The following is a 57671-nucleotide window of genomic DNA, read 5'->3' as shown; positions in this document are numbered from 1 at the left end:
TGGGCACCGACGCGAAGTGCACCAGCGGGCTCAATCCGTTCACGCAGGGTCAGGTGTCGCAGGACTGCATCGACATCATATCCGCCAATCTGAAGACGACCAGCTCACTCACCCAGAATCAGGCTGAAGCCGATTTCCAGGGCACGTTGCTGGATCTGCCGGCCGGGCCGGTCAAGCTGGCGCTGGGCGCCGACTATCGCGAGAACCGATATGTCTATCGTCCCGATGACGGGATCAACGGCAACAATATCGTTTCCTCGACGGTCGGCCTGTTCGATACCAAGCCGGTCGACGGCAAGGTTTCCGTTTCGGAGTTCTATGCCGAAATTCTGGTTCCGGTCCTCAAGGATCTGCCCTTCGTCAAGTCGCTCGATCTCGACGCGGGCTACCGCCACTCCAACTACAACACCGCGGGCGGCGTCAGCACCTGGAAGGTGACCGGCAACTGGAAGGTCAACGACATCGCCACCCTGCGCGGCGGCTATCAGCGCGCCAGCCGGGCGCCGAACGTGGCCGAGCTGTTCCAGCCGGGCATCTTCTCGACCGTGACCTGGACCGAATATGATCCCTGCTCGAACACCCACACCGGCGGGTACGGCAACACGGCCAGCAACCCCAACCGGCAGAAGGTGATCGACCTGTGCAATGCCTTGCCGGGAATGCCGGGTCCGGTGGTCAACACGGCCTTCACCGGCAACTTCACCTTCAACTTCGGCCTCGGCCGCGACCAGACGCTGGGCAACCCGGATCTGAAGCCGGAGGAGGCCTCGACGATCACCGGCGGTCTGGTGTTGCAGACGCCCGGAATGACGCCGGTCGGACGCTTCCAGCTCACGGTCGACTATTACAATATCAAGATCGCCGGCGCGATCGCCCCGGCGACGACGCAGTTCGTCTATCAGCAGTGCTTCAATGCCGATGGCGCCTCCAACCCGAGCTACGATCCGAAGAACGCCTTCTGTCAGTTGATCCTGCGCCGTGCCCCGGACGGCGGATGGGCATCGACCACGGCGAAGTTCCTGAACTTCGGCAAGATCGCCACGGCGGGCTGGGACGTCACCCTGAACTGGGCCATCCCGGCGCCCGCAATGGGCGGCGAGCAGGGCGCGTTCAACGCCAGCGTGAACTTCAACTATCTCGACAAATATGAAGTGCAGGGCACGCCGAATGCGCCGGTGTACGACTATGCCAACAGCTCGTCGCCGACCAGCACCACCGGCCTGCAGAATCCGCCGTTCGGCTCGCAGTTCCGCTGGAAGACATTCTCGACATTCGGCTGGGACTTCGGCCCCGGCTCCTTGTCGCTGAACTGGCGTCACACCCCCAAGACCCGCAATGTCGCCAGGGTGACCCAGCCGACCGCGACGCAGAGCGACACCGCAGCCTATGACCTGTTCGGCCTGGCCGGGCGTGTCAGCATCCAGCGCAAGTTCGAAGTCCGCTTCGGCATCGACAATCTGTTCGACCGGCAGCCCCCACGTGTCGGCGTCAACGAAACGACCCCGGTGGTCGGCAGCTACGCCTCGGCGAGCGGTGTCACCGATTCCGGTGCTTATGACGTGGTCGGCCGGTCATTCTACCTGGGCGTCAAGGTCAACTACTAAGATGGGGATGAGGTGGGGGCGGCTTCGGCCGCCCCCATTTGCGCGCAGCCCGACCGGGCGACAGGATGATGAGTGAAAGCATGACGACGATTCCTGTCGAGGCCGATGCGCCGGGCAGCCCTTCATCGCGCCCCGGGCGCAAGCTCGTCTATGGCTGGGGCGCGGTGCTGCTGGTCTGCGGGATCACGATCTTCGGCCAGCTCGATCGCGGGATCATGGCCTTGCTGGTCGAGCCGATCAAAGCCGACACGAGGTTTACCGATACCCAGATCAGCCTGCTGCTCGGGCTTGCCTATTCGATGACCTATATGTGCGCAGGCCTGCCGATGGCCCGCGTGGCCGATACGGGGAAGCGGGTGCTGCTGCTGCTGCTGGCTCTCATCGTGTGGAGCAGCGGAACATTGTTCTGCGGGATTTCGCAGAATTTCTGGCAGTTCTTCGTCGCGCGCGGCGTTGTCGGGGCGGGGGAGGCGGTCAAGGGACCGACGACCACTTCGCTGATCACGGATCAGGTGCCGCGCGAGGCGCTGACGCGGGCGATGGGTATCTACAATCTGGCGGTGCAATTCGGAGAGTCGCTGGCGCTGATCATCGGCGGCCTGCTGATCGCGTTCGTCGCGACGCTGCCGATCTATCATGTGCCGGTTATCGGTGAGCTGCATTCCTGGCGGCTGGTCTATCTGATCTTCGCCGTTCCGGGCATCGCCTATGCCCTGATCTTCATGGCGACCGTGGGCGAACCGCAACGCCGGGGCCGCAAGTTCCGGAAGGCCGCACCGATCAGGGAAGTCGTGCGCTTTCTCACGCGTGGCAAGGAGGGGCGCGTTGCGATCCCCTATTTCGTGAGCCTATGCCTGAGCAGCGTGTTCCTGCTCGGCGCGGGTGCGTGGCGTCCGTCTTTTTATGAGCGCACCTATCATGTCAGCCCGGCGGTGTTCGGCCCCTTCACCGGCACCGCGATGCTGATCACCGCGCCGATCGGCGTCATCATCGGCACCTGGATCTACGAGCGACTGTCGAAGCGATATGACGACGCCAATGTGCGCATGGTGATCGTGCTCGACGCGATCATGATCCCGTTCGGCATTGCCGGGCCGCTGATGCCCAACTTCACCCTGGCGATCGCGAGCTCCGTGTTTGCGAACCTGATCCTGATGATGGGGTCACCGGCCCGCTCGACGATCATGCAGCTGATCACGCCCAACGAGATGCGTGCGCAGGTCAATGCGGTGATGATGTTCACGATCGGTGTGGTCGGGGGGATCGGACCCACCGTGATCGCGTTGATCACCGATCATGTGTTCGGTGATGAATCGATGTTGCGCTATTCGCTCATGATCGGCGCGGCCATCTGCTACCCCCTCACGGTCGCGATGTTCCTGATTGCGCGCAAGCCATTTGGCGAGTTGAACCGCAAGGCGCGCGAGGAAGAAGCCGCGATGCTCGCCCAGCCTGCGGGAGAGGCGTCAACCCCCGCCGTCTGACGAGCTGTGGGCGAGTGGGGAGGGAGCAGCGTCAGGCCCGCCGGGTGCAGCGGAAGGTCTTGTATTTGCCGACCTGACACATGAAGCCGCCGAGCGCCGACTTCTCGATCGTGAACGGCGTCCCGGTGCGGGGCGGCAGGCCGATATCCTTCAGTTCCGACTGCTGCCAGATCTGCCCTTCCGCCGTGACGAAGATCATCAGCCGGTTGCCGGGATCGAACGCCTTGGCAATGCTTGTCGCGATGCCGTCCACTGTTTTGGCCGGCGCTGTCGGCTGTGGCGGCGGGGGAGGGGCCGGCGCGGCCGTGACAGGGGCCGCCGCGACGACTGGAGGCTGGACCGGTGCCGACACGACAGGCGCGTCAGGCGCAACCTGCGCCGGCGCACTGACAGGCGGTGCCGCGGCAGGCTGCGCGGCGGCCGTTCCCTTGACAGCTGCAGTCTCCCGCTGTGTGCGGGTCAGACCGAACGTCTCGCGGTTCTCGGCCACGGCCGCCTCACTCCGCTTTTCCGCGCTGGCCAACACGCCCGCGCGTTCGAGCACGGCATCCATGCAGCTATGTCGATCCTTGTCCCGGACGAGGGCGCCGCAGCGCTCGATCTCTGCCCAGTTGGACGCGGCGTCCCGGGCCTGCGCCATTGCCGGGGTCCAGGCGATCATGGCGACAATGCACGCGCTCGTGCACATCGTCGAACCGGTCAGCAAGCGCTCGATCATGACCCTCTCCGCGCCCCCGCATGAAGCTGCGGACGGCAATAATCGAGCAGAGTAACGATGGCGCGGTCGCGGTCAACCGGAACCGATTTTGGGCCATGCGCGGGCTGCTGGGCGCTATCAGCCGCCGGGGCGTGCCACGGGCTCAGGGAGCGACCGTCACCCGACGACGGGCGATCGAAAAGCCGTTTTGACTTTCTCCGAAGCGAGGCGCAACATTCCGGCGCACGGTGACAGCCGGCGGACAGGAGAGAGGGGATCGCGATGGTCTATCGCACGCATGTCGGGACGCTCGATTCCTATGAGAAGGGTCTGATCGAGCTCGACGACGACCTGCAGAAATACGCCTTTTCCAATATTTTCGAGGTAGCCGGCGCCGCCAGCCCGTTCGAGCGCGTCGCGGTGGTGCAGAATCTCGACTATGTCGCCGAGGTGATGCGCGTCGAGGGGGACTCGCCCTGGTACGCCGCGCCGCATGACGAATTCGCGCTGGTGATGGACGGTGAGGTCAGCTTCAACTTCATCAAGCTGGCCGATGGCCAGCGGCCCAGCCACGAGGGCGGGGCGGTTCAGCTGGGCGCCAAGCCCAACGGCCCGGCAATGGGTCGCGTCACGGCGCGGCGCGGCCATCAGGTGCTGCTGCCCGAGGGCGCGGCCTATCAGCTGGTGTCGAGCAAACCCGCCGTCGCGATCATCCAGACGGTCGACGGCCCGGTGACGATCAAGCGCTGGTCGGAAATCTGCACGCTGCGATAGGGAGAGGATCGATGGACGTGATGGACGCAGGAATCGAGAAAATCGGCACCGATCCAGATACGGGCTATACCAGCTTCAGACTCGGCAGCTTCACGTTCCGCCGGGACGAATATTTCGCCCACATCACCTGGCCCAGGGGCAGCCACATCATCGAGATCGACCGCTTCCTGCGCGCAATGGTACGCGATATCGGCTGGGGCTTCTTCTACGGCTGGATCTTCTTCGACGACATATTCGGCACCACCAATCATTACGGCACGGTGGACATTTTCGCGGGCTCCTATGACCGGGGCTGCAAGGAAGCCGGCATCGACCTGCTCGAGACCTTCCCGGCGGAGACGGTGGCGCATGCTTTCGAGACGATCTCGCGCGACTGGATCAGCGAAGGCTATGATCCCCTGAACGCCCCGCTGGAGACCGGATCGCCGATGGGCCCCAAGGGCAAGGAGCGGACCGACCCGCTGCTGCGCGCCTTCATCGCCGCCGACCGCATGCTGGGTCTGGAGGGCGACAAGAGCGTGCGATCCGACGCGACCGGTCATCCGATCAACCGCGCCTTTGCCGACATGAACTTCGATGCGCCCGAGATCGTCTGCGAGCCGGGCTTCGAGGGGCAACTCCATGCGATCAACCTCTTCGAGCATATCGCCCGCTCGGACGTGACCTGGAACCCGTCGATCAGCGCGGTCACGCGCGCCAACATCTGCTGCGTGACGTCCGAGGAGCATATGCTGCCGGTGATCCACGGCAACGACCGCAACGAGTGGTTCATTCAGCTCTCCGACGAGATCCACTGGAACATCGCCGACAAGAATACGGGCGCGCCGCGCGGCCGGGTGGTGATGAAGGCGGGAGATGTCTGCGCGATGCCGGCCGACATTCGGCATCAGGGCTTCTCGCCGAAACGATCGATGCTCATGGTGCTGGAAAACGGGACACCCGGCCTGGAAACGCGCTATGCCTCGGGTGACCTCAAACCATATCCGGTCGATTTCGGCTGAAGGATTTCCAATGTCCATGAATGACGACATGCGCTTCTACGTGGATGGAGCGTGGCTGGATCGTGCGGATGCGCCGCGAATTCCCGTCTATAATCCGGCTACGGAAGAGGTGATCGGCCATGTCGCGGCGGGTTCGGCAACGGATGTCGATCTCGCCGTCGCAGCCGCGCGGCGCGCCTTTGGCAGCTTCTCGAACAACTCGGTGGCGGACCGGCTCGCGCTGCTGACGCGCATCAGGGAGCTGCTGGAAGCGCGGACCGAGGCATTCGCGCAGGCGATCGTCGCGGAGATGGGCGCGGCGATCAGCTTCGCGCGCGCCGGTCAGGTTTTTTACGGCATCGAGCATGTGCGCGCGGCGATCGAGGTGCTGGGCGACTTTCAGTTCGAGACGCGGATGGGCGACATCACCGTCCGGAAAGAGCCGATCGGCGTCTGCGGGCTGATCACGCCCTGGAACTGGCCGCTCTATCAGATCACCGCCAAAGTCGCGCCGGCCATCGCTGCGGGATGCACGGTGGTGCTGAAACCCAGCGAGCTTTCGCCGTTCAGCGCTTTGCTGTTCGCGCAGGTGATGCATGATGCCGGGACGCCGGCCGGGGTGTTCAATCTCGTCAACGGCAGTGGCGACGAAGTGGGCGCGGCCATCTCCGCCCATCCGGACATCGACATGGTCTCGTTCACCGGCTCGACGCGCGCGGGCATACAGGTGGCGCAGGCCGCCGCCCCGACGATCAAGCGCGTGGTGCAGGAACTGGGCGGCAAGTCCCCCAATGTGTTCCTGGAAGACGCGGATTTCGCGAGCGCCGTCCCGAAGGGCGTGCTCGGCGCGATGCGCAATGTCGGCCAGTCCTGCACCGCGCCGACCCGAATGTTGGTGCCGGCCGCGCGCCTTGCTGACGTGGAGGCGCTGGCCGCCGAGGCCGCCAACGGGATCATCGTCGCCCATCCGCTCGACGAGAGCGCCTTCATCGGTCCGCTCGCCAATGCGGCGCAGTTCGCGAAGGTGCAGGCACTCATCCAGTCGGGCATTGACCAGGGCGCCAAGCTGATCTGCGGGGGCCTCGGCCTGCCGCCGGGCCTCAATCGAGGCTATTTCGCGCGGCCGACCATCTTCTCCGAAGTGACGCCGGACATGCGGATCGCGCAGGAGGAGATTTTCGGGCCGGTGGTCGTCCTCATGCCCTATGAGAATGAGGACGACGCGATCCGCATCGCCAACGCGACCGTCTATGGCCTGAGCTCGCATGTCCAGTCGGCCAATCTGGAGAGCGCCCGGCGGGTGGCCCGGCAGATTCGCGCCGGTCAGGTGCATATCAATTATCCCGCCTGGTCGCGCCACGCGCCGTTCGGCGGTTACCGGCAATCCGGCAATGGTCGGGAATATGGCCTGTACGGCATGGAAGAATATCTCGAGGTGAAGGCTCTCCTCGGATATTGACCGGCCGCAACGGCTCCGGCGTCGGGCTCTGGATCCCTATTTCGGCGCGGGTTCGGGCTTTGGCTCCCATAGTTCGATCTTGGTTCCGTCGGGGTCGATGATCCAGGCGAACTTGCCACTGGGATCGCTGTCATCGCGCTTGAGCACGGCGACGCCTTTTGCCTTCAGGCGATCGAGAAAAGCGGAGAGATCGTCGACCGCGAAGTTGAGCATGAACTCGCGCGTCGACGGGTTCATGTAGCCGGAGGTCTCGCGGAAAGCATTCACGATCACCGCGGGCGGGTGTCCGGGGGCGTCATACGTCATGGCCGCGCCGCCCCATGCCTCGATCTTTATCCCCAGCACATCGCGATACCAGGCCATCAGAGCCTTGGGATCCTTGCTCTTGAAGAAGATGCCGCCCACGCCGGTAATCCGCCCGGTAGGTTCGGCGGCGTGGGCAGCGGGCGCGAGCAGCAGGCAAAGAGCCATGGCTGACAAGAGCGCGTCTCTGTTCGTCATGGCATGCCCTCCGGATGATACCGGCTGCGGATACCAGAGATTAGGCACCGCTCCAACGGCCGCTCATCTTGCGGCGCGGGGACGGAAGGGCGTGCCGGTCGCCGCCGACACGCCCCGCTTCGTCAGAAAGCCGCGGTGATCGAGGCGACGACCTTGGGGCCGGCGATGGTCGAACCGTCCTTGGTGTTGCCGAGGTTCGGCAGGAGATATTGGCGATCGGCATTCGAGATGCTGGTGTCGACATAGGCGACGCCCAGCGTGACGGGGCCGGCGACGAGATCCGCGCCGAGCATCCAGTCCCAATATGTGCCGGTCGGCGCGACGCTGGTGCCGTTGGGGCCGAGGCCGGGATTGCCGTCCGAATAGCCGAGATGGGCCTTGAGCGTCACCGGCGTGCCGGGCACGCCGCTCGAGAGATCGCCCCAGAGATAGAGATTATCCTCTTTGTCGCCGATGGCGCTTTGCGGGGTGTTGCTCCAGTTGCCGAGCGCTTCCTGCGCCGGGGCATAGGCGACGCCGATGAGGCCGGAGACTGGACCCAGCGTGGTGCTCAGCTTGGCATAAGGCTCGGCGAAGTCGGTCTTGTCCGCGCCGCCCGGATACATGTACCAGGTGAGGCCGACGTCGAGCGTCGCCGCGCCGATCGGCAACTTGTAGCCCGCATAGAGATCGAGCTCCATATTGGCACCGCCGAAGGTGCCCCAGCCGGCGAGGTTGGAGGCCCAGGCGCCGGCATAGAGGCCGCTGTCATGGCTGACCGACATGCCAGCCTGGACCGCCATCTGCTCGTCGGTCTGCGACACGCCGCGGAACCGATAATCGCTCACCAGCGCCGCCGAACCGGAGACGGTGATCGGCGACGCATCCTCGTCCTGCGCGAGGGCAGGGGCGGCGGGCAGCGTCAGCAGCGCGGCCGCGATGACTATGTTTTTCAAGGAACAATCCCCTTTGTTTTCGGTTGGGTAATCGTTCCATCCTGCGCTCTGCAGGCCTTGCATCTCAGCGAAGCGGGGAAGCGTAGCTGGTGGTCGGTCCTGCAGAGAAGGCCAAGCTAGCGGGTCAGTTTCGCTGGAGGTTTGCCGGATCGTGACAAATCATTGCCACGATCCGGCAGGCGCACGTCGCGGGGCCGGGGTGAGCCCTAGTGCGCGGGGGGAAGGAGTCGATCGACCATCGGTTGCGGGCCGGCCATCGCCACGCTCTGGCCGCCCGCGATCCGGCGGGCGATCCATTCGCGCACCATCTCGGCGCTGGTATGGTCGATGCCGCGCAGGCGATGGACGTCGATATGAATATCGCGGCCGGTGGGCAGGCGCTCCAGCGTGCCGGTCAGACGCGTGAGGCTGACGAAGGTCGCCGAGCCGTCGAGCCGCAGGCGGCTCTCCTCCTCGGCATGATCCTCGTCGACGGCGAGCCGCAGGCTCTTGCGATGCGGAATGAGCTCGATGAGCGACAAGGCAAGGCCGACCAGCACGCCGGTCAGTAGGTCCGTCATCACCACCAGGATGAAGGTCACGGCCCAGGTCGCGGCGGGGAGCAGGCCGTAGCTCGCGAACAGGTGGCGCACGTGAGACAGGCTGACCAGCCGCCAGCCGGTGACGACGAGAATGCCGCCGAGCGCCGCCATCGGGATTTCCTTGAGCAGCCATGGGAGCAGCGCCACGAAGCCGAGGATCCAGACGCCGTGGAGGATGGTCGAGCGCCGCGACCGGGCGCCGGCCTGAACATTGGCCGAGCTGCGCACGATCACGCCGGTCATCGGCAGGGCGCCCGCGAGACCGCAGAGCAGATTGCCGATGCCCTGCGAGCGCAGCTCCTTGTTGTAGTCGGTCCGCACCCCGTCATGCATGCGATCGACCGCTGCCGCCGAGAGCAGCGTCTCGGCGCTGGCGATGAAGGCGATGGCGAGCGCCGTGACGAGCAGGGCCGGGCTGGCGAGGGGCGCCAGGAAGCCCGTCCCGGGCGCATCGATGGCGCCCATGATCGAGGCGGGGACGTCGACGCGCGCGATCTCCAGCCCGGTCAGGAAGGCAATCAGTGTCGCGAGCGTCACGCCGATGAGCGCGCCCGGAACGAGCCGCAGGCTGGCGGGACGGAATTTCTCCCAGCCGAGCATCGCGGCGATCGTGATCAGGCCGATCATCAGCGCGAACTCGGTGTTGCGCAGATCGAAGGGCGAGAGGCCGAGGACGCGACCCGGCATGGCGGCGAGATTCTCGAGGCCGCTGGAAAGCGGGCGGCTGTCGAACAGGATGTGGAACTGCCCGATGACGATCAGCGCGCCGATGCCGGCCAGCATGCCATGGACGACCGCCGGCGAAATCGACCGGAAGAAGCCGCCCATGCGCAGCGCGCCCGCGACGAGCTGGAGCAGGCCGGCGAGCACCAGCACCGGCCCGAGCGCCGACAGCCCATGATCGCGCACGAACTCGAAGACGATGACGGCAAGGCCCGCCGCCGGGCCGCTGACCTGCAGCGGCGATCCTGCAAACAGGCCGACGACGACACCGCCGATGATGCCCGTGATCAGCCCCTTCTCGGGCGGGACGCCGGACGCGATCGCGATGCCCATGCAGAGTGGCATGGCGACCAGGAAGACGACGATGGAAGCGGTCAGATCCCGCGCGATGGCGGGGCCGAAGAGGCGATCCTTAAGCGCGGCGATCATTCGGCGGCCTCGACCGTCGCATAATCCATCGCCATGCGCGGCGTCGAGGAGACGGCGACCGGGAGCGGCTGATCCTCGCGCAGAGCGAGGAACCGGCCGGTATCGCCATCGAGGCCGAGCACCTGGCCGGCATGGATATCAACGAACCAGCCGTGCAGCGCCATCTCGCCGCGCACGATCGCGGCGGCGACGGCCGGGTGCGTGCGCAGATGCGCGATCTGCGCCACGACATTCTCCAGGCTGATCGCGCGGATGCGGTCATGCCCGTCGAGATCGGGATAACAGCTGTTGACGACATGCTGCGCAGCAGCGCTGTGACGCAGCCAGGCCGCAACATTGGGCATGCCGTCGAGCGTTTCCGGCTTGCTCAGCGCCTTCATCGCGCCGCAGTCCGAATGGCCGCATACGATGATATCGCGCACGCCGAGTGCTGCGACGGCATATTCCACGGTCGAGGAGACGCCGCCATTCTGAGTGGCGAAGGGCGGGACGATGTTGCCGGCATTGCGACAGACAAAGAGATCGCCCGGCTCCGCCTGCATAATGAGCTCGGGCACCACGCGGGAATCCGCGCAGCTGATCATCAGGGCCTTGGGGCTCTGTCCGTGCGTGGCGAGCTTGCCGTACAGGGCGCTGCTGCCGGGGAATACCGTCTTCTCGAACCTGAAGACGCGGCCGATCAGTTCGTTCATGGTCTCAAATCTCCATATCGCGGGCCGATGCCCGCGCGACGGAGGAAAGCTAGGCGCTGAAATTTGCTGCGACCGCGCTGCCGCGTAAGGAAATGTTGCTGCGCGGCGATCAGGCGCGCTGGCGCGGCAGGCGGATGACCACGCGCAGGCCGCCTTCGGGCCGGTTCGTCAATTCGAGCGTGCCGCCCTCGGCATGGACGGCGTCGTTCACGATGGCGAGGCCCAAGCCCATGCCGCTGGTGTTGCGACTGCGCGCGCCGTCGAGGCGGACGAAGGGCTGTAGGACTTCGGTCATCTGGTGTTCGGGGATGCCCGGCCCGTCATCGTCCACGCAGATCAGCACCTCTTCCTCCTCTGGCAGGATCGAGAGGCGGACATTGCCGCCATAGTGAATGGCATTGTCGATGAGGTTGGCGAGCGAGCGGCGGATTGCGACCGGGCGTACGCAGATTTGCAGGCTCGACGGCGCATGGAGATAGGCGTCATGCCCCATGTCGCGCGCCGCATCGATCAGGGTCGAGGCCATGACGGCGAGATCGACCTTCTCGGGCGGCAATTCCTGTCCCTCGCCGCCGAGATAGATTTGCAGCGAGCGGAGCAGATCGCCCATCTCGTCGATGTCGTCGCCCATCGCTTTCTGGGTCTCGGGATCCAGGGCGACGTTGCCGAGCCGCAGCTTCAGGCGCGAAAGAGGCGTGCGCAGATCATGGCCGACCGCAGCCAGCGCGCGTGTCCGGGTCGCGAGGAGCTTGTGGATGCGGGTCTGCATCAGGTTGAAGTCGTGGATGAGGTTGCGCACCTCGCCTGGCCCTTCCTCCGGCACCGGCTGCGGCTCGCGCGTGCCGACTTTCTTGGTCGCGCGCATCAGCACTTTCAGAGGCTTGAGCGTCGCGCGGACCATGAAGGCGCCGATCAGCACGAGGACCAGGGTCGGCGCGATGAGGCCGAAGATTCGTCCGAAGGTGAGCGGCCAGACCATCTTCGCCTGCGAGGTGCGGAAGGCGACCGTCGAATGATCGGCCAGCTCGAGGCTGCCGGCAATGTCGCCGCCCTGGCTGAGCGGCATGAGGTGGAGCCGCAGCTTGCTGTCGAGCAGCTCCGGCTCGCGCTCCAGTATCTGGCTGCGCAGACTGTTCAGGCGATAGGAGGCGGTGCTCGTGTCCGGATGCAGATACCAGTCGACCCGGAAGCGCGCGGTGCTCAGCTCCCGTGTCAGCCGCGGGCGGTCGGCGGGCGGCGCCTTGTCTATGACGCGGCGGACGATGACCAGATATTCGGCCATGCGGTGCGCATCGTCGTCCTGCAGGGCGAACTGGCTGGTGCGCTCGAAGAGCCATGTGTTGGCGAGAAACTCCGTCGCCAGCACGAAGGCGAGGATCAGCAGGATTCGCCCGAGCAGGCCGAAGGAGCGAAAGCGCATCAGGCGTGGGAGACGGTCGCGCTGAACATGTAGCCGATCCCGCGCACCGTCACGATCGGCGGCGATCCGCCCGCCGAGGCGAGCTTGCGGCGCAACCGGCTCACCAGCACGTCGATGCTGCGATCCGAGCTGTCGCCAAGGCGCGTGCGCGAGAGCTCGATCAGCCGCTCGCGGCCGATCACGCGCTGCGGCTGGCCGATGAAGGTGCCGAGCAGATCGAACTCGGCGCCGGTCAGGTCGACGATCGATCCCTCGGGCGAACGCAGCTCGCGCTTGGAGAAATAGACGGTCCAGCCGTCGAAGCGGACTTCATTCTTGCGCCCCTCGTTGCGGTCGGCGAGCGGCCCGCGCCGCAGCACCGCGCGGACGCGTGCAATCAGCTCGCGTGGCTGGAACGGCTTGGCGAGAAAATCGTCCGCGCCCAGTTCCAGCCCGAGGATGCGATCCTCGTCGCTGCCCTTGGCGCTGATGAAGATGATCGGCACGTCGCTCGTCCGCCGGATCTGGCGGCACAGGTCGATGCCGTTGGTGCCGGGCAGCATGATGTCGAGCACGACGAGACTGGCAGGCTGCCCGTTCTCCAGCGCGATCCATGCCTCCGGCGCCGTCGCCGCGGTGCGGACGGCATAGCCGTTCTCCTGAAGCAGGCGGGCGATGAGCGTGCGGAGGCCGGGATCGTCCTCCACCAGGACAATGGTTTGGGCAGTCATAAGGGTCGTTGATGTCTCACATGAATCGAGGGCTGGATAGGGGTTTGCGCGTGGTCCGCCAAAGCCGGACCGCGCGGACCATGATGATCGGCGCCGGTTGAGCCGACGCGTCACCCTCTCCCGTCTTTCCTCTATAATGAACCGGCCTTTGTCGAGATGCACGTGCGCTATCCATCGGACATGCGCAACGGCCGGCCATTTCCGCGGGCAGTGCCGCTTGTCGCGTCTTTGTTTAGACGCTCGCGCGGCTTGCCGTCAGCGCTGGCTGAGCCGCGCCGCCTCGACCGTCCTGGCCCGGGCGAGCGCCTCGGCCTGTTTCACGCGGGCATGTGCCTCGCAGGCGACAGCCTTGGTGGCGTCCGGATGGCACTTGCCCGGCGCGGCGCTGGATTGGGCGAGCGGCCGCATGTGGATGTGGGACTTGCCGGGCGACGAGACTGGCTCGTGCGTGGCGGACGGCGATTGCGCCAGCAGCGCCGCCGGCATGGCGATGAGGGTCGGGATCATGAGTTTCAGGAACAAGGCATATCTCCGCCTGTGGGGATGTGCCTCCGGAATGCCGGGCGAATGTTGCGCGGTCCGAGCAGAGGCGTGACAAAGTGTTGCTCGGCACGGCGATGCCATGATTGCGGCGTGGCGGGATCAGCAAGGGGCCGGACCCGGTCGCCGCCCTGGCGTCAGTCGCGCAGGTACTTTTGACTTTTGGTCCGACTCGTCTGCCTCCAGATTGGATTCGCGGCATGGTCTAATCAGTTATCCGCAGATGGGGGGGGCTGCGTTAACCATGCAGAAGGACCGAAGCGCCTGTAAAACAGTCATTTGATGCCGGCTTCGTTGACACCCTCGTTAACATTTGTTAGCTCTTTTTCGAGGTCAATCCGATCTCGATAAAGGCAAACCGTCGGCAACGGCGGGACGCAAAGCCTCCGGTCCCGGGTCACTCGGGATAGCGGGGTTACCGAAGGGTCAACGCGCATGCTCCGGCATTTTCCGGCCTCGTGTTCATCGACATGGTTTCCGGGTATCGCCCGTCCCTTTCGGAACAATCGCGCACGCGTTGCGTGCATCGCTCTCCTTGCAAGTCGGTCGTTGGCGCCGGTCCTGGGCATGCTCCGGGTCGCGCACCACGTCGCCAAAAGGAATTTCGTTCCGGTGTCTCGTTGGCGCTCGGTTGTCGCCTGCCATGTCCAATGGCCGGCGACGATCTAACGCCTTCGCGGCCAGATCATTTTGGGGGATTTCATCATGGTTCGTAGCACTGCCAAGTTTCTGACTGCTCTCGTCGGCCTGACCTTCTCTGGTCAGGCTTTCGCCCAGGCCTCCGATGCTGAAACGACAACCGCATCGGTGACGCTCGCCGCGCCGATCGCGCTTACGGAAACCGCCGCGCTGCAATTCGGCCAGGTTGCCAAGGGGACGACCGGTACCAATACCGTCACGATCAATGAAACGAACGGCAATCGTTCGATCAGCGGTGGTGGCAACGCCGCGCTGGTGACGGGGGGCACGACCGGCCGCGCCGCTTATTCCGTCACCGGTCAGGACGCGGCGACATTCTCCATCACGCTCACATCGAGCTCGATCAACCTGACTGATGGCGGCACCGGATCGCTGGCCGCGACGCTGACCCGCAGCGCCACGACCGGCACGCTGACCGGCGGTACGGCGACCTTCGGTATTGGCGGCACCCTCACCATCGACAATACGGACGCGACCGACGCCGCCGGGGCCTATTCCGGCGATTTCGAAGTCACCGTCGCCTACAACTGATCGAGCGGTGCCGGTGCCGCCTGATCCGCGGCGCCGGTGGCCCTGGGAGCCGGGATGATGACTGCATCGGCAAGGCCTTGCGCGCGTCTGCTGACGTCGCTTCTCCTTTGTCCCGCCTGGGCGGGCGCATTGGCGTCCGACCGAGTGGAAACCATCGCTTCCGTCTCCGTCGTCCGGCCTGTCAGCGTGACCGTGGTCGAGAACAAACCCTTGCAGACCTTGTTGCAGACCATCGTCATCGCGCCGGTGGGGGTAGCTTCCTCCGTGTCGACCGGGGGCTTGAATACGACTCCGACCACGGTCGGCCCGGGGGCGGGTGGGGGAGGCGGCTCGGCTGCTTCCCCCATTTCGACCGGTTCACCGACCGGAGGGAATGGTGGTTCGATCTCCGGACTGGTCGAAGGCGGCGGCTCGCTGACCGGAACCACGATCAACGGCGATGCCGTGAGCGTCAGCGTCGGAAGTGTTCCGGGCGGCTCGGCGGGCGGCGGGACGCCGGTGGTAATCGCCCAATATAACTGAACGCCGCGAGCGAGCGGCAGGGGGAAATTGAAATGGTGAAAGCCAAATCGGGGAAGCGCGGCTTCATGGCGCTGCTGCTTCTCCCCACGATGGTCGGCCCGGCGACGCTGCGTGCCCAGGCCGATGCTGTTCCGAGCGCCGTCGCTCCTGCGGCCGCGGCACCGGCCGCGAGGGTCAATCTCAACATCACGCCCAAGCGCCTGAGCTTCAGCCGCAACAGCCGCTCCGCCTCGGTCTATGTGTTCAACCAGGGCAATCGCGCGGCCACTGTCGATGTATCGATCGTCGAGCGCGTCATGCTGCCCACGGGCGAGATCAAGACGCTGGACGACGCACTGGCCAATGCGGAGGCGAAGCCGTTCGCCGAACGCCTGCGCTCCGCGCGCGGTCTTGTGGTGGCGACCCCGCGACGGATCGTGCTGGCGCCGGGCAAGGGCCAGACGGTGCGCCTGCGGGTGACGCCCCCTGCTAATGCCGATGCGCCCGAATATCGCTCGCACCTGACCGTTGCCACCGTGCCACCGCGCAACACGGGCCTCACTGCCGAGGATGCGGCGGCCCAGCGCTCCGGAGAGCTCAGCTTCCGGCTGACCGCGGTTTTTGGCCTCTCGATTCCCATCATCCTGCGCACCGGCACGCCCGACGTGCGTGCGGACATCCGCAATGTGCGGCTGGATGAGGAGACGATTTCGCCCGACGGGGTCGGTGTGCCCCGTCGCACCCCGATCCTGGCCTTCGATCTGGACCGGCTCGGCGGCAGTTCGCTGTTTGGCAACATCGAGATCCGCTCGGCAGCGGGCCGCAAGGACGTGATCGGCCTGGCGCGCGGTGTCGGCGTCTATCCAGAGATTGACAGTCGTGCAGTGCGCATACCGCTCCAGCGCCGGCCGACCGCAGGCGAAACTCTCGACGTGACGTTCGTCGATGACGATCTGACGCCGGGGCGGGTCGTCGCGAAGGCTTCGCTGACTGCGTCCTGACGAGACATGCAAGCCGCCATGGCCGCTCTCGCCGTGCTGCAAGCGACCCCGGGCGATCCACCGGCCCGATCACCCGAATCCGCTGCACAGCCACCCTCACGGCAAGCCGAACCAGACGCCGAACTGCGCGAAGATGAAATGCTTCTCTATGCTGTCAGTCTCGACCGGCTCACGCTGACGGACAGCATGATCGCCTATGGCGATCCCGCCGATCCGCTGCTCCCGGTCGGTGAACTGGCACGGTTGCTCGACCTCGATCTTACCGTCCTGCCCAGCGATCGGCGCATCACGGGCACCCTCGGCGAGGAGCGGCGCGCGGTCACGCTGGATTTCGCCGCGCCGATCACCCGCGTGGGCGGGCGGGACATCGTGCTGGCGGCGCGCGACATCGGTTTCGCGCCGACGGATGTCTTCATTCGCGCCAAGGCGCTGGAAGCGATCCTGCCGGTGCGTTTCGTCATCGACGGCGAGGCCCTGACCATCGAGGTTCAGGCGCTCGAGACACTGCCGATCCAGGCAAAGCAGGAACGAATCGGACGGCTGCAGGGCCTCAGTCGCGGTCCTCAGGAAGTGGAGAAGCCGCTGCGGATCGCCACGCCCTATCTGCCGTTCACACCACCGACCTGGGACGCGGTGGTGGAGACCGGCACCGACACGCGGCGAGACGGCGCCATGCTGCGCCGCTACGATCTGCGCTTTGCGGGTGATCTGCTCTACAGCAACGTGCAGGGCTATGTCGGGTCGGACGACCGCGGCAAGGCCACCACGGCCCGGCTGCTGTTCGAACGCCGCTCGGCGACGGGAGCATTGCCGCTGGGGGCGACGCGGATCAGCGCGGGTGACGTCTTCACGCCCGCGCTCGCGATGGGACCGCGCAGCGTTGGCGGGCGTGGCTTTTCCTTCAGCACGGCGGCGCCGGACCAGGCGAGCCAGTTCAACACCATCGATCTGCGCGGCGAGTTGCCGATCGGGTACGATGTGGAGCTTTACGTCAACGACATCCTGCGCAGCGGCCAGCGGACGCCGGTTGAGGGACGGTATGAATTTCTCGACGTGCCGCTGGTGCGCGGCGTCAATGTCATCCGCATCGTGACCTATGGTCCGCACGGGGAGCGCTCGGAAACAGTGCGCGTCGTCAATGCGGGCGGTGGTCTGCTGCGGCCGGGCCAGACGACCATCGACATGGCCCTGGTGCAGCAGGAAAGGGCCCTGATCGAGCCGGACCGACTGCGGCTCCCCGACAGCGGCGTTGGCGGCATCGGGACGCCGCGACTGGTCGTCGGCATCGCCCATGGTCTTACCGACATGATCTCGCTGATCGGTGGCGCCGGGCTTTACTCCAGCACGCGCGACGATGAGCGAGACGTGGCGACCGTGGGCCTGCGCGCCGGGCTGGGCCGTTTCGCCGTGCAAACGGACGCCGCCGCCGATCAGAAGGGCGGTCGCGCACTTGCGGCGGGTATCGCGGGGGACATGTTCGGCATTTCGACCTTCCTGCGGCATGCGGAGTATCGTGGCGGTTTCCTCGACGAAACGATCATCGGCACCGACTTTGCTCGCCCGCCGGTGCGCAAGACAATGCTCACGGCTGACATGACGCTGCCATTCTTCGGTCGCCAGTCGCTGCCGCTCTCTTTCCGGTTGCTGCGCGATGGCTTCCCCGATGGCGGCGTCGCATGGACGGGGACGGCCCGGGCCTCGACGAGCGTCGCCCACACGCTGGTGTCCACGGGCCTTGATTATCAGAGCGACGCGCGGCCCAAAGTTCCGACCCTGCAGCGCCTCACCGGCAATCTCGCTTTGTCCCGCCTGGTCAATTACAACTGGCAGTTGCGGGCGATCGCTGACTATGATCTCCTGCCCGACAGGCGGCTGCGATCGATCGGCGTTTCCGTCGACCGCAGCCTGTCGGATCGGCTGGCGATGCGGCTGGGCTATGGCCAGAGCTTCGGTGACGGCGGGTCGGGGGCCTTTCAGGGCGGCGCGGTGCTGCGCCTGCCTTTCGCCGAAATATCGCTCACCGGCGACTATGAGACGCGCAATCGGGATTGGCGCGTGGGACTGCGCATCTCGTTCGGTGCCCTGTTCGACCCCGGCCGCCGCCGCTATGTCATGACGCCGCCCGGCGTCGCGGCGGGCGCCAATGCGGCGATCCACGCCTTTATCGACAATGACGCCAACGGCCGTTTCAGCCCGGGCGACCAGCCTGCCCCAAACGTCACCGTCGAGGGCGGATTGAAAGGCATGGTCACCGGGGCCGATGGCCACGCGCTGGTAACAGGCCTTGGCATTGCGCCATCCACGCGGCTGCGGCTCGACATCAAGGATGTGGACAGTCTCTATCTGTCCGCGCCGCCGTCGCTTGTCGAGTTCGCGCCGCGTGCGGGGCAGGTGGTGGACATCCCCTATCCGCTGGTCCCGGCGGGCGAAGTCTATGCCCGTCTTTTCCTGCGCCGGGGAGACGGGGAGACCGGACTGTCCGCGCTGCGGATTCGCCTCGTGCGTGACGGCCAGGCGCCGATCATGGTCAGCACCGAGTTCGATGGGTCGGCCGTCTTTTCCCAGCTTCCACCGGGAACCTACCGGCTGGAGATCGATCCCGAGCAGGCCGGGCGGCTGCATATGCGGCTCAAGGCACCGGTCACCTTGGCTGTTGCGGCCGACAGCACGCAGGACGTCACGGCGGAAGTCATTTTTGAGGCGGAGACGCCATGAACAGCATCCTATCCTCCCTCTGCCGCCGCTCTGTCGCCTGCCTCGCCGTCTTGGCGGCGGCAGCGGCGCCGCTGCCGGCTCAAGCGCAGACGATCAGCATCACCGCCGTCGATGCGGGCGCGCCGGATCTCGGCGTCGTCATCTCGGCGGCGAGCGGCGACACGATCTTCCGGATCGCGCCGGGCGACGGCCTCGTCACCAAGCTGAGCGGAGGCGGTCTGCGCCCCGGCAGCGGCACCGCGCGGGGTCATGTCACGCTCACCTGTACGGGATCGGATTCCTGCGAATCGGCTTCGCAGACTGTGACCATCGGCGCCTCTGGCACGCTCACGGGACGGGCGCGCGCACTCACCAATTTCACCATCGCGCCCGGGTCTAATCCGCCGACGCTCGGCACGCCGAGCGGCACGAACACGATCAGCTTCACGGTCTCCAGCATCCCCCGCGACGCAAGCCGGGATTTCTATGTCGGGGCCGATTTCGGCATCGCGGCCGACGGCACGTCCGGGCTGGCCACCTCCGGCTTTCTGGTCGACGTCCCTGCGGGGGCCATCGGCGGTACGGCACAAGCAACGGTGCGGCGGCCGATCAGCCTCACCAAGACATCCGACCTGTCGTTCGGCACGATCGCCGCGCCGACGAGCGGCAGCGGCACGGTGACGTTCGACGCTGGCAGTGGCGCTCTCGAGGTAACGGGCACGGGCGCCAGAGTTCTGACCGGGAGCGGCGCCGCGCTCGCCCAATACACGGTCGCCGGCGAAAGCGGCCAGAGCTTCTCCATCGACATGACGCCGCTCGAAATGACCGGCGCCGTCACCTTGCCTGTCACGCTGAACAATGATGCGGCAGCGACGCCTTTGCTCGCCGGCTCGCCGAACGATGAAGGCAGTTACAGCTTCCGAATCGGCGGATCCTTTTCCGTCAGCCACGATACTCCCGCCGGCCTCTATTCGGGCGACTTCGTGGTGACGGTCCTCTACGACTAGCGCGGTCCTACCGTCGCGCTCGGCCGGCAGGGCACCCGCAGCGTCGCCGACACCGTCGATACGGTCCGGGCTCCGGGCCAGGCTCCGCGCTGAGCCGTCACAAAAGCGTCAAGCCAGACCGATAGTCGCCCTCCCCGACACCTTGGGGAAAATTGTGAGCTGGTCTCGTCCGATCGATATTTGGTTCTCGATGCAGGTTCTGCCGCACGAGGCGCATTATCTGCGGCAGGCGCGGCGTTGGTCCCGCAATCCGGAGGAAGCGTTCGATCTGGTGCAGGAAGCCTATCTGAAACTGCTGCAGATGGACAATTGGGCGACGATTCGCGAGCCGCGCTCCTACACGGTGACCATGATCCGCAATCTGGTGCTCCAGCGCGTGCGGCGCGATCAGGTCGTCTCGATCACGGATATTCCGGCGCTCAGCCTGGCCGAGGTGCGCGATGAGGCGCCCGGCGTCTTCGAGACGGTGGCGGCGCGCGAGGCATTGCTGGACCTTCTCGCGGATGTCGAGCGCCTGCCACCGGCCTGCCAGCGCGTGGTGCGGATGCGCAAGTTCGAGGAGCGCCCGCCACGCGAGATCGCGCTGATCCTGGGCATCAGCATCTCGACCGTCGAAACGCATCTCGCGCGCGGCATGCAGCAGCTGATGGCCTGGCAGCGCGCATCGCAAACACCCAGATCGATCGGTGGGCGATCGCCCGAAGGGACCTGCGCGCCGAATGATTCGACCGACGCGGAACTGCACGCCTAGGTGCACGTCGCCGGCTCGACATAATCCAGATAGCGGTTTTGGCCGTGCCATGTATCTTTCGGCGATATATGGGACCGGCAGTGATGAGTAGCGTGGCGAGCAAACAGGATCGGATTGACGCGGAAGCAGCCGACTGGCTGGCAGCGATCGACTGCGGCCCGGTCGATCGCCAAGCCTTCGAGCAATGGCGCTCCAGCGATCCCGCGCACGCGCTGGCCTTCATCCGCGTGTCGCAGATCGGGCGGGATCTCGATTCCCTGCGCGAGACGAGGCTGGCCGACAAGACGGCCCCGGCCAAGCAGGAACCTGTTCCAACTACAGCGAATCGCAGGCGGTTTCTGGCGCTCGGCGCGGCGGGCGTCGTCGCGGTGGCACTTGGCGGCCTGGGCTGGACATTCGCCGCAGCGGCCCATGATGCCGAGACGGCCGTCGGCGAGCGACGCCGCATCGTGATCGCCAGCGGCATCGCCATCGAGCTCAATACCGACAGCCACGTCACCTGGCGCCAGCGCGACAAGGGCTATGAGATCGATCTGCTGCGCGGCGAGATGATGCTGGAGCGCCAGCCCGGAAGTGCGCCTTGCACGCTCAATTGCGAGCAGTCGCAGATCGACCTGGCGGCGGGCGGGCGGCTGAATGCGCGATCACGGCCGCAGGAGGTCGAGCTCTCGGTGCTGGAAGGCGAAGCGCAGCTCAGGACACCCGCTTCGAACGCGATCGTGCGGGTCGCGACGCTGCGCAAGGCGCGGGTCGCAGTCGGCGCGCCGACCGCCGTGTCGGCCATATCGCCGGTCGAGGCCGGTGCCGTCTCCGCCTGGCAGCAGGGCCAGCTACACTTCAACGGCGAAAGCCTGGAAGATGCCCTGGCGGAATATAACCGCTATCTGCAGCATCCGATCGAGATCGACGATGCCTCGTTGCGCCGGATCCGGCTGGGCGGCCGCTTTTCCGCCACCGATCCTGCCGACTTTCTGAGGGCGCTGAAGCAGATTTACGGCGTCTCGGTTCATGTCGACTCGGAGCGCGTCCGCCTCACCCGGACCTGAGAAAAAATTTTGATCCGCCGTTAGTGGTTTCGCCCCGCCGACGCATCCTGCCTGTCGAACGGTCCAGCACAGGCGGCGGCCGGCATCGACAATCTTCAGGGGGACCACATGACCGTGCTTCGTCACGCCCTTTTGGGCGCCACTATTCTTGCATCTTCGCTGGTGTTGGTGTCACCGGCCGACGCGCAGGAAATGGCCGCCGCCGGGCGGCAGATGGTCGACTTCAACATTCCCGCGCAGGATCTCGGCGCCGCGCTCAACGAGCTCGGGCGGCAGGCGGGCGTCAACATCGCCTTCCCGGTCGAGACCGTGGCCGGGCGCACCAGCGCGCGCCTGCGCGGCAAGTTCACGCCCGCCGAGGCTGCGCGGCGTCTCGCCGCCGGGACCGGCCTGCGCGTGACCGAGACCGGTCGCGGCGCCCTCGTCCTCGTCCGCAACGAAAGAAGCTCGGACGCAACGCAGGACGATGGCGGGACGCCCTCCGGCGACGAGATCGTGGTGACCGGTTTTCGCGAAGGCCTGGCCACTGCGCGCGAGGTTGCTCGCAAGGCCGACAATCTGGTCGACGTGCTGTCTGCGGACGATGTCGGCAAGCTCCCCGACACCAACATTGCCGAGGCATTGCGGCGGCTGGATTCCGTCTATCTCATCCGTGATCAGGGCGAAGGCCGCTACGTGTCGATCCGGGGCGTCGATCCCATCCTCAACAATGTGACGATGAACGGCCAGACCATCGCCGTCTCGGACACGGACGGGGAATCGGGCCGCGCCGCGCCGCTCGACGTGTTGAGTTCGAGTGCCTTGTCTCGTGTCGAGATCCACAAGGTGACGCTTCCCTACATGGACGGCCAGTCGATCGGCGGCACGATCAACATCGTGACGCCCAGCGGCTTCGACTACAAGAATACCTATCTCAATCTCAGCGCGGAAGCGGGCTATAACGATTTCGGCAAGGACAACCGCATCTGGTCCGGCAATCTGGCGTTCGGCACCAAGTTCGGTGCCAACGACCAGTTCGCCATCTTCGTGAGCGGCGAATATTGGTTCAAGCAATATACCTCGCAGAGCTACACGACCTCCTCGCCGGTGACGTCGCCGGCCTATGGCGCCAAATATTATTTTCCGACCAGCGTGGTGATGGCCCAATCCATCGGCCAGAAGGAGCGCTATGGCGGCTCGGCCAACTTCGAATATCGGCCGGACGAGGACACCAGGGCGTGGGTTCGCTATTTCTTCACGCAATATAATGACGACCGCACCCGGCCGCAGATCACGCTGCGCGGTCTCCAGGGCAGGGCGGTTGCGGCGCCCGCGGTCCGCCGCCCGATCGTGAACCCGACATCGGCCACGGAGTTCGGTTATGCCGGCTATCGTGCGCAGATGGAGACCCGTTCCGAAGTGCAGCAGCGGCCGGTGCAGCAACTCGTCATTGGCGGCGAGCATCGTTTCGGCGAGCGCTGGACCCTGACGGGCGATCTCAACTACACCACCGCCAAGGAGATCAACCCCTATCAGCGCTATTTCGAGGCGATCACCGATACGCAGGGCGCGCTGCCCACCGAGGCGCCGGCGATCACCTTCGTGCTGGACAATCGCGGTCTCGCCCATCCGACGGGCTTCAACACCGCGCTCTCCAACGGCCTGACCTATACCGATCCCGCCTTCAACACGATCTATCGTCTGCGCGGCGTCACTTCCTACGTCCGGGAGAAGACCTATACCGGCAACGCGGATCTGAAGTGGGACGGCAATCTCGGTGACCGCGACCTGGAACTGCGCACCGGCTTCAAGTTCATCCTGCGCGACAAGTCGGTGGACGACACCGATTATCGCTACCAGTTTACGGGACCCAAGACGACGCTGGCCGGATTTCCCGGTCTCTATGCCCGGTTCGAGGAGGGCCGTGGCGAGTCCTATGTTCCGGTGGGTGGCCTCAACCTGCTGGCGCCGAGCCGCGACGGCTATGAAGCCTTCTTCGCCGCGCATCCGGACTATTTCACCTATGATGCAGTGGGCGCCGCGTCGAACTCGATCGAGAACGACTATCATCTGAAGGAAAATATCTACGCGGGTTATCTGATGGGCGATCTGCACATCACGCCCTCGTTCAGTTTGATCGCGGGCGCGCGCGTCGAGAAAACGGACTCGGACATATCGGCGCAGGGCTTCGTGGCGTCGGTTACCTCCAACCCCGGCATTCCCGCCGGCCGGTCGCGCCTGAAGGAAGTGCCGTTCAAGACCAGCGACATCATCGATCTCTCGCAATCGCACAGCTACACCAACGTCTTGCCGGCCGTGGTGGCACGATGGGAGCTGGCGAAGAACTGGCTGCTGCGCGGATCGGTCACGACCAACATCGGCCGCCCCGATTATACCGATCTCGCGCCCATCTCGACGATCGTGGTGAGCGAATCCTACGATGCCGCCAACAACGTCGTGAGCCTCGACGGCTCGGTCGAGATCGGCAATCCCAATCTGGAGCCATACAAGGCGCTCAACTTTGACGCCTCGCTCGATTATTATTTCCCCGATCGTTCCGGCTCGGTGACGATCGGCGGTTTCTACAAACGCGTGGACAATGCGGTGTACAGCATCGTCAACGACTATCGCGATCATGTCTTCGAGGGCGTGAAATACGACTCCTTCGTGGAGGAAACCGTCGCCAATGCCGGGCCGGGTTATATTCGCGGTATTGAGCTCAGCCTGCAGAAGGATCTGGTCGAGCTGCCCGCGCCGTTCAACGGCTTGGGCATCTATGCGAACGCCGCGTTCATCGAATCCGATGTCGAGATCGACATTCCGGGCCGAGCCAACAAACATGTGCCGTTCTTCAACCAGGCCGACCGCATCTATAACGTCCAGCTCTATTATGAGCGCGGCGGCTTCTCGGCGCGCGTGGCCTATTCCTTCCAGGGAGATGCGACCGGCAGTTCGTTCGGGGCCAACCCGGATCTCGACAACTACCGCTCGCCGCGCAAGACGGTGGATGCGCAGGTCAGCTACACCTTCAATGGCTTCCGGCTTTCGCTGACCGGCTCGAACCTGAACAATCAGGCAGCGCTCAACTATCGCAACCATGATCGCTTTTTCGTCTCCAGCTATGAGACCTACGGCCGGGAATTCCGCCTCGGCATCTCGAAGACCTGGTGAAGCAGACGGCGCCGGACAGGTCTCCCTCCTGTCCGGCGCCCGACACGTCGCATCGCGGAGAGCGCGCCGGCATCCCTCCATCCATCGAGCAGAACCATGAGAAATTCCCGCCGCACCTTTCTCGCAACCGCCACCGCGGCGGCGTTCACGCCTCTGCCGCTCTGGGCCGAGACCAATCCGGAAGGCACACCGCGTCTTCTGCTCGGGCCGATGGTCGGCGCGGTCTCACAAACCAGCGTGCCCATCTGGATGCAGTTGAGCGGCGACTATTTCGATGCGGTGGTCGAATATACGGCCGACCCGGTCGCCGGTCCCTGGAAGCGCACACCGCCTCAGCGCGCACGAGCGCAGGACAATTATACGCTGGTCATCCGCATCGAGGGGCTGCAGCCGGGCACCACCTATCATTATCGCGTTCTCTCCAACGGCAAGCAGGACAAATATCTGCGCGACACGCCGCCTCAGCGCGTGCGCACCGCGCCGGCATCGCCGTCGCGCTTCCGCGTCGCCTTCGGCTCCTGCGCGCGCATCCAGAACGAGGCGGAGCAGCCGATCTGGCGCGCCATTGCGAAATACGAACCGGACCTCTTCTTCTGGCTCGGCGACAATATCTACGGCGACTCCACGACCCCGGCGGCGCTCGTCTCCGAGTACCAGCGCCAGCGCTTCGTGCCCGCCTTCCAGCCGATCGGGCGCACCGTGCCGCAGCTCGCCATCTGGGACGATCATGATTTCGGCCTCGACAATTCGGACCGGACCAACCCCATCCGTGCGCAAGCGCTGGAGGTCTTCCGGCAGTTCTGGGCGAACCCGAGCGCCGGCCTGCCGGGCACGCCGGGCGTCTTTTTCGACTATAGCTATGGCGGCGTGGACTTCATCTTCCTCGACGATCGCTATCATCGCGCACCCGATGCGGACGAGGACACGCCGCAGAAGGAGTTTCTCGGCAAGGGCCAGTTCGAGTGGCTGCAGCAGCGCCTGCTTGCCAGCCGCGCGCCGTTCAAGGTGCTTGCCTGCGGCAGTGGCTGGTCGCGCTTGAAGGGGCCGGGCGGCGACAGCTGGGCCGCCTATCAGCATGAGCGCACCCGGCTCTTCGATTTCATCCGGGATCGGAAGATCAATGGCGTCGTGCTGCTCTCGGGCGACACCCATTATCCCTATGTCGCCTGCGCGCCCTGGTCCGAACAGGGCGGTTATGATCTCTACGATCTGGTGAGCTCCGCGCTCGCCCAGATGTTGTCCGATACGCGCGAAGCCGCCGAGCAGCGCATCGCGCAGATGCTGCCGGACCGGCTCATCCGGCCGCCGCTGCTCAACGTCAACAATGCCGGCATCATCGATTTCGACATGACCGGGCGAGTGCCCATGCTGACCTTCAACGTGATCGATATTCGCGGCCGCGCGCTTTACAATCCCGTCGCCTTGCGGGCCGACGAGCTGGTCAACGGCGTTTCCTCCTGGAAGAGCAAGGTCGGCAAATGAGCCTCCATCCTGTTTCGATGCTTGCCTCCATCCTCGGCCTGTTCGCGGCGATGCCGTCAGGGGCACAACCGGTGGAGACTGCCACGATTCCGGCGGTGCGCGAAACCGCGCCGGTCGCCTCGCCGGGTGACTCGGCGGACGATCCGGCCGTGTGGCGCAATCCGGCCGATCCGGCCAAGAGCCTTATCGTCGGCACCGACAAGAGCTGGGGCCTCAACGTCTATGACCTGTCCGGCAAGCTGGTCGCTTCGGCGCCCGCAGGCCGCGTCAACAATGTCGATCTGCGCGCCGACGTGCTGATCGGCGGTCGCGAGGCCGTGCTCGTCGCCGCGACCGATCGCAGCGACGATCCCCATGGCAAGATCGCGCTCTATGCCCTTGAAGCGTCGCCTGCTGGCCTGCGCCACCTCGCCCATGTCCCCGTCGCCAGCGACGGCGTGGGCGACGTCTATGGTTTCTGCCTGTGGCGCTACGCGGCCGATCGGGTCTTCGCCTTCATCGCCTTCAACAATGGCGATGTCCGGCAATATGCGCTCGACCTGTCCGGATCGGCGCCGAGCGCCACCCTCGTGCGCGATGTCAAGCTCGGCAGCCGGACCGAGGGCTGCGTCGTCGATGATCGCACTGGCCTGCTCTATGTCGGCGAGGAAAGACGGGCGATCTGGCGGATCGACGCCGCGCCCGACAGCAAGGCGCCGCCCACCATGTTCGCGGCCGTCGACGGTGTGCGCCTGATCCCGGACATCGAAGGTGTCACCATCATTCCCCAGGGCGCGCGCGGCGGGCTGCTGCTCGCCTCCAGCCAGAACGACAATGCCTATGTCGCCTATGATCTGGAGAGCGGCCGCTATGTCCGCCGCTTCCGCGTCACCGGATCGGGCCCGGTCGACGGCGTGACCGACACGGATGGCCTGGAGTTCGCGCCGGGCAATTTCAGTGCTCCATTCGAGAAGGGATTTCTGATCGTCCAGGACGGCGACAACGCGCCGGACAATCAGAACTTCAAGCTGGTACCCGGCAAGGCGCTGAAGACGCTGCTCGGGCTGAAATGAGCCGCCTCTAGAAGATCGCGTCGGCCACCAGCTTGAGGCCGAGCAGCACCATCAGCACATAGATCAGCGTGTAGAAGCGCGCCGGATCGACGCGGCGGACCAGCTTCACGCCGGCGAGCGTCGAGATCAGCGCGACGGGGATGAGCAGGGCGGTGGCGATCAGGTTGGCGCGGGTGAACTGGCCGAGCGCGTAATAAGCCGGCACCTTCAGCCAGTTCATGAGCGCGAAGGTGACGGCGGTGGTGCCGACCAGTGTGTCGCGCGGCAGCCGGCGCGGCAGCACGAACATCTGGAAGGGCGGCGAGCCGGCATGGGCGATCTGGCTCGTGAAGCCTGCCGCGACGCCGAACAAGGCGCCGACCCAGCCGGAAGAGTCGGACGGCAGCACAATCGATGCGCCGCGCTCGATCCACAGCCGCTGCAGGCCGAACAACACGGAGATGCCGCCAACCATGCCGAGCACGGCACCCTCCGATACCTTTGCGGCGAAGACATAGCCGAGCACGATGCCGATGATGACGCCGGGCAGCATCACGCCGACGATCCATTTGTCCCAGTCGTGGCGGAAGGCCCAGACGCTGACCGCATCCTGCGCGATGAGGATGGGGAGGAGGATGGCGGCTGCGCGCACCGGATCGATGCCGAGCGCGAGGATCGGCATCGCCAGCGCGCCGACGCCGGAGAAGCCGCCTTTTCCGAGTCCGGACAGGACGACCGCGATGACGGCGCAGACATAATATTGCACTTCGCTGTTCATGCTGCGCCCCTGTTCCCGTCCCGACTGCCTTGATCCGGAAGCGGGCCGGTGGGAAGCCTAATCTTCCGGGCCGCCCGCCCCGTCATTCCCGCGAACGCTGGAATGACGAAGTTTAGAGCGGGAAGGGATCGGCCACCGGCGCCGTCGAGAGATCAACCACCACCGTCTTCACCTCGGTGAACGCCTTCATCGCGTCGAAGCCGTTCTCGCGTCCGATGCCGCTCATCTTGTAGCCGCCATAAGGCAGCATGTAATGGACCGGCCGGAACGTGTTGACCGACACCAGCCCGGACTCGATCCGTGCGGCGACGCGGTGGGCGCGGCCGACATCGGCGGTCCACAGGCCCCCGACCAGGCCGTAATTGGTGTCGTTGGCGAGCGCGATCGCCTCTTCCTCGTCGTCGAAGGGCATGACGGCCGTCACCGGGCCGAAAATCTCCTCCTGGGCGAGGCGCGAGCGATTGTCGGTGTCGGCGAAGACGGTCGGCTCGACATAATAGCCGCGCTCCAGATGCGCGGGCCGCTTGCCGCCCGCCAGCAGTCGCGATCCGCCCTCCAGCCCGATCGCGATATAGTCGGTCGTCTTGGCGAGCTGCTGGGCGGAGGTCTGCGGGCCGATATGGCTGGCGGGATCGAACGGCGAGCCGACGCGGATGCGCTGCGCCCGCTCGGCCAGCTCGCGTGCGAACGCCTCATAGATCGGCCGCTCGACGAAGATGCGGGAGGCGGCGGAGCAGGATTGCCCGGTCGAGCGGAACGCGCTCTGCAGCGCGATCGCCATCGCCTTGCCGACATCGGCGTCGGCGAAGACGATGAAGGGCGACTTGCCGCCGCACTCGAAGCTGCAGCGCTTGAGGCTGGCGGCGGCGCTCTGCATGATCCGCGTCGCGGTCGCCTGCGATCCGGTGAAGGACATCTTGTCGACGCCGGGATGCGCGGCGAGCAGCGCGCCAACCGATCCGTCTCCCGGCAGCACGTTGACGACGCCGGCCGGAAAGCCCGCCTCCTCCACCAGCCGCGCCAGCGCGACCATGCTCGCCGGCGTATATTCGGAGGGCTTGAGGATCATCGCATTGCCCGCCGCGAGGCCCGGGCCGAGCTTCCAGCTCGCGAGCGAGATGGGCGAGTTCCACGGCAGGATCGCCGCGACCACGCCGACCGGCTCATGGCGCGTATAGGCCAGCGCATCGACCGAATAGGGGATCTGCTCGCCATTGAGCTTGTCGGCCGCACCGCCGAAGAAGGTCAGCCAGTCGGCCGCGCGCTGCACCTCGCCCAGCGTGTCCTTGAGCGGTTTGCCATTGTCGCGGCTCTCGATCTCTGCGAGCGCCCTGGCGTCGCGGCGCACCAGGTCGGCAAGCCTGGCCAGGAGCGCGCCGCGCTGGCTCGGGCTGGTGCGCCGGCCCCAGGCACCGTCCATCGCCGCCCGCGCCGCCGCGACCGCGCGGTCGACGTCAGCGGCATCGGCGGTGGCCACAGCGGTCCAGACCTCTTCGGTCGAAGGGTCGATCGTGGCGATCGCGCCGCCCGACGCCGACGTCATCCACTCGCCGCCGATGAAGAGACGGTCGAATGCGAAGGCGTCGCTCACGAGGCTTTCCGCAGCGCCGCGTCCGGTGATACGCAGGCGAGCAGATCGGCCAGCTTCGCGCTTTCCGGCATCCCGCCCATCCGCTCGCCGATCGCGCGGGCCTCGTTGCCCAGCAGCCAGCGCGTATTGCGCGCGAACTTGTCGAGGACGTCGTCGCGGGTGAGCGCCGCCTCTGGCGAGCCGGGATGATAGGGGATATGCGCGAAATAGGTCTTGCCCTTCGCCGTCACGGTGAGGCGGGCCGGGCAGTGGGCCGGATAGTCGCTGAGCGGGTCTTCCGCCGCCTCGGTGACGGCGGCGAGCTTCAGGATCGCCGGATCGGCGAGGCGCGCGGGCAGGAAGGTCTCCAGCCCGACATCGCCGTCGACGAAGGCCGCCGCCACGCCGAAGAACAGGCTGAAGCGCGCCTCGTGCGGCGTTTGCGGCGCCTTCTTGCGCTCACGCGGCTCGGTGACCAGGGTCAGGCCCGGCTCGGCCAGTTCGCAATGGATCGCTATGATGTCGTCGATACTGGTTCCGTCGCTGGCGAAATCGGCGAGGATCTGGCGCGCCGCGACGACGAAGGCATGGAGCAGCTGGCAGCAGGGGTAGGGCTTGTAGGCCGTCTCCGGAAGATACCAGCGTTCGCCCAGCCCGGTTGCCGGGCCGGTGAAGTCGAGGGCGCCGCTGATCGGCGTCAGATGCGTCTCGAAGAAGCCGAACTTGCCCTCGAACACGCTCGCCGGGCCGGTGATGCCGGCCTGCGCCAGATCGGTCGCCAGCATCCCGGCATGCGCGCCCCAGCCGCCGTGCAGGATCTTGGAGGTCGAGCCGGTGCGGGTCGATTCCTGGATGCCCGAGGCGAAGGTGCCGCTGATCCCCATCGCGTCGACGATGGTGGCCGCGCTGGCTCCGCGATACCGTCCGATGGCGGCCGCGACCCCGAAGGAGCCGATCAGCGAACTGGTATGATAGCCGCGCTCCAGGAAGCGCGGGCCGGCGACGAAGCCGAGGCGGATCATCACTTCATAGCCGATCACCGTGGCGTCGATCGCCTGTGCGATCGTGGCGTTGCCGGCTTCCGCCGCTGCCAGCACCGCCGGGATCACCGTCGAGCCTGGGCGGGCGAGCGAGGAGCCATGCTTGTCGTCCATCTCCAGCGCCTGCGCCAGCGAGCCGTTGAGCATCGCCGCCAGCTCCGGCCTGGCCCGGGCGCCGAGGCCGAGCAGGCTCGCGCCCGTGGGGTCCGACCAGCCGGGGATCAGCTTGGCGGCCGCCTTGCCGCTCTCCTCCTGCGGATTGGCGCCGGCGATCGAGACGCCGATCGAGTCCACGATATGCCAGTGCGCCGCCGCGCGGACCTCCGCCGGCATCTGCGCGCCGGGGAAGGTCGCCGCGAAATCGGCGAAGGTCTCGGCCAATGTCCGGGCCATGCTCAGCGCACCTGCTGCAGCAGCTTGCCGAGCTTGGGCGCCGGCTCCGGTTCGTTCTCGAGATTGGCGATCACGTCCTCGATGCCCTTGACCGCCTCGTCGGTGATCACGCGCGAGGCGAGATCGCGGAACTTGGCGGCGAGCTCGTCCTCGGGAATCGGGTTCGCCCAATGGCCTGAGCGATAGGTCTGCTCCCATGTGTGGACGTCGCCATTCTTCATCGTCACCTCGACGCGCACGGCGCGCATCTCGTGCGGCCCGCCTGCGTCCAGCTCGGGATCGACATAGACTTCGATGCGGTTGGCAAGATCGATGATCGTCGGGTCGTAAAGCTTTGAATCGACATATTGGTCGACGAAGGCATTGCCCTCCAGCAGGGTCACCGCCGCGGTGAAAGGCAGGTTCATCTGCGCGGTGATCGTCTCGCCATTGGGCACATAGGGCCAGCCGCAGTGGACATAGACCATGTTGGTCGCGCCGATGCGCACCTTGGCGACATCCTCGCCCTTGATGCCGTCGCGCTTACGGATGCCGCGCAGCGCGTCGACCGAGGTCTGGCTGCTGGCGAGCGATGAATATTGCTTGAAGCCGTTCTTGCGCATCTCCCATTCGCTGCCGAGGCCATCGGTCGCCCAATTGAGGTCGTATGTTTCGGAATAGGTCGAGCAGAAGCCGCCATAGGGCGCCTCCAGCACGTTGCGCACGCCGGTCAGCCCCTCGCGGGCGCAGAGCGCGGCGATGATGCCGTTCTGCGCCGCTTTGCCCGAGTGGAAGCGCTTGGCCATCGCGCCGAACTGCGCCGCCATCAGGCCCGCCGCCTGGCTGCCGGCGAGGCCGAGCGCGCTCACATATTGGTCGGCGTCGAGACTGAGCATCTTGGCGATCGCCGCAGCGGAGGCGAAGGTGCTGGTGAGGCCGCAGGGATGGAAGCCGCGATGGAAGGCGCTCGGGCTCACCGTGTTGCCGATGCGCGTCCCGATCTCGTAACCGGCGACCGTCGCGAGGATGATGTCCTGCCCGCTGAACGTGCCGAAGCCCTCGGCCGAGGCGAGCACGGCCGGCACCACGCCCGCGCCATAATGCGACATGGACTGATCGTGGCAGTCGTCCAGCTCGAAGCCCTGCGCCGCCGTGCCGTTGATTAAGGCCGCGCCGAGCGGATCGGCCTTGATCTTCATGCCCCAGGCGCTGGCCTTGGGTGACTGGCCGAGAAAGTCGACGACACGCGCGACCGACAGGGTCCAGGGCTGGGGCGCCCCATAGACGCCGCAGCCGAGGCTGTCGCGGATGCACTGCTTCGCATTCGTGAGCAGATCGGCTGGCAAGTCCTTGAAACTGAGGCCAGCGCCAAACTCGGCGACCTCGCGGGTGGTATTGGGGAGGTCTATCTCGACAGGAGCGTTCATGGGTCAGGCTTTCTGATGAATGACTTGGAAAAGGGTCAGGCCGCGGTGGCTGGTTGCGGTACGTGGGCCTGCGCGTAGGCGGCGGCGCTGCCGCCCGCGAGACGGCCGAAGACTGCGCCGCTGGTGAGGCCGCTCGCGCCCGGATAATTGAAGTAGAAGATGCCGCCGACCATCTCGCCGGCGATGAACAGGCCGGGGATGACGCGGTCATTGACGTCGATCGCCTCGCCCTCGGTCGAGATGCGCAGCCCGCCGAAGGTGAAGGTGACGCCGCAGGTCACGGCATAGGCCTCGAACGGGCCGGTATCGATCGTGTTGGCCCAGTTGCTGCGCACCACGCCGTTGCTGGTGGCGCTGCGGCCATCCTTGATGTTGGGATCGAACGCGGCGTCGGCCTTCACCGATGCGTTGAACTCGGCGATCGTCGCGAGCAGCTGCGTCTTGTCGATCTCGTCCAGCTTGTCGGCCAGTTCCTCCAGCGTGTTGGCGCTGATCTTGGTGACGTTGCGGGTGCGATATTCGTCGCGCAGCAGATGGACGACCTTGCTGTCATAGATCTGCCAGGCGACCTGGCCCGGCTGCTGCAGCACGGCATGGCCATATTTGGCGTAGGTATAGTTGCGGAAGTCGGCACCCTCGTCGACGAAGCGCTTGCCGGCGGTGTTGACCATCACGCAGAGCGGGTAGCTATGTCGCTGATATTGCGGCGTAATGGCGAGATCGCCGAAGTCGGAGGCGTAGCGTTCCCAGGAGACGGCGTGGCAGCCGGACCAGTGGCCGAACGGCTTGGCGCCGATCTTGAGCGCCATGGAGAGGCCGTCGCCGGTATTATATTTGGAGCCGCGCACTTTCGCGAGATCCCAGCCCGGCCCGAGATAGCGCGCGCGCATCTCGGCATTGCCCTCGAACCCGCCGCAGGCGAGCACGATCGCGGGCGCGCGGATCGTTTCGTCGCCGCCTTCCGGCCGCGCGACGACGACGCCTTTGACCGCGCCGTCCTCATAGACCAGATCGCGCACCCAGCTATCGTAGCGGACCGTGATGCCGCGCTTCTCGGCCGCGCGATACAGCGCCTCGACCAGACCCGGCCCGCCGGCCTGCACCGCGATTGTCGCGCCGCCCCAGAATTTGAAGCGTCCGTTCACACGATAGGCCTGCCGCCCGAAATTGGGGAAGAAGCGGACGCCCTGGTCGCGCATCCACAGAATCGTCTCTTTGCTGCGCGTGACGAGGATTTCGCACAGGTCGGGATCGGTGCGATATTGCGTGATCCGCGCCATATCGTCGAAGAAATCGGCTTCGGTATAGGCGCCGAAATCGCTGACCGCGACCTCGTCGTCGGTGAGGTCGGGGCAATAGGCGCGGATGTCGTCGGCGCCTTCATAGACGGTGCGCATCAGGCCGTCCGTGTAAGCGGTGTTGCCGCCGCGCTCCTCGATCGGCGAGCGCTCGAGCACCAGGACGTTCGCGCCCATATTAGCAGCGTTGATTGCCCCGCACAGCGCCGCGTTTCCGCCGCCGACCACGATCACGTCCCAGCTTGTGCCTTCGGCCTGCGGCATGAAATCCCCTCTGTCTGCCTGGGCGCCCTGCTGCGCGCCGCATCGGATTTGCGCGTATCGGGATGCGCCGGCGTCAAGACCTAGTGCCGCCTGCGCCGTGTACGCGCCGGCCAAATTAGCCAATCTCGCTATGCACGCACGAAATATTACGGCATGCTGGCATGGCTCAAACGCATGGTGGAGAGGGCAGGTGAAACTTCAGCAGTTGCGCTACGTGGTCGAGATCGTGCGTCAGGGAAACCATCTCTCCGCCGCGGCGGAGGCACTGAACACCTCACAGCCCGGGGTCAGCCGCCAGATCCAGCTGCTCGAGCAGGAACTGGGCTTCGAGATATTCCTGCGCACCCGCAACCGCATCATCGGCCTTACCGAGCCGGGTCAGATCGTCTTCGACATCGGCCAGCGCATCGGCACCGACGTCGCTGCGCTCAAGACGCTGAAGGAGGATATGCACTCGGGCAATCGCGGCGTCTTCACTATCGCCACCACCCACACCCAGGCGCGCTACGTGCTGCCCAAGGTGATCGAGCAGTTCATCCCGCGTTACCCGGACGTGAAGCTGGTGATGAAGCAGGGCGACCCGGAGGAAATCTGCGCGCTGGTCGAGGCCGGCCTGGCTGACATCTCGATCGGCACCGAGACCACGCGGACCTTCCCGAACCTCGTTCAGCTCCCCTGCATGGACTTGCAGCGCTGCATCGTCGCGCCGATCGACCATCCGATCCTGGCCGTGCCCGAGCTGACACTGGAGGAGATCGTCAAATATCCGATCATCACCTATGACGCCCGCTATTCCGGTCGCTGGAAAGTTCTGAAAGTATTCGCCGACGCGGGGCTGGAGCCCAAGATCGTGATGAGCGGCATCGATGCCGATGTCTGCAAGACCTATGTCGGCATGGGCCTCGGCATCGGCATTCTCGCGGCGATCACTTATGACAGGGACCGCGATACGGAGATCGCGGTGCGCGACGTCAGCCATTTGCTACCATCCAGCACGATCAAGGTCTCGCTGCGGCCCAACACTTATCTCCGCCAGTTCCTGCTCGATTTCGTCCACACCGTCGCGCCCAGGCTCACGCCGTTCGTCGTGCGCCGCGAGGTGCGGGAGTTTCACGGCAGCGCTTATGAAAGAGCGGGGGCAGGCTGAGCGCGAGGGCAAGGAGACGCCTTTCCTTCGCGACGGGGAAGACCGACAAAAAAACCCGCCGACGAGATCGTCGACGGGTTTTTCCATCCACAGGCCAAGGAAGAGGCCCCTCCGGAGAGAATCTTAGAAAGTCGCTCGGATGCCGATCTTGAAGGCGCGGCCGATCGAGTCGAAATGCAGGGCATTGCCGATCAGGCGCAGCTGCGCGGGCTGGCCCTTGTCGAACACGTTGTTGATGTTGCCATAGACCTCGAACGCACCGCCCATGCGGGTATCGGCGATCTTCACCTTGGCGGCGAAGTCGAGATAGTAGCGCGCACTGACATAGTTGATGTTCACGCTGTTCGGATTGTTGATGTCATAGCCTGCATCACCCGGCGCGATCTTTGTCGGATCGAGGATGCCCTTGGGCACATAGCGGTGGTGCCAGGTGAACGCCCAGTCGCCGATCGAGTAGGTCATGATCCCGTCGATCTTGTAGGCCGGAACGCCCTGGATGTTGGTCACCGAGCCGTTGTTGCCGGTCCAGTTGTCCAGCTGCGTCACGAGGCCCGTCGCGCCGATCGTCTTGAGGTCGATCACATAGTTGGCATTGAGCTGGAGGTCGATGTCGCCGCCAAAAGCGGGGAACCGATAATCCGCCACCAGCTCCAGACCCTCGGCATGCAACTGGCTGAGGTTCTGGAAGTTCGAGAAGATCGTGTTGACCGATCCGTTCGGGTTGAACTGGATGAGGTTGCAAAGCAGGTTCTGGTTCTTGCACGCCGTGGTGATCGCCGGGCCGGTCAGGGAGTCGATCGCGCCGTCAACTTTGATGTCGTAATAGTCGACCGACAGGTTCAGCCCCCGGATGAAGCTCGGACGGAAGACGATGCCAGCGGTGAACGTGTTGGCCCGCTCCAGATGAAGGTTCGGGTTGCCGCCCGTCACGACGAACTGGTTGGTGTTGCCGCCCACGAAGGGATCGGGCAGCGGCAGCTGGATCGTCGTCGAGTTGGGGCTCGATTCCTGTGCCGTGGGCGCGCGTACGTCGCGCGAGCGCGTCACGCGGAAGGTTAGCTCCGATACCGGCGTATAGACGAGGCCGACCTTCCAGGTGGTCGCGTCGCCGAACGGCTCATAATGGCTGAAGCGGATCGCGCCGTCGACATCGAGCGACTTGCCGAGTGCCGAATCCTTGAGCAGCGGCACACCGGCTTCGAAATAGCCCTCGGCCACCGTCGTCTTGGTGAACGGGAGCGCCGTCGTCTGCGCACTGATGAAGTTGCCGGCGAGCGTGTTGGCATCGGTATAGCCGACCGCCGTGTCACGCCGATATTCGCCGCCGATCGCCACCTTGACCTCGCCTGCCCATGTGCTGAACGGCGAACCGCGCAGGTTCAGCGCCACGACATGCTGCTGGTAGGTGCGGGTCTGCCACTCGGGCACCATGTAGCGCGCGGCGGCCGCCTGGCTGACCCCGCCGGGGCCGAACAGGTTGATCGGAATGCAGCCATTGGCGGGTGCGGTCAGCGTCGTGCGGCAGACGATGCTGCCGATCGCAAGGCCGGACGTGCCGACATTCGCTCCGGTCACACGCACCGCGTCGATCGCGTTGTTCCATTCCTTCAGGCGGTTGTTGACGTCGTCGATGCGCGATTTGACCCGGCCATAGGTGTAGTAAATATCCCAGTTCCAGCCCGTGCCGATCTCGCCCTTGAGGCCGATCGCGGCGCGATAGGTGTCGATGGTCGTCGTCGCGACGTTGCTCGGGCCCACGCTGGTCACGGCGCTGTGATTGACCAGCAGCTTGGTGATGGCCGGGTCGGCCGCCAGGATGGTCGCGCGGGTCGCAGCCGAGATATAGGGATTGTTGATGTCGATCGTCGCCGGGCCGTCCAGCGGGGGGGTCGACACCGCCGGACCGCCCACCACATGGGCATACATGAACTCGCCCGAGAGCTGGATCGTGTCGGTCAGGTCGTAATTGGCGTGGACCATGCTCGACACGTGCCGGGTCGGCACCATCAGCGTGGTCGGGCTCAGGCCGACGAGATAGGGCTGAGTGGAATCGAATTCCTTCTGCTGGAACAGGCCGCTCAGCAGGCTGCCGATCTGATAGTCGACCAGATTGCCGTTGGAATCGAATTGCTTGTTGCGCAGCGCATTGGGCAGCGATGTCGCGCCGACATTGAGCACCTGCTGGCCGAGCGTGGTCGTGCCGCCCGTTCCGTTGGGCTTGGTCGCGCCGGAGAGAATACCGTTCTCGTTATACAGGAACCGGACATGATCCAGCACGAGAGTAGCGGGCAGGCCATTGGTGCTTGTCTTGGTGGTGGTGTTGTAGCCGGGATTGGGCACATAGTTGGTATATTTGGCGCACCAACTGCGCACCTCGCATGCACCCATCCCCCATTCGCGCGAATATTCGATGCCGGCGATCACATGGCCGCGTCCACCGGCGAAATCGGTGCCGCCGGCGAGCCCCGCGTAGAAAGTCCGGGCGTCGCCACGCTGGCTGATGCCGGAATTCATGTCGGCCTTGATGCCGTTCAGCTTGCTGTCGAGGATCAGGTTGACGACGCCCGCGACAGCGTCCGCACCATAGGCCGCGGAGGCGCCGCCCGTCACGACCTCGGCGCGCTGCACCAGGATCGAGGGGATGGAGTTGACGTCGACCGTGCCATTGTCGGCGCTCGCCACGAAGCGGCGGCCGTCGACGAGGGTCAGAGTGCGCGTCGCGCCCAGGCCGCGCAAGTCCAGCGTGCGGGCGCCGATATTGCCGGAGATGCGGAAGCTGTTCATCTGTGGCGTGCTCATCGCGCGGAAGGACGGGATCTGATTGAGCGCGTCGGCCACGTTGGAGATGGCGAGATTGTTCATGCGCTCGGCGCCGACCACGTTCACCGGCGTCGGCGCGTCATAGCCCGTGCGGCCAAGGCGCGAGCCGGTAACGATGATGTCCCTGTCCGCGGCGTCGCTCGCGGCATCCCCGGCCGGTGCGGCGTCGCCTTGCTGCGCCACCGCGGGTGCGGCGTGAACGACAGTGGCCAGCGCGATCGCGGCGCTCGACACGCGGAAAAAATGCTTGAGGCTATCATGAGCCATGTGAATTTCCTCTCCTCCGAAACGAGCGTGTTGGTGCCCTGGACCGGGCATTCGTATCTCCGCTCGTCTGTTACCGGTATCTTCTGATGGATTTCCAGTCAATGGGCGGCTGCCCACGGTGATGATATAATCGCGGGCACGAGGATACTGTTTTCGGCTTCTGGTATAGGCCCGAGAATAGTGATGATAGTCCCTGCAACGAGCACGTCGCGGCGCGGAAAAGCCGGACCCTTCTCCCTGAGACGCCGCCGACACGATCATGATGGGCGAGCGGATCAAACAAGCAAAGAGTATTGGAATATTATAGTTATCGGTAACATCGAAACAATGTCTCGAAACCGTAAAAGCTTGAAATTCAGCTATTTTGAACGATGATCGTTAACATGCTGGCTCCCGGATATGAAGTGTGGGCGAAGGCCGCGCATATGTCGGCGGGCATCCGCCCAACCGCATTCAGGCGACGCGGCGGATTGCCGTGCGAATATACATTCGCCAATCCGGTGGATTTCGTCGTCCAAGCAAACATGGGAAGCCAGATGCGCATTAGCGGATCATCACAGGCACGGGACTCTGCTTTGCGGGATGACGAGCTTCCCCGCCTCGCTTCCGGTCAGGTCACCACGCAATGGCCAAGCGTCATCTGCTCCAGCGCCGCTTCGTCCAGCGTCATGCCGAGGCCCGGCCCGGTCGGCACCGTCACCGCGCCATCTTTGATGACGAAATTGCCATCCGCGATCAGCGGGTCGTCGCCCAGCACACCCGCGCCGAACACGAACTCCGCCGCGCCGAAGGTTCGACCAGCCGGAATCGACGCGCAGAAATGCGCGGCGGCGGCTGCTTCCAGCCCCGATGCCACGGCAAGACCGCCGCTGTTAATTCCGATGTCGCTCGCCTGTCCCAGCGCCGCCATCCGCCGTGCTGCGAGCAGCCCACCGACCTTGTAGAGCTTGATGCAGAAGACGTCCGCCGCGCCGGCCTCGATGATCTGGGCAGCATCCTGCACGGTGAACAGCGCCTCGTCGACCATCAGCGGCACGCCAGCCGCCTGTGCCCGAATCTGCGCCATGCCGCGCAGGTTGCGCCGTTCCACCGGCTGCTCGCAATAGCCCACGTCGAGATCGCGCATCGCGTGGAGGGCGAGAATGGAGTCACTCACCGTCCAGCCGGTATTGGGATCGACGCCGATCATGACGTCCGGCCCGACCGCTTTGCGCACCGTCTCGAAATTGCGGACGTCCTGCCGCCAGCCGCCGTTGCCGGCGGCCTTCAGGCAGATGACCTTCATCCCATATTCCTGCGTCGCGCGCAGGGCATCGTCGACCATCCCCTGCGGGTCCTCATAGAGGCTGACCGACCATTCGAGCGGGATCGTGTCGTTGGAGCGCCCGCCGAGCAGGTCGTGCACCGGCACGCCGAGCGCCTTGCCGAGCGCATCGTGCAAGGCGATGTCGAGCACCGCGCGCGCCGCCGGATTGCCGGCGAGGCGCGAGGTGAGCAGCGCGTCATGCGCCTCAAAGTCCGCCAGCCGCCGTCCGATCAGCAGCGGGCCATAAATGTCCCGGATCGCTGCGACCATCGAGTGGACCGTGTCGGCGACGAAATGCCCCGGGCTGATCGCGCGGATCTGCGCGACGCCGGTGACGCCGCCGGCATGGATCTTGACCAGCACCGGCTTGCCGAGCAGCTGGTCCGGCGCGCCCGTGTCATAGCTGCCGCTCGAGAAGGTGCGCTTCAGGCGGACCGGCAATTCGGTGACGAAAATCTCGATGCGCTCGATGCGTGTCACGATGCCGCCCTCAGATCGTTGCGCCAGCTCTCCAGCACCATCTGCGCGCCGCGCTCGCCCAGCGCAATGGTGGGCGCATTGGTGTTGGAGGAGGGGATGGTCGGGAAGATCGAGCTGTCGATCACGCGCAGTCCGCTGATGCCGCGCACGCGCAGGTCCGGATCGACCACGGCGTCTGCATCCGTCCCCGCCTTGCAGCTGCCGACGATGTGCCAGGTCGTCTGTGTCGTCTCGCGGATGTAGGCGAGGATATCCTCGTCGCTCACCACGCCCGGCCCCGGCCGCGTCTCCCGGACGATCATGCGCGCGAGGGCAGGGTGGCCGGCGATACGCCGCACTTCCTTGATACCGGCCAGCAGCACCTGCGCATCATGCGGATCGTCGAGATATTTAGGGTCGATCCTGGCCTGTACGGTGGGATCGGCCGAGGCGATGTGCGTCCAGCCTGCCGAGCGCGGGCGCAGACCCATCACGCCGATGGTGAAGCCTGAATGCGCGTCCAGCCCGTCCTGCGGCCGCCGCGCATAGCGGTCCTTGCCGGAGAAGGGCTGCAGCTGGAGCTTGAGGTCGGGCCGCGGCTCGTCCGGAGAACTGCGCATCACCGTATGCGCCACCGCCGAGCAGATCGAGAGCAGGCCCTTGCCGAACAGGCCCCATTTGAGCGCTTCCTTCACCTTGACTGTCGGACGCTGCAGCACGTCGTTGATCGTAATCGGCTTGGTGCACTCGAAGGTCAGGCGCGTATTGGGGTGATCGCGCAGATTCTCGCCGACGCCGCGCAGCTCCTGCACCACGGCGATGCCATGGTCCTTCAGGATTTCAGCGCGGCCGATGCCGGACAGCTCCAGCAGCTTGGGCGAATGGACCGGCCCGGCGGCGAGGATCACTTCCTTGATCGCCGCGATGCGCATCCGCTGGCCATTGCGGATGATCTCGACACCCGTCGCACAGCGATCCTCGATCAGCACCCGCGCCACCAGCGTATCGACCAGCACGTCGAGATTGCGCCGCCCCCGCGCCGGCTTCAGATAGCCGACCGCCGAGGAGGATCGCCAGCCGCGCCGGGTCGAGTATTGGAGGTAGGACGCGCCTTCATAATGGCCGTCATTATAATCCTCGACGATGGTGTGCCCGGCCTCGCCGCTGGCCTGCACATAGCCGTCTGCCAGTTCGTCAAAATGCTTGAGGCTGGTGACGCCGATCGGCCCGTCATGGCCGCGCAGGGCCGGGTCGCCGGGTCTGTAGCTCTCCATCTTCTTGAACCAGGGCAGCATCTCCCGCCAGCCCCAGCCGGGCAGGCCCATCGCCGCCCAGCTGTCGAACTCGTCCGGATCGCCGCGCACATAGACATTGCCGTTGATCGAACTGGAGCCGCCAAGCATGCGCCCGCGCGTCCACAGCTGCGTGCGGTTGTTGAGCGCGGCCTGCGGCTCGGTGACGAGCGGCCAGATGACGTCGGGGTCCTTGAGCAGATTGACGACCATCAGCGGCACGTGGATGCTGATCTTGGTGTCGCGCGGACCTGCCTCGATCAGCAGGACGCGGTGGCGACCATCCTCCGACAGGCGGTTCGCGATCGCGCATCCGGCCGATCCGGCACCGACGACGATGAAATCATAGCTGTCGGCATGCGCCCGGTCGGAAACTGGCAAGATCGGCCCCTCGTCCTGAAACAGCCTCGGTTTAGGTCCGCCGGGCATGCAATCCAATATCAATCGGCGCGGCAGGGATAACGATGGGATATGCTCAATGGCCCGTCCTCGTCATTCCCGCGAACGCGGGAATCTAGGACCGGATAGAGCAGGTCTCGCCATGCTGGATTCCCGCGTTCGGGGGAATGACGATGGTGGGGATCTTCAAGGCTGGTAATACAGCGCCTGCCCCGTCGTGCTGACCTTCACCCGCCAGATCTCGCCCTTGCTGGCTTCCGTCAGGTAGAGATAGCCCTTGTAAAAGGCCAGATTGGTGGTGAACCGCCCGGCATCGTCCGGCAGCTTCGCATAGCCTAGCACGAAGCCACGCGTGTCGGTCACGCCGATCGCGCCGGAGAAGAAGTTCGCCCAGTAGATGCGCCCCTCGCTGTCCCGCGCCATGCCGTCCGGGCCGATGCCGCCCTCGGTCCGCACCGCCGCATAGGCGGTGCGCGGCGTCCCCGGATTGGTCGCAGACGGGATCGTGACGATCGTCTTGTCGCCATAGAGGCCGACATTGACGAACTGGCTGTCCGCTTCGATGGCGACGCCATTGGGATAGGGCAGCTTGTCCGCAACCACTTTTGCGCTGGATGATCCGGGCGCGAAATAGATGAGCTGCCCCGAGTGATCGAGATAGGAGGATGTGCCGGGCACGGTCACATAGAGCCCGCCCTTGTCGTCGAAGACCAGGTCGTTGGCATTGACCATCGGCTTGCCGTCGATCTTGTCGGCAAAGATGGTGATCGCATTGGTCCTGGGATCGAAGGTCAGGACGCCGCGCTGCTGATCCGTGACGAACAGACGCCCATCGGCATGGAAGCGCGCGCCATTGGGCTTGCCGCCCGTCTTCGCGCGGACGCCGCACTTGCCGTCGACCACCTCGATGATCGCACCGCTCATCAGGCCCACGGCCCAGGCATGGCCCTGCTTGTCGAAGTTGATGCCTTCGAGGAATTCGCCGCAGGAGGCATATTTCTCGAACGTGCAGTCGCCGCAGATGTCCTTGAGCGTTTCGGCCCGCGCCGTGCCGACGAGGGCGATGGCTGCGAGCAAGGCGGCGATGCGCTTCATATCTGATCCTCTCCCGTGTCAGCCCATTTCCGTGTTCCTGCTTCGCAGGGGCACGAGACGGTCCGTATCCCCCTATGCTGCGCTTCGGCATTACGGCAAATAGGGATTCCGCACCCGGCCATGCCGGACGGTTATTCTTGATCGGCAGAGCTTATTAGAGCGCCCGGTCGGGCCTGCCTACAGCGGCGGGACAAGATGAGGGGATGCGACGTGCCGGCCGCGCTGACGAACTGGGATCTCTATATCGACGGCGCCTTCGTGCCGCCGTCATCGGGCGAGCGCTTCCCCACGCTCAACCCCTTCGATCAGCAGGCGTGGGCGACGATCGCGCAGGCGAACGAGGCCGATGTTGCGGCTGCCGTTGCCGCGGCGCGCCAGGCCTTCGAGCATGGCTGGCGGCAGACGTCGGGCCTGGAACGAGGGCGCCTGATGAACCGCCTTGCCGATCTGCTGGAGCGCGATGCCGATCGCATGGGCACGCTCGAATCCACCGACAATGGCAAGATCGTGCGCGAGACGCGCTCGCAGATGAGGTTCGTCGCGCGCACCTTCCGCTTCTTCGCCGGCTATGCCGACAAGATCTTCGGCAAGGTGATCCCGCTCGATCGGCGCGACATGTTCGATTATGCGGCGATGGAGCCGCTCGGCGTCATCGGCATCATCACGGCCTGGAACTCGCCGATCGCCCTCATCGGCAACAAGCTCCCGGCGGCGCTGGCGGCAGGCAATACGGTGGTGATCAAGCCCTCCGAGCATGCCTCTGTCACCACGCTGGAGTTCGCGAAGCTCGTCGAGGAAGCGGGCTTTCCGAAGGGCGTCGTCAATGTCGTCACCGGCGACGTCCGCACGGGGCAGGCGCTGGTGCGGGGCGGGGGCCTCAACAAGATCAGCTTCACCGGCTCCAGCCATGGCGGCCGCCAGATCGCCTCGGAAGCCGCGCTCAACCTGACGCCGGTCGTGCTGGAACTGGGCGGCAAGTCGCCCAACATCATCTTCGACGATGCCGACATTCCCAAGGCGATCGCGGGCGCGCTGGCCGGCATCTTCGCCGCGACCGGTCAGACCTGCATCGCCGGCTCCCGCCTACTGGTCCAGCGCCCTGTCTATGATCGCGTCGTCGAGGGCCTCGTCGCCCGAGCGAAAACCATCAAGCTCGGCAATCCGCTCGATCTCGCCACCGAAATGGGCACGGCCGCCAACGAGCCCCAGTTCGAGCGCATCCTCTCCTTCATCCGCTCGGCCAAGGAGGACGGCGCGCAGTTGCTCACTGGCGGCGGCGCCGCGCGCGAGGGCGAGCTCAGGGACGGCCTGTTCGTCCAGCCGACCATCTTCGGCAATGTCCACAATGACATGAAGGTGGCGCGCGAGGAGATTTTCGGACCGGTGCTTTCGGTGATCCCCTTCGAGACGGAGGAGGAGGCGCTCGCCATCGCCAACGACACCAATTTCGGCCTCGCTTCGGGCATCTGGACCGAGGGCCTCAAGCGCATGCACCGCGTCTCGCGCGAGCTACGCGCCGGCATGGTCTGGGTGAACACCTATCGCGCGGTCGCCGCGCAGACGCCGTTCGGCGGGGTTAAGGACAGCGGCTTCGGCCGCGAGCGCGGCGAGGAGGGGATGAAGGAATTCCTCACCATCAAGAACGTCATGATCAATCTCTCGGACGACGAGCGCGATCCCTTCGCGGTGCAGACCTGATGGCCCGGCTGCCCTATCCCGATCTGGAAAGGGTTGCGCCCGCGCGGCTGGCGATCCTCGGCTATCCGGCCAATCGCCTGCTCAACATCACCCGCATCGCCCTTCACATGCCGGAGAAGCTCTGGCGCGGTCATATCGCGCTCAAGCAGGCGATGACGCGCGACACGACGATGGATCTTGTCCTGCGCGAAGTGCTGATCATGCGCGTCGCCCACAATGCGCGCTGCGACTATGAGCTGCATCACCATATCTCGATCTCCGCCAATCTCGGCTTCTCGCTGCAGAAGCAGGACGCGATCGCCCGGCAGGACTATGCGGCGCTGACCGAGGACGAGCGTGCCGTCGCGATCTTCACTGACGAGACATGCAAGCTTTCCGTCTCGGACAAGACGCTGGCCACCGTCCGCGCCATGTTCGGCGATGCGCTGGTCATGGAGATGGCGGCGATCATCGCGAGCTATTGGGGCACGGCGATGATGGTCGCGGTCACGGGCGTCGAGCCGGACGAGGAGCCGGTCAGGAACTGGGCGACCGCGCAGGGCGGGTCGGAAGAGGATTAGGCGAGATGTGCGAGCAGTGCCCCGTTGTGCCGACCGGCTGGATCGGCTGGCTGGAGCTTCCCGAGCCTGCGCCGCTGGTCCCCGCCGGTCCCTGGATCGATCTTACCCACCAGGTCGGGCCGGACATGCCTTGCGCCTCGATCTTCCCGAAGCCGAGCTTCAATAAGCTGCGCTCGCTGCCGGACGATCCCTACAATGTCACCGAGATTCACATGGTCGCCCATGCCGGGACCCATGTCGACGCGCCGCTCCATTATTTCGCGGATGGGCCGGACATGGCGTCCATCCCGCTCGACCGGATGTGCGGCGCTGGCGTGGTCTGGCACGTCCCCAAGGATGACGACGAGATCATCACCGTCGCCGATCTGGAAGCCGCGCGGCCGCTTCTGCAGGCAGGCGATATCGTCGCGGTCGACACTGGCTGGGCGCGGCATTTCGGTACCGCGCGCTATGAGAGTCACCCGAGCTTCAGCCCGGAGGCCGCGGCCTGGTTGCTGGCCAAGAAGATCAAGCTGCTCGCCTGCGACTTCGCGACGCCAGACCTCGTCTATCATCTGCGGGAGCCCGGCTTCGACTGGCCGGTTCACAAACAGCTGCTCGCGAACGGCATCCTGATCTGCGAGCATCTGACCGGCCATGCCGCGCTCGCCGGCCATCGCGTCGAGTTCCAGTTCGCGGCGCTGCCGCTCGTCGGAGGAGACGGCGCGCAGGCGCGTGTCGTCGCAAGGAGAATTTCCTGATGTATGAGAATGTGAGTGGCCTCGGCGCCGGCGTCTCGCGCACCGGAAATCGCTATCTGGCCGAGGCGCTGGCCCATTGCGGCATCGACCATTTCTTCCACATGCCGCTGATCCTGCCCGATGCGGTCAAGGAGATGCACGCCCTCGGCGTCCGCCCGATCGTCACGCACAGCGAGAAGGCGGCGGCCTATATGGCGGACGGCTATGCCCGTGCCTCCGGCAAGATCGGCGTGTGCGCGGCGCAGGCGATCGGCTCGTCCAATCTCGCCGCGGGCATGCTGGACGCATTCATGGCCCACGCGCCGATCCTGGCGCTGACCGGCGGCGGCAACGCCGACTCGCGCTATCGTAATTTCTATCAGGAGATCGACCAGCAGCCGGTCTGGCGTGGCCTCACCAAGGCGAGCATGCGGGTGGAGGGCGGTCATCGCTTCCCGCATCTGCTCGCCCAAGCGATGCGCATCGCGACCAGCGGCGCGCCGGGGCCGGTGCATCTCGAGCTGAACGGCTTCACCGGCGCGGTGCTGGCCGAGGATACGGAAGGGGCCGGCCTGCCGGATCCACGTTATGCCATCGCGCCCTCCGTGCGTCATGGCACGCCAGCGCAGGATGTCGCGGCGGTGCTGGGCGTGATCGGCAAGGCCAGCCGTCCCATCATCATCGCCGGCTCGGGCATTCGCCAGAGCAATGCCTTTGAGGCGCTGCGCGCCTTTGCGCGGGCGCTGCAGATCCCCGTCGCGACCTCGCTCGATGCCAAGGCCGTTCTGCCCGAGAGCGATCCGCTATCGGTTGGCGTGGTCGGCACCTATTCGCGCGAGACGGCGCATATCGCCATCTCGGAAGCCGACCTCGTCATCTATATCGGCTCGACCACCGGCAGCATGGTGACGGCGACCTGGCGCATGCCGGTGCCCGGCGTCCCCGCTGTCCAGATCGACGTCGATCCGCGCGAACTCGGCCGCAACTATCCGCTGCTTGCCGGGGCGGCCGGCGATCCGGCAACAGTGCTCGACCAGCTCCGCGCCGCCGCGCCGGCCCAGCCCGACCGCTCGGCGTGGCTCGATCGGATTGTCGCGATCCGCGAAGACTGGAAGCAGACTCTCCAGGCCGACGAATATTCCAACGCTATGCCAATCCGCCCGGAGCGCCTCTGCCGCGCCATTTCCGAGGCGCTGCCTGATGACGGCGTGCTGCTGGTCGACACCGGCCATGCCGCGCACTGGGCCTCGCGCCACATCCATTTCGACAGCGAGAGTCAGATGCTGCTCCGTCCCGCCGGCTCGCTCGGCTGGTCCTATCCCGCCTCGCTCGGCGCGAAATGCGCGGTGCCGGATCGCCCGGTCATGTGCTTCACCGGCGATGGCGGTTTCCTCTACCATCTCTCGGAGATGGAGACGGCGGTGCGCCATGGCATCAACACCGTCACGGTCATCAACGCCAATAACAGCCTCAGCCAGGAGCGTCCGGTCTGGGGCGGCGAGGCGGATCTCGACCCCTATTGGCGTTTCTCCCCGGTATCCTACACCGATGCCGCCCGCGCCTTCGGCTGCAAGGCGTGGCGTGTCGAGCAGCCGGGCGACATCGTGCCGGTGCTGGAGGAAGCGCTGGCCTGCAACGCGCCGGCCATCGTCGAGGTGATGACCGACGACATGATCACCGCCCCGCCCATCTGGCTGCCCTGACGGCGCACGTAAAAAACAATCCCTCCCTCTCCCGCCTTCGCGGGAGAGGGCTAAAGTACCACCGTCTCTTATTCCTCGATGCCGAGCAGGCGCAGCGGATTGCCGGAGATCATCAGCTTGATGTCCTCGTCCGAGTAACCGAGTTCGATGCACTCGCGGATGACTTCGCGGAAGCCATAGACCGGGTGGTCGTTGTTCTTCTGGCCCATGTCGGAGGCGAGGATGGTGCGGTTGACGCCCGCCGCCTTGATCAGCGCGTCCAGCTCCTCGGGCGGGTACATCGCCTTGGGGCGGCGCGTCAGCGGGATGTACATGCACAGCGAATGCTCGATGTAGGCGTCGTACAGGCGCACGATCTCGCTGATGTCCTTGTGCGTGAACTCGAGGATGAAGGTCGGGTGATTGACCAGCAGCTTCTTGACGCCGCGCTTCTTGGCTTCTTCGAAGACCTTGAAGATCTCCGAGACGTGCATGTGGCCGCCCGAGAGGATCACGTCATATTGCGCGACCAGGTCGAGGACTTCCTTCACCTCGTCCTTGATATTGCCATTCTCGTCCAGCGGGGTCAGCGGCTCGAAGGGGATCATCTTCTTGATCGTGTGCGGGAAGCCGGCCTTGATGCCGTAGGGCGAATCATAGTGATTCTTCGAGGAGAAGGTCGGCATCCACACGAGATTGGCGCCCAGCGAGCAGCCCGCGTCGACGGCATGCTTGTTGAAGCCGCCGTTCGCGTTGTTGAGCGGCACGCCCGAATAGAGATCGACGCCGAGATGGCCGTGGGTCTGCTTCAGCAGCTCGGTGATCGGCGTTGCCGAATAATAATGGTCCTTGATCAGCATGCCGCGGAAGCCGGCGGCGGCCACTTCCTCGATCGCCTCGATGTGGTTGATGTCGCGAGCCATCACCGAAGGGCCGGAGTGGCAGTGCAGATCCACCGCGCCGACGAGAAGACGCGTGATGCGGTCTTCCAGATTTTCGTCGCTCCGGGTGAGGGTATCAGTCATAGGTCAGGCATCCTTCTTCAGTCCATCGGTCGGCCTTGCACGACTCGATCTGTATCTCCTGTCGCGACACGGTATCGCGTTTCACCCTATGCACTGGAAATGCGGCCCTTGTCACATGACTTTCTGACATGCTGCGAGGAGTCATTCTTTCGTCTAGGGAAAGGCAAATGACGGCGCGAGACACGGGAGAGACTATGACGAATGCGTCCAGCGACACCAGCGCGAGCAGGGACAGGACGGTCGAAGCGGCCAACAAGCAGGTTGTGCTGAGTATGTGGCACGAGGTGCTGAACGGGCGCGATTATGCGAAGGCCGGCCAGTATATCGCTCAGGACTATATTCAGCACAGCCCGAGTGCGGGGCAGGGGCTTGCCGCGCTCATCGAGTTCCTGAAATGGGAGCTGGGCGAGGGGCCGCTGGAGCCGGGAAGCTATGAGCTCACCGATTTCGTGCACGTCATGGCCGAGGGCGATCTCGTCCAGCTCATGTTCCAGCGCGCGATCCCCAATCCCAAGGCTCCTGCCGAGACGATCAAGGTCTGGTGGTACGACACCTATCGCCTCAGGGACGGGATGATTGTCGAACATTGGGATTCGGCGCTGGAATAGGGCGGCGCATCATTTCATCGCGGCACAACGGAAATTGGCCGCGTCATTCTGATCGCCGCTGCCCTTATACTGGGCGACCTGCGGAAATGGGCAGAGCGGTCGGGACAGAGGCGGCAGGGTCGGCGCGCCCGGCATCGCCGGGCCACGATGGGCCAGAATGCGCTCCGGCGCAGCGCCGCCGCTCGCCCAGCGATCGATCGTATCCAGCGTATCGAAAGCGGACGCTCCCTCGCCACCCGCGCAGTGGTCCATCCCGGGTACCATGAACAGGCGCAACTGATCAGCCGGGGCACCGCTCTTCAGGCTCTCGTAGAAGGCAATCGTGTTGTTCGCGGGGATCAGCCCATCCGTCCAGCCGTGGCTGAGCAGCAGCTTGCCGCCGCGCGCGAAAAAAGCCGCCAGCCCGTTTGAAGGCACATTGAGAATTCCGGCGCCGTAGCTGCGGGCAGCCGCGATTTCGCGCGCATAATCCATGGCGCGCCAGTCCCAGTCATTCTGGTCGCCGTGGACGAGCAGCCGGAAATAGTCGGTCGCGACGGGGAAGGGCTCCGGCCCCATCATCAATGCCGCAAGCTGCATTTCGCTGCCCACCGGCCATCCCGGCAGCAATGGCTTGCCGCCGGCATCGCGCACACCGTCATAAATAGCCTGCATGGCCCCCGCCTGGTCGGCGTTCAGGCAATCGCCTTTCCGGCCCGGCTTGCACAGCAACGCCGCAGCCTTGAAGCGGCAAGCCCGTGGCCGACCGATGAGACCGTCCCTGAGGCCATCCAGTGCATCGCATTGCGCGACAACCGCGTTGTGAATCAGCCCCAGCAATGCCGGCGTCAGCGTCGCGGAGGGCGTGCGCTTGGGCTGAAAGCCGGCCCACATGCTTTGCACCATGAGATCGGTCATCGGATTGGCGGGCGCCATTGCCGAGATCGCGTCATAGTCCTGTGGGTAACGATAGGCAGCCATCAGCCCTTGACGCCCGCCCGTGGAACAGCTGTTCCAGAGCGAGAGTTTTGGCGCCATGCCATAAAAATCCTCCGCCGCCTGCTTGGCTGTGACGGTCATCAGATGGACGGCGCGGTGACCGAAATCGACCAGCTTTTCCGGATGGCCGACGGCCCACTCCGCGGTGAGGCCGCTACCGCTATGTCCGGTGTCGGTAGAAGCCACGGCGTAGCCACGGCCAAGTGGCTCACCCATTTGGGAATAGCTGACCTGCCCCGCCCACACGCCGTTGCCGATGCCGACGAATTTGCCGTTCCAGCCCGTCGCGGGCAACCAGATCTCGACCTTGATATCCGAGTCCGAGGTCGGTTGGAGCGTCGCGCGCACGCGGCAGAAAGTGGGCAGCGCCTTATAAGCAGCGGAGGCCACCCCGGGAGGCGGGCCGAACGGCGTAGCCGGGGGCTCGAACGTGCCCTGTGTCACCAGCTCGGCAGACATAACCTTGCCATGGTCGAGTGCCATGCCAGTCAATGTGCCGCAATCCCTGGCCATGGCTGACGTTGACAGCATCGTCGCGACAGGCGCTGCGCCCACCATCAGCCAGATCTTGGCTTTCCGCATCCTCTCTCTCCTGTTTGGCTGCCCCGGTGCCGGCTGTTTTCTCCGAGGGGAGAAATAGAGGTACGCTATGCGCATGTCGACGTCCGGTGCGGGCGTGGCATTGCATAACAAGGTTTTCCTGTGCAACGGGCTGGACTTGGCGGCATCGCCCGATGCAATGTCGCGCCCGACTTTGGCAACCAGTGCAGGAGAGGCACGATGGAATTCACCCGTATCAACCCGATGACCGGCGAGACGGCGTCGAGCGCGCCCGCGATGAAGGCAAGCGACATCCCGGCGATCGCGGCAAAGGCTGGCGCAGCCTTTCCGGTCTGGGCGGCGATGGGACCGAACGCGCGCCGGGCGATCCTGATGAAGGCGGCTGCTGCGCTCGAATCGAAGAAGGATGCGTTCGTCGCGGCGATGATGGGTGAGATCGGCGCCACCGCCGGCTGGGCGATGTTCAATCTCGGCCTGGCCGCCTCGATGATCCGTGAGGCGGCGGCGCTGACCACGCAGATCACCGGCGAGGTGATCCCGTCCGACAAACCCGGCTGTCTCGCCATGGCCCTCAAGGAGCCGGTCGGCGTCATCCTGGGCATCGCGCCCTGGAACGCGCCAATCATCCTGGGCGTGCGCGCCATCGCCGTGCCGCTCGCCTGCGGCAACGCCGTGATCCTCAAGGCCAGCGAGACCTGCCCACGCACCCATGCGCTGATCATCGAGGCGTTCGCCGAGGCGGGCTTCCCCGACGGCGTCGTCAATGTAGTGACCAATGCCCCGGCCGATGCGGGCGACGTGGTGGGCGCGCTGATCGACGCGCCGCAGGTCAAGCGCATCAACTTCACCGGCTCGACGGCGGTCGGCAAGATCATCGCCAAGCGCGCGGCGGAGCATCTCAAGCCCGTGCTGCTGGAGCTGGGCGGCAAGGCGCCGCTCATCGTGCTGGAGGATGCCGACATCGACGAGGCGGTGAAGTCCGCTGCGTTCGGTGCCTTCATGAATCAGGGCCAGATCTGCATGTCCACCGAGCGGATCATCGTGGTCGATGCGGTCGCCGATGAGTTCGCCGCCAAGTTCGGCGCCAAGGCGAAGTCGATGGCCGTGGGCGATCCCGCCGTGGGCACCACTCCGCTGGGCGCCGTGGTCGATGCCAAGACGGTGGCGCATTGCCAGAGCCTGATCGCCGACGCGCTTGCCAAGGGTGCCGAACAACTCACCGGCGGCGATACCAGTTCCAACGTCCTCATGCCCGCTCATGTCATCGACAAGGTGACGACCGACATGAAGCTGTTCAGCGACGAGAGCTTCGGCCCGGTGGTGGGCATCATCCGCGCGCGCGACGCGGATCATGCGATCGAGCTGGCCAACGACACCGAATATGGCCTCTCCGCCGCCATCTTCACCAGGGACATCGCCAAGGGCCTCAAGCTTGCCCGCAAGATCGAGAGCGGCATGTGCCACATCAACGGCTCGACCGTGCATGATGAAGCGCAGATGCCGTTCGGCGGCATGAAGGGCTCGGGCTATGGCCGGTTCGGCGGCAAGGCGGGCATCGACAGCTTCACCGAGCTGCGCTGGATCACGATCGAGACCGAGCCGGGCCATTATCCGATCTGATCGCCGATCGCGGTCATAGCCTCTTCCCGCGGGGAGGGGCTATGCGCCTTTCCGCTTCTCGGCGCTCGGCCGCTTGCCGGTCTTCTGCAGGTAGAAGCGCGAGAAATAGGATGGGTCCTCGAAACCCAGCTCCGCTGCCACCGTGCCGCAACTCATGTTGCTTGCGCGCAGCATCCGGCTCGCCTCCAGCGTCAGCCGCCGGTTGATGATGCGCAGCGGCGGCATGCCGAAGGCCTGCTCGCTCTGCCGGGTGAGCGTGCGCACCGTGCAGTTGAGCTGCGCGGCATACCAGGGAAGCGGTTTGTGGGCGCGATAATTGGTCTCGACCAGTGCCAGGAATTTCTGCGCGATCGTGCCGCCGGTGGGAGCCGGCGGCACGGCGGGCCGGATGGCGAGGCGCAGCCAGGCTTCGGCGAGGCTGCGGTGCAGCTTGTGCCCATCGGGGTCGAACCGGTCGTGCTCGGCGGCCAGCAACTGCCGGCCGATCTGCAATAGTCCACGCACGCTCTCCGGCGTCGGGTGGTGAAAGGCCGCTTCTTTCATCCGCTTGCGCAATATGTCGTGCCGTCCAAGGCTCTCCAGAAAATCCCGCGACACCGTCACGATGAAGCCGACGACATCCCCCGAGAAGCGGAAGGCGTGGACGATGTCGGTGGGCACGCACACCAGCACCGGCCCTCGGACGACATGGCGGGCTTTGTCCAGCTGCACCTCGGCCTCGCCGCGCGCGACGAAGAGCATCTGCGACAGCGTCGGGTGGAGATGGGGCGAAATTTCCCAATTGTACCGCTGGCTGCGCACCGCGATCGTCTCGCAATGGAAGAAATCCTCGAGAGGAAGAGGCTGATTTTCCCCATAAAGCGCATAGGTGGGGACGTTGTCGGTCTCGGCGGCCATGTCCTGATTGTACCAGAGACTGTCCGAACCGTCCCTTTCAAATTCGATGTGGGGGCGGAAGAATGTGAGCATGAACGGGAGAGGCGTCATCACTCAGATCTGCATCATCGGCGCGGGACCGGCGGGGCTATTGCTCGGCCATTTGCTGCGTGCAGAGGGCATCGACTGCGTCGTGCTGGAGCGGCACACGCCGGATTATGTGCTCGGCCGCATCCGGGCTGGCGTCCTCGAGCGGGTGACGGTCGATCTGATGGAACGTCTCGGCCTCGACGCACGGCTCAAGGCCGAGGGACTGGTCCATGACGGCTTCAATCTCACGGATGGCGAGCGGCTGATCCGCATCGACATTGCCGGTCTCACCGGCCAGCATGTGACCGTCTATGGCCAGACCGAGCTGACCCGCGATCTGATGGACGCGCGGCATGGGCGCGGGCTGGAGGTCGTCTATGAAGCCGCGGACGTCGCGCTGCACGATATAGAGAGCGACGCGCCATTCGTTACCTACCTGAAGGATGGTGTGCAGCACCGCGTGGATGCACGAATAATCGTGGGCTGTGACGGCTTCCACGGCCCTAGCCGCAAGGCGATTCCAGTCAGCGTCGGCAAAGAATATGAGCGCGAATATCCGTTCGGCTGGTTGGGCATCCTCGCCGACGTGCCGCCCTGCAATCACGAACTGATCTACGCCAATCACGCGCGCGGTTTTGCCCTGGCGTCGCAGCGCAGCGAGACGCGCAGCCGCTATTATATCGATGTTCCGCTCACAGAGCGTGTCGAGGACTGGCCGGACGAGCGCATCTGGGATGAGCTGGCGATCCGCCTTGGCCCGCAGGCGGCGGCGCATATCACGCGCGGTCCGTCGATCGAAAAATCGATCGCACCGCTGCGCAGCTATGTTTTTGCGCCGATGCGCCACGGCAGCCTGCTGCTCTGCGGCGACGCCGCGCATATCGTCCCGCCGACCGGTGCCAAGGGCCTCAACCTCGCGGCGAGCGACGTCCATTATGCGGCAGAGGCGCTCACCGCTTTCTTCCGGCGCGGCGACAATGATGCGATCCCGGCCTATTCCGACCGGGCGCTCGCCCGCGTCTGGAAGGCCGAGCGTTTCAGCTGGTCACTCACGCGCCTGATGCATCGCTTCCCCGAGGATGGCCCGTTCGAGCGTGCCATGCAGGTCGCCGAGCTGGACTATATCGCCTCCAGCCGTGCCGCTCAGACCAGCATCGCCGAGAATTATGTGGGGCTTCCGGTCTAAAACGGCCGCTTCGGCAAGGATTGGTGCTGGCGCAACATCGACCTCTGTCATAGGCGGGGGAGGCCATGAGCTACCCGTCGCTCATCAGATCGAGTTGCCGGCCTTCCTGCGATACGGAAACATGGTGCTTCGCCCCCGCCTGCATCGCCAGCGCCTGAAACAGAATAGCGCCCAGACCGTTCTTCGCGCCCTTGTCGCTCTGCGTGGTCGCTATTTCTCCGCCGATGCCGTCGTCGCGCACGGTCAGCCGCCATCCCCCCTCCTCCATGGCGAGCGTCACCTTGACCGTGCCGCCGCGCCCCTCCGGGAAGGCATATTTGGCGCAGTTGGTCAGCGCCTCGTTGACGTAGAGACCGATCGCGACCGCCTTGCGGCTCGGCAGGGCGATCGGAGCAATCTCATTCTCGATCTTGATCTCCTCGCCGAACAGCCCATCGGACACGCGATCGAGCAGCCGTGCGAGATAGGGTCGCATGTCGACTTCGCCGCCCGCGCTCTGCCTGCTGCCGAGCTGCGAATAGGCATCGGCGAAGGTATGGACCCGTCGCATCGCATGATCGAGCGCATGGATCACTTCCGGCGTGGTCGCCTGGCGTCTCTGGAAGTCGAGCAGGCTGGCGACCAGCGCGAAATTGTTGCGCGTGCGGTGCTCCAGCTCGCGTAACATTATCTCGCCGCGCTCAATCTCGCGATCGCGCGCGTCGGCGTTCCCGGCGACGGTGCGGCGGAAGATCTCCGCGAAGATGAGCAACATGCTTCCGACCACCGCCGCGATCACACCGCGGCTGAACACGCTTGCAGATGTGAAGGAGAGCGGCGTGCTGGACGGCAGAATGAAAAAGGCGAAGGTAACGATCCCGCTGATCATTGCGGCAAGGCCGGCGGGCCATCGGCCGTAAAGTGTGGCGACGAGGATCGCCGGGAAGATGAAGGCGAATGGTGCGGAGAGCGGCACCCACAGCCTGACGATCAGGAGGAGGCCCACGAGCGCCGCCGAGCAACTGACGCCGAAGAGAAGCTGCATCAGGATACGTATCCGCGCATCCGCAAAACGGCGCGCGACATCATATCGGGCTAGACGGTACATACTCCCTCCAGCGCGAGCCGAACCCCGAATGCATCCGCACCTGCCAGCGTCAGACATCGGGACTAATTCAACCCACAAGGTCAAGCTAACAGCTAAAATCGCCGCGTCCAACTCGATTAACGCGCGAATTCATGTAAATAATATTATGAATTTCAAAGAAAATATTCTGAAAACAAGTAGAAATCGGTGAACGGTTCATCGCAACGATGCGAATCCCGGTGATTGGGTCATGCGGTGTGCAAGATCAGGCGATCGTCATCAGGCTGGCGTTGCCGCCCGACGCCGTCGTGTTGATCGACGTCGTGACTTCCTCGACCAGCCAGTCGAGGCGATAGGCCGGACCCTGGAGACAGTCTCCGGGGGAAGCGGTCTGCGCGAGCAGGACGGGCCCCGGGCGCGCGGCAAGATCTGCCAGCGCCGACAGCAGCCGGTCCGGCGTGCCCTCGATCAATGCGCCGGCCAGCGGCTCCTTCGCGCGGGGTGCTAGGCGCCTTGCCACGCTATCCGGCAAGTCGGGCAGCGCCATGCCTTCAATACATGCGAGATTGCCGGTCGCGAGTGTGGCGGCAATCTGCTGGTAAAGGCCGGCGGGCGTCGCGGGCAACAGCAGGATCGTGCCGCGCGGGTGCAGGGCGTGGAGATTGCGCTCGCCGACCGGGCCGGGCAGTTCCAGCTCCAGGCCGAGCAGCGAGCGTTGGGCATAGCCGCGCGCGGTCGCAGCGGCGATCGCCTCGCCGCGCTCTTCCAGCCAGGCGATGAAGTCGGCCAGCGCTGCGTCGGGCGGGCCATTCGGCGTGGGCAGGGCGGTCGGCGCCGCCTGTACAAGCCGCCCGAGATAGAGCGGGCCGCCAGCCTTGGGGCCGGTGCCCGAGAGGCCGCGCCCACCGAACGGCTGCACGCCCACAACTGCGCCGATGATGTTGCGATTGACGTAATGGTTGCCGGCGCGGACGCGGCCGGTCACATGCGCGATCGTCTCCTCCAACCGCGTGTGCAGGCCAAAGGTCAGGCCATATCCGGTCGCGTTGATCGCATCGATCAGCGTGTTGAGATCGGCCCTCTGATAGCGGACAACATGCAGCACCGGGCCGAACACTTCGCGCTCGAGCTCGGCGATGTCGGTTAGCTCGATGATCGTCGGCGGCACGAAGGTGCCATGCGCGGTCTCCGGATCGAGCGAGAGCTGCTCCACGGCATGCCCCTTCGCGCGCATCGCTGCGATATGGCCCTCGATATTGGCCTGCGCCTCGGCCGTGATGACGGGGCCGATGTCGACGGCGAGCCTGTCGGTGCGGCCGACGCGCAATTCCGCCAGCGCGCCCTTGAGCATCGCCAGCGTCCGGTCGGCGATATCCTCCTGCAGGCACAGGATGCGCAGCGCCGAGCAGCGCTGCCCGGCGCTGTCGAAGGCGGAGGCGATCACATCCGCGACCACCTGCTCGGGCAGGGCCGAACTGTCGACGATCATTGCATTCTGTCCGCCTGTCTCCGCGAGGAAGGGGATGGCCTTGCCCTCCGGGGACAGCCGCGTCGCAAGCTGGGTCTGGATCAGCCGGGCGACGTCGGTCGAACCGGTGAACATGACGCCGGCCGTCTGTGCCGCGCCGACCAGCGCCGCGCCCACCGCGCCGTCGCCGGGGATGAGCTGGAGCGCATCGGCGGGCACCCCGGCTTCATGCAGGATCCCCACGGCCTGCGCGGCGATCAGCGGCGTTTCCTCGGCCGGCTTGGCGAGCACGGGATTACCGGCGACCAGCGCTGCGGCGATCTGCCCCGTGAAGATGGCGAGCGGGAAATTCCACGGCGAGATGCACACCACCGGACCGAGCGGCGTCGCGCCCCCAAGCGTCGCGCACGCCTGCGCCGCATAATAGCGCAGGAAATCGACCGCCTCGCGCACTTCCGAGATGGCATTGGTGGCCGATTTTCCCGCCTCGCGCATGATGAGGCCCATCAGCAGCGGCATCCGCGCCTCCAGCGCATCGGCGGCGCGCGCCAGCATTGCGGCGCGCTCGGCCACCGGCG

Annotated in this window: 45 protein-coding genes and 1 riboswitch (2 of these 46 cut by a window edge); of the genes, 23 read left to right on the top strand and 22 right to left on the bottom strand. The window is 65.4% G+C overall.

Translation table 11 applies throughout. From position 1 onward, the window contains the following. Positions 1-1604: the 3' portion of a TonB-dependent receptor domain-containing protein gene (locus KK488_RS15415; protein WP_214624595.1), read on the top strand. 1564 nt of this gene lie to the left of the window's left edge; only the last 1604 of its 3168 coding nucleotides appear in the window; its start codon lies beyond the left edge, outside the window; it ends in the stop codon at positions 1602-1604. 80 nt (positions 1605-1684) lie between these two features. Beyond that, positions 1685-3088 carry an MFS transporter gene (locus tag KK488_RS15410; protein ID WP_214624594.1) on the top strand — a complete coding sequence of 468 codons (1404 nt, stop codon included), beginning with the start codon at positions 1685-1687 and terminating at the stop codon, positions 3086-3088. A gap of 31 nt (positions 3089-3119) precedes the next feature. Here the strand turns inward: KK488_RS15410 and KK488_RS15405 are convergent, their stop codons facing one another. After that, entirely contained in the window at positions 3120-3806 is a 687-nt protein-coding gene (locus KK488_RS15405) for a hypothetical protein (RefSeq protein ID WP_214624593.1), read from the bottom strand. A 261-nt stretch (positions 3807-4067) separates the two neighbouring features. On the opposite strand from KK488_RS15405, the gene KK488_RS15400 reads away from it, so the two are divergent. The 3 genes from KK488_RS15400 to KK488_RS15390 are packed head-to-tail and all read left to right on the top strand — an operon-like array spanning position 4068 to position 6998. Beyond that, positions 4068-4559 (top strand): cupin domain-containing protein, encoded by a 492-nt coding sequence (locus KK488_RS15400; protein ID WP_214624592.1) that lies wholly within the window; start codon positions 4068-4070, stop codon positions 4557-4559. 20 nt (positions 4560-4579) lie between these two features. Then, on the top strand, positions 4580-5560 hold the full coding sequence (locus KK488_RS15395; RefSeq protein WP_250890538.1) for a hydroxyquinol 1,2-dioxygenase: 981 nt from the start codon (positions 4580-4582) through the stop codon (positions 5558-5560). Positions 5561-5576: 16 nt separating this feature from the next. After that, a complete protein-coding gene (locus KK488_RS15390; protein ID WP_432653855.1) occupies positions 5577-6998 on the top strand; it encodes an aldehyde dehydrogenase family protein in 1422 nt (473 codons plus the stop codon). Positions 6999-7034: 36 nt separating this feature from the next. Here KK488_RS15390 and KK488_RS15385 read toward each other — a convergent pair whose 3' ends face one another. The 7 genes from KK488_RS15385 to KK488_RS15355 form a co-directional block, all read right to left on the bottom strand. Beyond that, positions 7035-7469, bottom strand: coding sequence for a VOC family protein (locus KK488_RS15385; RefSeq protein WP_214624589.1), 435 nt, complete (start codon positions 7467-7469; stop codon positions 7035-7037). A 152-nt stretch (positions 7470-7621) separates the two neighbouring features. Next, positions 7622-8434 (bottom strand): TorF family putative porin, encoded by an 813-nt coding sequence (locus tag KK488_RS15380; protein WP_250890508.1) that lies wholly within the window; start codon positions 8432-8434, stop codon positions 7622-7624. A 206-nt stretch (positions 8435-8640) separates the two neighbouring features. Beyond that, the gene (locus KK488_RS15375; RefSeq protein ID WP_214624587.1) at positions 8641-10167 is read right to left on the bottom strand and encodes a SulP family inorganic anion transporter; all 1527 of its coding nucleotides are present in this window, start codon (positions 10165-10167) and stop codon (positions 8641-8643) included. Continuing rightward, a complete protein-coding gene (locus KK488_RS15370) occupies positions 10164-10859 on the bottom strand; it encodes a carbonic anhydrase (RefSeq protein WP_214624586.1) in 696 nt (231 codons plus the stop codon). The genes KK488_RS15375 and KK488_RS15370 overlap by 4 nt, the downstream gene beginning before the upstream one ends. A gap of 109 nt (positions 10860-10968) precedes the next feature. Beyond that, positions 10969-12279, bottom strand: a complete 1311-nt coding sequence (locus tag KK488_RS15365) for an ATP-binding protein (protein WP_214624585.1) — start codon at positions 12277-12279, stop codon at positions 10969-10971. Beyond that, positions 12279-12989, bottom strand: coding sequence for a response regulator transcription factor (locus KK488_RS15360; protein WP_214624584.1), 711 nt, complete (start codon positions 12987-12989; stop codon positions 12279-12281). Before KK488_RS15360 ends, KK488_RS15365 begins: the two co-directional genes overlap by 1 nt. Positions 12990-13244: 255 nt before the next feature. Further along, positions 13245-13511, bottom strand: a complete 267-nt coding sequence (locus KK488_RS15355; RefSeq protein WP_214624583.1) for a hypothetical protein — start codon at positions 13509-13511, stop codon at positions 13245-13247. A gap of 360 nt (positions 13512-13871) precedes the next feature. After that, a riboswitch (cyclic di-GMP riboswitch) is annotated at positions 13872-13952 on the top strand. A gap of 282 nt (positions 13953-14234) precedes the next feature. Between KK488_RS15355 and KK488_RS15350 the strand changes: the two genes are divergently transcribed. The 10 genes from KK488_RS15350 (at position 14235) to KK488_RS15305 (ending at position 27443) form a co-directional block, all read left to right on the top strand. Further along, the gene (locus tag KK488_RS15350; RefSeq protein ID WP_214624582.1) at positions 14235-14759 is read left to right on the top strand and encodes a DUF4402 domain-containing protein; all 525 of its coding nucleotides are present in this window, start codon (positions 14235-14237) and stop codon (positions 14757-14759) included. A 144-nt stretch (positions 14760-14903) separates the two neighbouring features. After that, complete coding sequence (locus tag KK488_RS15345; protein WP_214624581.1) at positions 14904-15281, top strand: hypothetical protein; 378 nt, start codon at positions 14904-14906, stop codon at positions 15279-15281. Between the two features lie 32 nt (positions 15282-15313). After that, positions 15314-16261 (top strand): fimbrial biogenesis chaperone, encoded by a 948-nt coding sequence (locus tag KK488_RS15340; RefSeq protein WP_214624580.1) that lies wholly within the window; start codon positions 15314-15316, stop codon positions 16259-16261. Positions 16262-16399: 138 nt separating this feature from the next. After that, the gene (locus tag KK488_RS15335; RefSeq protein ID WP_214624579.1) at positions 16400-18976 is read left to right on the top strand and encodes a hypothetical protein; all 2577 of its coding nucleotides are present in this window, start codon (positions 16400-16402) and stop codon (positions 18974-18976) included. Then, positions 18973-19962: a DUF4402 domain-containing protein gene (locus tag KK488_RS15330; RefSeq protein ID WP_214624578.1), complete on the top strand. Its 990-nt coding sequence runs from the start codon at positions 18973-18975 to the stop codon at positions 19960-19962. The genes KK488_RS15335 and KK488_RS15330 overlap by 4 nt, the downstream gene beginning before the upstream one ends. 190 nt (positions 19963-20152) lie before the next feature. Further along, positions 20153-20713: an RNA polymerase sigma factor gene (locus KK488_RS15325; RefSeq protein ID WP_214624577.1), complete on the top strand. Its 561-nt coding sequence runs from the start codon at positions 20153-20155 to the stop codon at positions 20711-20713. Positions 20714-20805: 92 nt separating this feature from the next. Then, positions 20806-21759, top strand: coding sequence for a FecR family protein (locus tag KK488_RS15320; RefSeq protein ID WP_214624576.1), 954 nt, complete (start codon positions 20806-20808; stop codon positions 21757-21759). Between the two features lie 108 nt (positions 21760-21867). Then, positions 21868-24909 (top strand): TonB-dependent receptor, encoded by a 3042-nt coding sequence (locus KK488_RS15315; RefSeq protein ID WP_214624575.1) that lies wholly within the window; start codon positions 21868-21870, stop codon positions 24907-24909. Positions 24910-25005: 96 nt separating this feature from the next. Next, the gene (locus tag KK488_RS15310; RefSeq protein WP_214624574.1) at positions 25006-26391 is read left to right on the top strand and encodes an alkaline phosphatase D family protein; all 1386 of its coding nucleotides are present in this window, start codon (positions 25006-25008) and stop codon (positions 26389-26391) included. Next, positions 26388-27443 carry a phytase gene (locus KK488_RS15305; protein WP_214624573.1) on the top strand — a complete coding sequence of 352 codons (1056 nt, stop codon included), beginning with the start codon at positions 26388-26390 and terminating at the stop codon, positions 27441-27443. The genes KK488_RS15310 and KK488_RS15305 overlap by 4 nt, the downstream gene beginning before the upstream one ends. 7 nt (positions 27444-27450) lie before the next feature. Here the strand turns inward: KK488_RS15305 and KK488_RS15300 are convergent, their stop codons facing one another. From KK488_RS15300 to tcuA, 5 genes are all read right to left on the bottom strand, one after another. Beyond that, the gene (locus KK488_RS15300; RefSeq protein ID WP_214624572.1) at positions 27451-28200 is read right to left on the bottom strand and encodes a sulfite exporter TauE/SafE family protein; all 750 of its coding nucleotides are present in this window, start codon (positions 28198-28200) and stop codon (positions 27451-27453) included. A 112-nt stretch (positions 28201-28312) separates the two neighbouring features. After that, on the bottom strand, positions 28313-29791 hold the full coding sequence (locus KK488_RS15295; protein ID WP_349356904.1) for an aldehyde dehydrogenase family protein: 1479 nt from the start codon (positions 29789-29791) through the stop codon (positions 28313-28315). Next, a complete protein-coding gene (locus KK488_RS15290; protein ID WP_214624571.1) occupies positions 29788-31203 on the bottom strand; it encodes an MmgE/PrpD family protein in 1416 nt (471 codons plus the stop codon). Before KK488_RS15290 ends, KK488_RS15295 begins: the two co-directional genes overlap by 4 nt. Before the next feature lie 2 nt (positions 31204-31205). Beyond that, a complete protein-coding gene (locus tag KK488_RS15285) occupies positions 31206-32609 on the bottom strand; it encodes an MmgE/PrpD family protein (RefSeq protein WP_214624570.1) in 1404 nt (467 codons plus the stop codon). 35 nt (positions 32610-32644) lie between these two features. Further along, on the bottom strand, positions 32645-34171 hold the full coding sequence (gene tcuA, locus KK488_RS15280) for an FAD-dependent tricarballylate dehydrogenase TcuA (RefSeq protein ID WP_214624569.1): 1527 nt from the start codon (positions 34169-34171) through the stop codon (positions 32645-32647). A gap of 190 nt (positions 34172-34361) precedes the next feature. Between tcuA and KK488_RS15275 the strand changes: the two genes are divergently transcribed. Continuing rightward, the gene (locus KK488_RS15275) at positions 34362-35318 is read left to right on the top strand and encodes a LysR substrate-binding domain-containing protein (RefSeq protein ID WP_214624568.1); all 957 of its coding nucleotides are present in this window, start codon (positions 34362-34364) and stop codon (positions 35316-35318) included. Positions 35319-35441: 123 nt separating this feature from the next. Here KK488_RS15275 and KK488_RS15270 read toward each other — a convergent pair whose 3' ends face one another. From KK488_RS15270 to KK488_RS15255, 4 genes are all read right to left on the bottom strand, one after another. Beyond that, the gene (locus KK488_RS15270) at positions 35442-38405 is read right to left on the bottom strand and encodes a TonB-dependent receptor plug domain-containing protein (RefSeq protein WP_250890503.1); all 2964 of its coding nucleotides are present in this window, start codon (positions 38403-38405) and stop codon (positions 35442-35444) included. A 610-nt stretch (positions 38406-39015) separates the two neighbouring features. Then, positions 39016-40191, bottom strand: a complete 1176-nt coding sequence (locus KK488_RS15265; RefSeq protein WP_214624566.1) for a mandelate racemase/muconate lactonizing enzyme family protein — start codon at positions 40189-40191, stop codon at positions 39016-39018. Further along, positions 40188-41843, bottom strand: coding sequence for a GMC family oxidoreductase (locus KK488_RS15260; protein WP_214624565.1), 1656 nt, complete (start codon positions 41841-41843; stop codon positions 40188-40190). Before KK488_RS15260 ends, KK488_RS15265 begins: the two co-directional genes overlap by 4 nt. 204 nt (positions 41844-42047) lie before the next feature. Further along, a complete protein-coding gene (locus KK488_RS15255; RefSeq protein ID WP_214624564.1) occupies positions 42048-42956 on the bottom strand; it encodes an SMP-30/gluconolactonase/LRE family protein in 909 nt (302 codons plus the stop codon). A 195-nt stretch (positions 42957-43151) separates the two neighbouring features. On the opposite strand from KK488_RS15255, the gene KK488_RS15250 reads away from it, so the two are divergent. Genes KK488_RS15250 through KK488_RS15235 form a run of 4 tightly spaced genes read left to right on the top strand, consistent with a single transcriptional unit; the run spans position 43152 to position 47636 of the window. Then, positions 43152-44654 (top strand): aldehyde dehydrogenase, encoded by a 1503-nt coding sequence (locus tag KK488_RS15250; protein WP_214624563.1) that lies wholly within the window; start codon positions 43152-43154, stop codon positions 44652-44654. After that, the gene (locus tag KK488_RS15245; RefSeq protein ID WP_214624562.1) at positions 44654-45214 is read left to right on the top strand and encodes a carboxymuconolactone decarboxylase family protein; all 561 of its coding nucleotides are present in this window, start codon (positions 44654-44656) and stop codon (positions 45212-45214) included. The genes KK488_RS15250 and KK488_RS15245 overlap by 1 nt, the downstream gene beginning before the upstream one ends. A gap of 5 nt (positions 45215-45219) precedes the next feature. Then, complete coding sequence (locus KK488_RS15240) at positions 45220-45954, top strand: cyclase family protein (RefSeq protein WP_214624561.1); 735 nt, start codon at positions 45220-45222, stop codon at positions 45952-45954. Continuing rightward, the gene (locus tag KK488_RS15235) at positions 45954-47636 is read left to right on the top strand and encodes a thiamine pyrophosphate-binding protein (RefSeq protein ID WP_214624560.1); all 1683 of its coding nucleotides are present in this window, start codon (positions 45954-45956) and stop codon (positions 47634-47636) included. The genes KK488_RS15240 and KK488_RS15235 overlap by 1 nt, the downstream gene beginning before the upstream one ends. Positions 47637-47704: 68 nt before the next feature. Here the strand turns inward: KK488_RS15235 and KK488_RS15230 are convergent, their stop codons facing one another. Next, positions 47705-48640 carry a DUF6282 family protein gene (locus KK488_RS15230; protein WP_214624559.1) on the bottom strand — a complete coding sequence of 312 codons (936 nt, stop codon included), beginning with the start codon at positions 48638-48640 and terminating at the stop codon, positions 47705-47707. 194 nt (positions 48641-48834) lie between these two features. Here KK488_RS15230 and KK488_RS15225 point away from each other — a divergent pair, with 194 nt between their 5' ends. Continuing rightward, complete coding sequence (locus KK488_RS15225) at positions 48835-49248, top strand: nuclear transport factor 2 family protein (RefSeq protein WP_214624558.1); 414 nt, start codon at positions 48835-48837, stop codon at positions 49246-49248. Between the two features lie 9 nt (positions 49249-49257). On the opposite strand, the gene KK488_RS15220 is transcribed toward KK488_RS15225, so the two are convergent. Beyond that, entirely contained in the window at positions 49258-50808 is a 1551-nt protein-coding gene (locus tag KK488_RS15220; RefSeq protein ID WP_214624557.1) for a tannase/feruloyl esterase family alpha/beta hydrolase, read from the bottom strand. 198 nt (positions 50809-51006) lie between these two features. On the opposite strand from KK488_RS15220, the gene KK488_RS15215 reads away from it, so the two are divergent. After that, positions 51007-52407, top strand: coding sequence for an aldehyde dehydrogenase (locus KK488_RS15215; protein WP_214624556.1), 1401 nt, complete (start codon positions 51007-51009; stop codon positions 52405-52407). 39 nt (positions 52408-52446) lie between these two features. Here the strand turns inward: KK488_RS15215 and KK488_RS15210 are convergent, their stop codons facing one another. Then, entirely contained in the window at positions 52447-53376 is a 930-nt protein-coding gene (locus tag KK488_RS15210) for a helix-turn-helix domain-containing protein (RefSeq protein ID WP_214624555.1), read from the bottom strand. Here KK488_RS15210 and pobA point away from each other — a divergent pair. Continuing rightward, entirely contained in the window at positions 53375-54559 is a 1185-nt protein-coding gene (pobA, locus tag KK488_RS15205; RefSeq protein WP_214624554.1) for a 4-hydroxybenzoate 3-monooxygenase, read from the top strand. The genes KK488_RS15210 and pobA overlap by 2 nt on opposite strands. A gap of 70 nt (positions 54560-54629) precedes the next feature. Here pobA and KK488_RS15200 read toward each other — a convergent pair whose 3' ends face one another. Further along, the gene (locus KK488_RS15200; RefSeq protein ID WP_214624553.1) at positions 54630-55583 is read right to left on the bottom strand and encodes a sensor histidine kinase; all 954 of its coding nucleotides are present in this window, start codon (positions 55581-55583) and stop codon (positions 54630-54632) included. 307 nt (positions 55584-55890) lie between these two features. Beyond that, positions 55891-57671, bottom strand: the 3' end of a protein-coding gene (gene putA / locus KK488_RS15195) for a trifunctional transcriptional regulator/proline dehydrogenase/L-glutamate gamma-semialdehyde dehydrogenase (protein WP_214624552.1). It continues 1837 nt past the right edge of the window; 1781 of the gene's 3618 nt are visible here — the last part of the coding sequence; the start codon falls outside the window, past its right edge — the gene reads right to left on this strand; it ends in the stop codon at positions 55891-55893.

It is taken from the genome of Sphingobium nicotianae, from assembly GCF_018603885.1.
In the GTDB taxonomy this organism is placed as follows: Bacteria; Pseudomonadota; Alphaproteobacteria; order Sphingomonadales; family Sphingomonadaceae; genus Sphingobium; species Sphingobium nicotianae.
This window is presented reverse-complemented; position numbering and strand designations above follow the sequence as displayed.

Bases quoted from the DNA above. Each gene is read 5' to 3' on its own strand.
- KK488_RS15335 (WP_214624579.1), top strand. From the start codon at position 16,400: ATGCTTCTCTATGCTGTCAGTCTCGACCGGCTCACGCTGACGGACAGC.
- KK488_RS15305 (WP_214624573.1), top strand. From the start codon at position 26,388: ATGAGCCTCCATCCTGTTTCGATGCTTGCCTCCATCCTCGGCCTGTTC.
- KK488_RS15270 (WP_250890503.1), bottom strand. From the start codon at position 38,405: ATGGCTCATGATAGCCTCAAGCATTTTTTCCGCGTGTCGAGCGCCGCG.
- pobA (WP_214624554.1), top strand. From the start codon at position 53,375: ATGAACGGGAGAGGCGTCATCACTCAGATCTGCATCATCGGCGCGGGA.
- KK488_RS15370 (WP_214624586.1), bottom strand. From the start codon at position 10,859: ATGAACGAACTGATCGGCCGCGTCTTCAGGTTCGAGAAGACGGTATTC.
- KK488_RS15285 (WP_214624570.1), bottom strand. From the start codon at position 32,609: ATGAACGCTCCTGTCGAGATAGACCTCCCCAATACCACCCGCGAGGTC.
- KK488_RS15360 (WP_214624584.1), bottom strand. From the start codon at position 12,989: ATGACTGCCCAAACCATTGTCCTGGTGGAGGACGATCCCGGCCTCCGC.
- KK488_RS15250 (WP_214624563.1), top strand. From the start codon at position 43,152: ATGAGGGGATGCGACGTGCCGGCCGCGCTGACGAACTGGGATCTCTAT.
- KK488_RS15390 (WP_432653855.1), top strand. From the start codon at position 5,577: ATGAATGACGACATGCGCTTCTACGTGGATGGAGCGTGGCTGGATCGT.
- KK488_RS15220 (WP_214624557.1), bottom strand. From the start codon at position 50,808: ATGCGGAAAGCCAAGATCTGGCTGATGGTGGGCGCAGCGCCTGTCGCG.
- KK488_RS15405 (WP_214624593.1), bottom strand. From the start codon at position 3,806: ATGATCGAGCGCTTGCTGACCGGTTCGACGATGTGCACGAGCGCGTGC.
- KK488_RS15350 (WP_214624582.1), top strand. From the start codon at position 14,235: ATGGTTCGTAGCACTGCCAAGTTTCTGACTGCTCTCGTCGGCCTGACC.
- KK488_RS15230 (WP_214624559.1), bottom strand. From the start codon at position 48,640: ATGACTGATACCCTCACCCGGAGCGACGAAAATCTGGAAGACCGCATC.
- KK488_RS15325 (WP_214624577.1), top strand. From the start codon at position 20,153: ATGCAGGTTCTGCCGCACGAGGCGCATTATCTGCGGCAGGCGCGGCGT.
- KK488_RS15375 (WP_214624587.1), bottom strand. From the start codon at position 10,167: ATGATCGCCGCGCTTAAGGATCGCCTCTTCGGCCCCGCCATCGCGCGG.
- KK488_RS15410 (WP_214624594.1), top strand. From the start codon at position 1,685: ATGACGACGATTCCTGTCGAGGCCGATGCGCCGGGCAGCCCTTCATCG.
- KK488_RS15235 (WP_214624560.1), top strand. From the start codon at position 45,954: ATGTATGAGAATGTGAGTGGCCTCGGCGCCGGCGTCTCGCGCACCGGA.
- KK488_RS15255 (WP_214624564.1), bottom strand. From the start codon at position 42,956: ATGAAGCGCATCGCCGCCTTGCTCGCAGCCATCGCCCTCGTCGGCACG.
- KK488_RS15330 (WP_214624578.1), top strand. From the start codon at position 18,973: ATGAACAGCATCCTATCCTCCCTCTGCCGCCGCTCTGTCGCCTGCCTC.
- KK488_RS15340 (WP_214624580.1), top strand. From the start codon at position 15,314: ATGGTGAAAGCCAAATCGGGGAAGCGCGGCTTCATGGCGCTGCTGCTT.
- KK488_RS15400 (WP_214624592.1), top strand. From the start codon at position 4,068: ATGGTCTATCGCACGCATGTCGGGACGCTCGATTCCTATGAGAAGGGT.
- KK488_RS15240 (WP_214624561.1), top strand. From the start codon at position 45,220: ATGTGCGAGCAGTGCCCCGTTGTGCCGACCGGCTGGATCGGCTGGCTG.
- KK488_RS15215 (WP_214624556.1), top strand. From the start codon at position 51,007: ATGGAATTCACCCGTATCAACCCGATGACCGGCGAGACGGCGTCGAGC.
- KK488_RS15210 (WP_214624555.1), bottom strand. From the start codon at position 53,376: ATGCTCACATTCTTCCGCCCCCACATCGAATTTGAAAGGGACGGTTCG.
- KK488_RS15395 (WP_250890538.1), top strand. From the start codon at position 4,580: ATGGACGCAGGAATCGAGAAAATCGGCACCGATCCAGATACGGGCTAT.
- KK488_RS15200 (WP_214624553.1), bottom strand. From the start codon at position 55,583: ATGCAGCTTCTCTTCGGCGTCAGTTGCTCGGCGGCGCTCGTGGGCCTC.
- tcuA (WP_214624569.1), bottom strand. From the start codon at position 34,171: ATGCCGCAGGCCGAAGGCACAAGCTGGGACGTGATCGTGGTCGGCGGC.
- KK488_RS15245 (WP_214624562.1), top strand. From the start codon at position 44,654: ATGGCCCGGCTGCCCTATCCCGATCTGGAAAGGGTTGCGCCCGCGCGG.
- KK488_RS15300 (WP_214624572.1), bottom strand. From the start codon at position 28,200: ATGAACAGCGAAGTGCAATATTATGTCTGCGCCGTCATCGCGGTCGTC.
- KK488_RS15315 (WP_214624575.1), top strand. From the start codon at position 21,868: ATGACCGTGCTTCGTCACGCCCTTTTGGGCGCCACTATTCTTGCATCT.
- KK488_RS15310 (WP_214624574.1), top strand. From the start codon at position 25,006: ATGAGAAATTCCCGCCGCACCTTTCTCGCAACCGCCACCGCGGCGGCG.
- KK488_RS15365 (WP_214624585.1), bottom strand. From the start codon at position 12,279: ATGCGCTTTCGCTCCTTCGGCCTGCTCGGGCGAATCCTGCTGATCCTC.
- KK488_RS15385 (WP_214624589.1), bottom strand. From the start codon at position 7,469: ATGGCTCTTTGCCTGCTGCTCGCGCCCGCTGCCCACGCCGCCGAACCT.
- KK488_RS15225 (WP_214624558.1), top strand. From the start codon at position 48,835: ATGACGAATGCGTCCAGCGACACCAGCGCGAGCAGGGACAGGACGGTC.
- KK488_RS15290 (WP_214624571.1), bottom strand. From the start codon at position 31,203: ATGGCCCGGACATTGGCCGAGACCTTCGCCGATTTCGCGGCGACCTTC.